The sequence below is a fragment of the Bradyrhizobium vignae genome, assembly GCF_900324035.1.
GTDB lineage: Bacteria > Pseudomonadota > Alphaproteobacteria > Rhizobiales > Xanthobacteraceae > Bradyrhizobium > Bradyrhizobium vignae.
This window is the reverse complement of record NZ_LS398110.1, coordinates 7,293,677-7,348,982: the sequence shown is the minus strand read 5'-3', so window position 1 is coordinate 7,348,982 and position 55,306 is coordinate 7,293,677. Positions and strand designations below refer to the sequence as shown.

54 protein-coding genes (2 of these 54 cut by a window edge) are annotated in these 55,306 nt (G+C 65.0%); 40 read left to right on the top strand and 14 right to left on the bottom strand.

The window, feature by feature from the left end; genetic code table 11:
- The 3 genes in view from BRAD3257_RS35330 to BRAD3257_RS35320 are tightly spaced (at most 23 nt apart) and all read left to right on the top strand, a layout consistent with a single transcriptional unit that may run on beyond the window.
- Positions 1 to 338, top strand: partial view of an aspartate/glutamate racemase family protein gene (locus tag BRAD3257_RS35330; protein ID WP_122405666.1) — the 3' portion only. It extends 319 nt beyond the left edge of the window; 338 of the gene's 657 nt are visible here — the last part of the coding sequence; its start codon lies off the left edge, out of view; it ends in the stop codon at positions 336 to 338.
- 23 nt (positions 339 to 361) lie between these two features.
- A complete protein-coding gene (locus BRAD3257_RS35325; protein WP_122405665.1) occupies positions 362 to 1,945 on the top strand; it encodes an ABC transporter substrate-binding protein in 1,584 nt (527 codons plus the stop codon).
- The gene (locus tag BRAD3257_RS35320) at positions 1,942 to 3,315 is read left to right on the top strand and encodes an amidohydrolase family protein (protein WP_122405664.1); all 1,374 of its coding nucleotides are present in this window, start codon (positions 1,942 to 1,944) and stop codon (positions 3,313 to 3,315) included. The genes BRAD3257_RS35325 and BRAD3257_RS35320 overlap by 4 nt, the downstream gene beginning before the upstream one ends.
- On the opposite strand, the gene BRAD3257_RS35315 is transcribed toward BRAD3257_RS35320, so the two are convergent.
- Positions 3,305 to 4,228: a LysR substrate-binding domain-containing protein gene (locus tag BRAD3257_RS35315; RefSeq protein WP_122405663.1), complete on the bottom strand. Its 924-nt coding sequence runs from the start codon at positions 4,226 to 4,228 to the stop codon at positions 3,305 to 3,307. The genes BRAD3257_RS35320 and BRAD3257_RS35315 overlap by 11 nt on opposite strands.
- Positions 4,229 to 4,501: 273 nt before the next feature.
- Here BRAD3257_RS35315 and BRAD3257_RS35310 point away from each other — a divergent pair, with 273 nt between their 5' ends.
- Genes BRAD3257_RS35310 through BRAD3257_RS35270 form a run of 9 tightly spaced genes read left to right on the top strand, consistent with a single transcriptional unit; the run spans position 4,502 to position 12,646 of the window.
- Positions 4,502 to 5,536: an ABC transporter substrate-binding protein gene (locus BRAD3257_RS35310; protein WP_122405662.1), complete on the top strand. Its 1,035-nt coding sequence runs from the start codon at positions 4,502 to 4,504 to the stop codon at positions 5,534 to 5,536.
- 28 nt (positions 5,537 to 5,564) lie between these two features.
- Positions 5,565 to 6,605: an ABC transporter ATP-binding protein gene (locus tag BRAD3257_RS35305; protein ID WP_122405661.1), complete on the top strand. Its 1,041-nt coding sequence runs from the start codon at positions 5,565 to 5,567 to the stop codon at positions 6,603 to 6,605.
- A complete protein-coding gene (locus tag BRAD3257_RS35300) occupies positions 6,602 to 7,477 on the top strand; it encodes an ABC transporter permease (protein ID WP_122405660.1) in 876 nt (291 codons plus the stop codon). The genes BRAD3257_RS35305 and BRAD3257_RS35300 overlap by 4 nt, the downstream gene beginning before the upstream one ends.
- Positions 7,474 to 8,280 (top strand): ABC transporter permease, encoded by an 807-nt coding sequence (locus BRAD3257_RS35295; protein ID WP_122405659.1) that lies wholly within the window; start codon positions 7,474 to 7,476, stop codon positions 8,278 to 8,280. Before BRAD3257_RS35300 ends, BRAD3257_RS35295 begins: the two co-directional genes overlap by 4 nt.
- An 8-nt stretch (positions 8,281 to 8,288) precedes the next feature.
- A complete protein-coding gene (locus tag BRAD3257_RS35290) occupies positions 8,289 to 9,425 on the top strand; it encodes an NAD(P)/FAD-dependent oxidoreductase (RefSeq protein ID WP_122405658.1) in 1,137 nt (378 codons plus the stop codon).
- A gap of 28 nt (positions 9,426 to 9,453) precedes the next feature.
- A complete protein-coding gene (locus BRAD3257_RS35285) occupies positions 9,454 to 9,750 on the top strand; it encodes a (2Fe-2S)-binding protein (protein ID WP_122405657.1) in 297 nt (98 codons plus the stop codon).
- Positions 9,747 to 11,165, top strand: coding sequence for an FAD/NAD(P)-dependent oxidoreductase (locus BRAD3257_RS35280; RefSeq protein ID WP_122405656.1), 1,419 nt, complete (start codon positions 9,747 to 9,749; stop codon positions 11,163 to 11,165). Before BRAD3257_RS35285 ends, BRAD3257_RS35280 begins: the two co-directional genes overlap by 4 nt.
- On the top strand, positions 11,162 to 12,283 hold the full coding sequence (locus BRAD3257_RS35275; protein ID WP_122405655.1) for an NAD(P)/FAD-dependent oxidoreductase: 1,122 nt from the start codon (positions 11,162 to 11,164) through the stop codon (positions 12,281 to 12,283). Before BRAD3257_RS35280 ends, BRAD3257_RS35275 begins: the two co-directional genes overlap by 4 nt.
- Before the next feature lie 15 nt (positions 12,284 to 12,298).
- The gene (locus BRAD3257_RS35270; protein ID WP_122405654.1) at positions 12,299 to 12,646 is read left to right on the top strand and encodes a RidA family protein; all 348 of its coding nucleotides are present in this window, start codon (positions 12,299 to 12,301) and stop codon (positions 12,644 to 12,646) included.
- Between the two features lie 234 nt (positions 12,647 to 12,880).
- Here BRAD3257_RS35270 and BRAD3257_RS35265 read toward each other — a convergent pair whose 3' ends face one another.
- Entirely contained in the window at positions 12,881 to 14,209 is a 1,329-nt protein-coding gene (locus BRAD3257_RS35265; RefSeq protein ID WP_122405653.1) for a dicarboxylate/amino acid:cation symporter, read from the bottom strand.
- Positions 14,210 to 14,332: 123 nt separating this feature from the next.
- Here BRAD3257_RS35265 and BRAD3257_RS35260 point away from each other — a divergent pair, with 123 nt between their 5' ends.
- The 5 genes from BRAD3257_RS35260 to BRAD3257_RS35240 all read left to right on the top strand — a co-directional run bounded on the left by BRAD3257_RS35260 (position 14,333) and on the right by BRAD3257_RS35240 (position 21,326).
- Complete coding sequence (locus BRAD3257_RS35260; protein WP_122405652.1) at positions 14,333 to 15,652, top strand: solute carrier family 23 protein; 1,320 nt, start codon at positions 14,333 to 14,335, stop codon at positions 15,650 to 15,652.
- Positions 15,653 to 15,725: 73 nt separating this feature from the next.
- Positions 15,726 to 16,562 carry an SDR family oxidoreductase gene (locus BRAD3257_RS35255; protein ID WP_122405651.1) on the top strand — a complete coding sequence of 279 codons (837 nt, stop codon included), beginning with the start codon at positions 15,726 to 15,728 and terminating at the stop codon, positions 16,560 to 16,562.
- Between the two features lie 69 nt (positions 16,563 to 16,631).
- Positions 16,632 to 17,438, top strand: coding sequence for an NAD-dependent protein deacetylase (locus BRAD3257_RS35250; protein WP_122405650.1), 807 nt, complete (start codon positions 16,632 to 16,634; stop codon positions 17,436 to 17,438).
- 142 nt (positions 17,439 to 17,580) lie between these two features.
- Positions 17,581 to 19,665, top strand: a complete 2,085-nt coding sequence (locus BRAD3257_RS35245; RefSeq protein WP_122405649.1) for a hydantoinase/oxoprolinase family protein — start codon at positions 17,581 to 17,583, stop codon at positions 19,663 to 19,665.
- A gap of 2 nt (positions 19,666 to 19,667) precedes the next feature.
- The gene (locus BRAD3257_RS35240) at positions 19,668 to 21,326 is read left to right on the top strand and encodes a hydantoinase B/oxoprolinase family protein (RefSeq protein ID WP_122405648.1); all 1,659 of its coding nucleotides are present in this window, start codon (positions 19,668 to 19,670) and stop codon (positions 21,324 to 21,326) included.
- 118 nt (positions 21,327 to 21,444) lie between these two features.
- Here the strand turns inward: BRAD3257_RS35240 and BRAD3257_RS35235 are convergent, their stop codons facing one another.
- Positions 21,445 to 22,089 (bottom strand): glutathione binding-like protein, encoded by a 645-nt coding sequence (locus BRAD3257_RS35235; RefSeq protein ID WP_122405647.1) that lies wholly within the window; start codon positions 22,087 to 22,089, stop codon positions 21,445 to 21,447.
- A gap of 106 nt (positions 22,090 to 22,195) precedes the next feature.
- Between BRAD3257_RS35235 and BRAD3257_RS35230 the strand changes: the two genes are divergently transcribed.
- Complete coding sequence (locus tag BRAD3257_RS35230; RefSeq protein WP_122405646.1) at positions 22,196 to 22,858, top strand: TetR/AcrR family transcriptional regulator; 663 nt, start codon at positions 22,196 to 22,198, stop codon at positions 22,856 to 22,858.
- Between the two features lie 32 nt (positions 22,859 to 22,890).
- Here BRAD3257_RS35230 and BRAD3257_RS35225 read toward each other — a convergent pair whose 3' ends face one another.
- Together BRAD3257_RS35225 and BRAD3257_RS35220 are read right to left on the bottom strand one after the other, a co-directional pair.
- Positions 22,891 to 23,112 (bottom strand): hypothetical protein, encoded by a 222-nt coding sequence (locus tag BRAD3257_RS35225; RefSeq protein ID WP_430648808.1) that lies wholly within the window; start codon positions 23,110 to 23,112, stop codon positions 22,891 to 22,893.
- 146 nt (positions 23,113 to 23,258) lie between these two features.
- A complete protein-coding gene (locus tag BRAD3257_RS35220; protein ID WP_122405645.1) occupies positions 23,259 to 24,224 on the bottom strand; it encodes a 2-hydroxyacid dehydrogenase in 966 nt (321 codons plus the stop codon).
- Positions 24,225 to 24,365: 141 nt separating this feature from the next.
- Between BRAD3257_RS35220 and BRAD3257_RS35215 the strand changes: the two genes are divergently transcribed.
- From BRAD3257_RS35215 to BRAD3257_RS35200, 4 genes are all read left to right on the top strand, one after another.
- Positions 24,366 to 24,734: a YciI family protein gene (locus BRAD3257_RS35215; protein WP_024337611.1), complete on the top strand. Its 369-nt coding sequence runs from the start codon at positions 24,366 to 24,368 to the stop codon at positions 24,732 to 24,734.
- On the top strand, positions 24,731 to 26,017 hold the full coding sequence (locus BRAD3257_RS35210; RefSeq protein WP_122405644.1) for an RNA polymerase sigma factor: 1,287 nt from the start codon (positions 24,731 to 24,733) through the stop codon (positions 26,015 to 26,017). The genes BRAD3257_RS35215 and BRAD3257_RS35210 overlap by 4 nt, the downstream gene beginning before the upstream one ends.
- 165 nt (positions 26,018 to 26,182) lie before the next feature.
- A complete protein-coding gene (locus BRAD3257_RS35205) occupies positions 26,183 to 26,722 on the top strand; it encodes an SRPBCC family protein (protein ID WP_122405643.1) in 540 nt (179 codons plus the stop codon).
- A 33-nt stretch (positions 26,723 to 26,755) separates the two neighbouring features.
- Complete coding sequence (locus BRAD3257_RS35200) at positions 26,756 to 27,169, top strand: VOC family protein (protein WP_122405642.1); 414 nt, start codon at positions 26,756 to 26,758, stop codon at positions 27,167 to 27,169.
- Between the two features lie 106 nt (positions 27,170 to 27,275).
- Here the strand turns inward: BRAD3257_RS35200 and BRAD3257_RS35195 are convergent, their stop codons facing one another.
- The 3 genes from BRAD3257_RS35195 to BRAD3257_RS35185 all read right to left on the bottom strand — a co-directional run bounded on the left by BRAD3257_RS35195 (position 27,276) and on the right by BRAD3257_RS35185 (position 29,392).
- Entirely contained in the window at positions 27,276 to 27,623 is a 348-nt protein-coding gene (locus BRAD3257_RS35195; protein WP_122405641.1) for a hypothetical protein, read from the bottom strand.
- Between the two features lie 534 nt (positions 27,624 to 28,157).
- Positions 28,158 to 28,595 (bottom strand): hypothetical protein, encoded by a 438-nt coding sequence (locus BRAD3257_RS35190; RefSeq protein WP_122405640.1) that lies wholly within the window; start codon positions 28,593 to 28,595, stop codon positions 28,158 to 28,160.
- Positions 28,596 to 28,603: 8 nt separating this feature from the next.
- The gene (locus BRAD3257_RS35185; RefSeq protein WP_122405639.1) at positions 28,604 to 29,392 is read right to left on the bottom strand and encodes an SDR family NAD(P)-dependent oxidoreductase; all 789 of its coding nucleotides are present in this window, start codon (positions 29,390 to 29,392) and stop codon (positions 28,604 to 28,606) included.
- Positions 29,393 to 29,714: 322 nt separating this feature from the next.
- Between BRAD3257_RS35185 and BRAD3257_RS35180 the strand changes: the two genes are divergently transcribed.
- The 5 genes from BRAD3257_RS35180 (at position 29,715) to BRAD3257_RS35160 (ending at position 33,096) form a co-directional block, all read left to right on the top strand.
- Positions 29,715 to 30,119 (top strand): YciI family protein, encoded by a 405-nt coding sequence (locus BRAD3257_RS35180; protein ID WP_122405638.1) that lies wholly within the window; start codon positions 29,715 to 29,717, stop codon positions 30,117 to 30,119.
- Positions 30,120 to 30,193: 74 nt separating this feature from the next.
- Complete coding sequence (locus BRAD3257_RS35175; RefSeq protein ID WP_122405637.1) at positions 30,194 to 30,559, top strand: YciI family protein; 366 nt, start codon at positions 30,194 to 30,196, stop codon at positions 30,557 to 30,559.
- 194 nt (positions 30,560 to 30,753) lie between these two features.
- Positions 30,754 to 31,494, top strand: coding sequence for a TetR/AcrR family transcriptional regulator (locus tag BRAD3257_RS35170; RefSeq protein ID WP_122405636.1), 741 nt, complete (start codon positions 30,754 to 30,756; stop codon positions 31,492 to 31,494).
- Positions 31,495 to 31,615: 121 nt separating this feature from the next.
- Complete coding sequence (locus tag BRAD3257_RS35165; RefSeq protein WP_122405635.1) at positions 31,616 to 32,107, top strand: DUF2852 domain-containing protein; 492 nt, start codon at positions 31,616 to 31,618, stop codon at positions 32,105 to 32,107.
- A 221-nt stretch (positions 32,108 to 32,328) separates the two neighbouring features.
- Positions 32,329 to 33,096 (top strand): serine acetyltransferase domain-containing protein, encoded by a 768-nt coding sequence (locus BRAD3257_RS35160; protein WP_122405634.1) that lies wholly within the window; start codon positions 32,329 to 32,331, stop codon positions 33,094 to 33,096.
- A 113-nt stretch (positions 33,097 to 33,209) separates the two neighbouring features.
- Here the strand turns inward: BRAD3257_RS35160 and BRAD3257_RS35155 are convergent, their stop codons facing one another.
- On the bottom strand, positions 33,210 to 33,731 hold the full coding sequence (locus BRAD3257_RS35155; RefSeq protein ID WP_122405633.1) for a DUF2231 domain-containing protein: 522 nt from the start codon (positions 33,729 to 33,731) through the stop codon (positions 33,210 to 33,212).
- Between the two features lie 473 nt (positions 33,732 to 34,204).
- Here BRAD3257_RS35155 and tolQ point away from each other — a divergent pair, with 473 nt between their 5' ends.
- From tolQ to BRAD3257_RS35095, 11 genes are all read left to right on the top strand, one after another.
- On the top strand, positions 34,205 to 34,921 hold the full coding sequence (tolQ, locus tag BRAD3257_RS35150; protein ID WP_122405632.1) for a protein TolQ: 717 nt from the start codon (positions 34,205 to 34,207) through the stop codon (positions 34,919 to 34,921).
- A 43-nt stretch (positions 34,922 to 34,964) separates the two neighbouring features.
- A complete protein-coding gene (gene tolR / locus BRAD3257_RS35145; RefSeq protein ID WP_122405631.1) occupies positions 34,965 to 35,417 on the top strand; it encodes a protein TolR in 453 nt (150 codons plus the stop codon).
- 4 nt (positions 35,418 to 35,421) lie between these two features.
- Positions 35,422 to 36,381: a protein TolA gene (locus BRAD3257_RS35140; RefSeq protein ID WP_122405630.1), complete on the top strand. Its 960-nt coding sequence runs from the start codon at positions 35,422 to 35,424 to the stop codon at positions 36,379 to 36,381.
- Between the two features lie 23 nt (positions 36,382 to 36,404).
- Positions 36,405 to 37,766 carry a Tol-Pal system beta propeller repeat protein TolB gene (gene tolB, locus BRAD3257_RS35135; protein WP_174221611.1) on the top strand — a complete coding sequence of 454 codons (1,362 nt, stop codon included), beginning with the start codon at positions 36,405 to 36,407 and terminating at the stop codon, positions 37,764 to 37,766.
- A gap of 256 nt (positions 37,767 to 38,022) precedes the next feature.
- Positions 38,023 to 40,350: a putative bifunctional diguanylate cyclase/phosphodiesterase gene (locus tag BRAD3257_RS35130; protein WP_122405629.1), complete on the top strand. Its 2,328-nt coding sequence runs from the start codon at positions 38,023 to 38,025 to the stop codon at positions 40,348 to 40,350.
- 162 nt (positions 40,351 to 40,512) lie between these two features.
- Positions 40,513 to 41,277 carry an N-acyl amino acid synthase FeeM domain-containing protein gene (locus BRAD3257_RS35125; protein ID WP_122405628.1) on the top strand — a complete coding sequence of 255 codons (765 nt, stop codon included), beginning with the start codon at positions 40,513 to 40,515 and terminating at the stop codon, positions 41,275 to 41,277.
- A gap of 344 nt (positions 41,278 to 41,621) precedes the next feature.
- Positions 41,622 to 42,110, top strand: a complete 489-nt coding sequence (gene pal, locus BRAD3257_RS35120) for a peptidoglycan-associated lipoprotein Pal (protein ID WP_018641585.1) — start codon at positions 41,622 to 41,624, stop codon at positions 42,108 to 42,110.
- 187 nt (positions 42,111 to 42,297) lie between these two features.
- Positions 42,298 to 43,371: a tol-pal system protein YbgF gene (gene ybgF / locus BRAD3257_RS35115; RefSeq protein ID WP_122405627.1), complete on the top strand. Its 1,074-nt coding sequence runs from the start codon at positions 42,298 to 42,300 to the stop codon at positions 43,369 to 43,371.
- 77 nt (positions 43,372 to 43,448) lie between these two features.
- Positions 43,449 to 44,507 (top strand): tRNA lysidine(34) synthetase TilS, encoded by a 1,059-nt coding sequence (gene tilS, locus BRAD3257_RS35110; protein ID WP_122405626.1) that lies wholly within the window; start codon positions 43,449 to 43,451, stop codon positions 44,505 to 44,507.
- A gap of 278 nt (positions 44,508 to 44,785) precedes the next feature.
- A complete protein-coding gene (gene ftsH, locus BRAD3257_RS35100; protein ID WP_027573106.1) occupies positions 44,786 to 46,708 on the top strand; it encodes an ATP-dependent zinc metalloprotease FtsH in 1,923 nt (640 codons plus the stop codon).
- Between the two features lie 185 nt (positions 46,709 to 46,893).
- A complete protein-coding gene (locus BRAD3257_RS35095; protein ID WP_122405624.1) occupies positions 46,894 to 48,339 on the top strand; it encodes a hypothetical protein in 1,446 nt (481 codons plus the stop codon).
- Between the two features lie 119 nt (positions 48,340 to 48,458).
- Here the strand turns inward: BRAD3257_RS35095 and BRAD3257_RS35090 are convergent, their stop codons facing one another.
- The 3 genes from BRAD3257_RS35090 to BRAD3257_RS35080 form a co-directional block, all read right to left on the bottom strand.
- Entirely contained in the window at positions 48,459 to 49,454 is a 996-nt protein-coding gene (locus BRAD3257_RS35090; protein WP_122405623.1) for a glycosyltransferase family 2 protein, read from the bottom strand.
- Between the two features lie 64 nt (positions 49,455 to 49,518).
- Positions 49,519 to 51,081 (bottom strand): hypothetical protein, encoded by a 1,563-nt coding sequence (locus BRAD3257_RS35085; protein WP_407120778.1) that lies wholly within the window; start codon positions 51,079 to 51,081, stop codon positions 49,519 to 49,521.
- Positions 51,082 to 51,115: 34 nt separating this feature from the next.
- The gene (locus tag BRAD3257_RS35080) at positions 51,116 to 52,597 is read right to left on the bottom strand and encodes a hypothetical protein (RefSeq protein WP_122405622.1); all 1,482 of its coding nucleotides are present in this window, start codon (positions 52,595 to 52,597) and stop codon (positions 51,116 to 51,118) included.
- Positions 52,598 to 52,899: 302 nt separating this feature from the next.
- Between BRAD3257_RS35080 and BRAD3257_RS35075 the strand changes: the two genes are divergently transcribed.
- Positions 52,900 to 53,064 carry a Flp family type IVb pilin gene (locus tag BRAD3257_RS35075; protein WP_122405621.1) on the top strand — a complete coding sequence of 55 codons (165 nt, stop codon included), beginning with the start codon at positions 52,900 to 52,902 and terminating at the stop codon, positions 53,062 to 53,064.
- A 113-nt stretch (positions 53,065 to 53,177) separates the two neighbouring features.
- On the opposite strand, the gene BRAD3257_RS35070 is transcribed toward BRAD3257_RS35075, so the two are convergent.
- A complete protein-coding gene (locus BRAD3257_RS35070; protein ID WP_122405620.1) occupies positions 53,178 to 54,161 on the bottom strand; it encodes a phosphatase PAP2 family protein in 984 nt (327 codons plus the stop codon).
- 265 nt (positions 54,162 to 54,426) lie between these two features.
- On the opposite strand from BRAD3257_RS35070, the gene BRAD3257_RS35065 reads away from it, so the two are divergent.
- A complete protein-coding gene (locus BRAD3257_RS35065; RefSeq protein WP_122405619.1) occupies positions 54,427 to 55,107 on the top strand; it encodes a TetR/AcrR family transcriptional regulator in 681 nt (226 codons plus the stop codon).
- Positions 55,108 to 55,258: 151 nt separating this feature from the next.
- Here BRAD3257_RS35065 and pyk read toward each other — a convergent pair whose 3' ends face one another.
- Positions 55,259 to 55,306 carry the 3' end of a pyruvate kinase gene (pyk, locus tag BRAD3257_RS35060; protein WP_122405618.1) on the bottom strand. 1,389 nt of this gene lie beyond the right edge of the window, so only the last 48 of its 1,437 coding nucleotides appear in the window; its start codon lies beyond the right edge, outside the window; it ends in the stop codon at positions 55,259 to 55,261.

The following is a 55,306-nucleotide window of genomic DNA, read 5'->3' as shown; positions in this document are numbered from 1 at the left end:
TGATGCTGGGCGAACGCTTCGGCGTGATCGCACTGTCGCCGTCGAGCATCCGCCGCCAGCAGCGCATGGTGCGGGTGATGGGCGTCGATGGTCGCTATGCCGGAAGCTGGTCCGTCGGCGCGAGCGCAGCGGAGACGGCAGGCGCCGACATCCGCGGGCGGCTGATCGAAGCCGGCCGCGCGCTGGTCACCCAATGTCGCGCCGATGTTGTGGTGATGGGCTGCGCCGGCATGGCCTCGCATCGCGCGGCGATTGCGGATGCGATCGGCGTGCCCGTGGTCGAGCCGGCGCAGCAGGCGGTCGCGGCCGCGATCGGGGCGGTCTTGTTGAACACGTAAGATCCGGTCAGGAGCCCTTTGTGATGCCTATCTCTCGCCGTTCGCTCCTCAAGGCCGCCGTAGCCATGCCGGCGCTGTCGCTGCCGGGCATCGTCCGCGCCGAATCTCAATCCACGCTGCGCTTCATCCCGGTGATCGATCTCGCCTTCGTGGATCCCATCTACTCGACCGCGCAGGTGTCGCGTAACCACGGCTTCATGGTCTATGACACGCTCTATGGCATGAGCTCATCGCTCCAGGTTTCGCCGCAGATGCTGTCGGGCCATGTCGTCTCCGGCGACCAACTTCAGTGGGATCTCACCTTGCGCGACGGCCTGTTCTGGCATGACGGCGAGCGCGTGCTCGCGCGCGACTGCGTCGCCAGCATCCGCCGCTGGGCGGCGCGCGATGGCTTTGGCGGCGAGCTGATGGAGGCAACCAATGAGCTGTCGGCCGCCGACGACCGCACCATCCGCTTCCGTCTGAAGCGTCCATTCCCGCTGCTGCCGCAGGCGCTCGGCAAGGCCGCGATCAATGCCTGCTTCATGATGCCGGAACGGCTGGCGAGCCAGGATCCGTTCAAGCCGCTCACCGAGGTCGTCGGCAGCGGCCCGTTCCGCTATCTCGCCGACGAGCGCGTGCAGGGCGCGCGCAACGCTTATGCCAAGTTCGAGCGCTACCAGCCGCGCACCGACGGCAAGCCGGATTGGACCGCGGGTCCGAAGATCGTGCATTACGATCGCGTGGTCTGGACCACCACGCCCGACGCCGGCACCGGCGTCGCCGCACTCCAGACCGGCGAGCAGGACTGGCAGGAGACCACGCCGCATGATCTCTTGCCGGTGATCAGGGCCGCCGGCGACATCGAGACCCGCATTCTCGATCCCCGTGGCTACGCCTGCATGCTGCGCCTCAATCATCTGCAGCCGCCGTTCGACAATCCCGCCATTCGCCGCGCGCTGCTGGGTGCGATCGACCAGTCCGCCTTCATGACCGCTGTCGCCGGCACCGATCCGGCGTTCCAGGTCTCGCCGATCGGCTATTTCGCCCCCGGCACACCGATGGCGAGCGATGTCGGCCTCGACGTGTTCCGCGGCCCGCGCAACTACGAAAAGGTCAAGGCCGACCTCAAGGCCGCCGGCTATAACGGGGAGAAGATCGTGCTGCTCGTCCCCACCAACTCGCTGGCGCAAAAGCCGCTCGGCGAGATCGCGGTGGACAGCTTGCGCAAGGCCGGCATGAACGTCGAATATGCCGGGCTCGATTTTGCCGTCGTGCTGCAGCGCCAGCTGAAGAAGGACCCGATCGGACAGGGCGGCTGGAGCGCAGCGGTCGGCAACTGGCAGGGCATCGACTGGCTCAACCCGGCCGGCAACACCAACATCCGTGGCGAAGGCAAGGTCGCCGGCTGGTATGCGAGCACGAAGATGGGCGCGTTGCGCAGCCAGTGGCTGGCGGCCTCCGAGCTCGCCGAGCAGCAGCGCATCTGCCGCGAGATTCAGGCGGTCGCGTTCGAGGAAATCCCCTATATTCCGATCGGCCTGTACAAGCAGCCGACCGCCTATCGCAAGGCCATCACCGGCATTCTCGACGGCACCGCCGTGTTCTGGAACGTACGCCCTGCATGAGCACCACAGCAATCTTCGGCAGCTATGTGTTGTCGCGCAAAGACGGCGCGCAGGATGTCTTGCGCGACCATTGGGTCCTGGTCGAAGGCAAGACAATCGCCGCGGTCACGCGCGACAAACCGCGGGCGGACCAGGTCTATGACCGCCCCGGCCGCTTCGTGCTGCCGGGCCTGCTGAATCTGCACAATCACTGCTTCTCGGAAGCCGTGGCGCGCAGCCACACCGAGGACGGCAACGGCCGCAAGAACAACCAGAGCATCGTCTATACGGTGCTGCTGCCGCTGACCAAGCGCGGCGCCGATATCTTGTCGGCGGAAGAGCGCATGGCGGTGGCCCGGCTCGGCATCCTCCAGCTGCTCAAGGGCGGCGCCACCACGGTGATGGAGCCGTTCCGCAATTCGATCCCCGAGATGTTCGACGCGGCGGAGGAGATGGGCATCCGCTTCTACGGGGCGCCCTATCTGTTCTCGACCTCGGATGCCAAGGCCGGCGCTGATGGCGTGGTCCGTTATTCCGGCGACGACGGCGCCGCCGACATGGCGACGTGGGATGCGCTCTACCAGCGCTGGAACAATCGCGGCGACGGCCGCATTGGCCTCGCCATGAGCCCGCATGCGACCGACACCTGCGGCCCCGATCTCCTGAAGGCCTGCGCGGCGCGGGCGCGCGAGCTCGGTGTACCCATCACGACGCACATGGCGCAGAGCCGCGCCGAGGTCGAGACCATCGGCAAGCGTTACGGCGGCCGCACGCCGGCGCAATATCTGGACTGGCTCGGCCTGCTGGCGCCCGACCTCATGGCCGCGCACTGCATGTTCAGCAGCGACGACGATCTCAAGCTGATGGCCGCACGCGGCATGACCGTGCTGAACTGCCCACGCGTGTTTGCGCGCGCCGGCATCACCGCCGCCTTCAGCCGCTTCGCCGAGCACGGCGTACGCACCGTAGTAGGCACCGACGGCTACAACATGGATCTGCTCGGCGAGCTCAATGCGGCCTCGCTGATCTCCAAGATCACCTCGGCGCGTCCTGACGTCGCGAACTCACCCGAGTTGATCGAGGCGAACACGGCGGTGGCCGCCGACGTCATCAAGCGGCCGGACCTCGGCCGCATCGAGCCGGGCGCGACCGCCGATCTTACCGTGGTCGATCTCACCCATCCGCATCTTCAGCCGCTGTTCGATCCGCGCCGCGCGCTGATCGCGCTCGCCAACCGTGCCAATATCGATCAGGTCATGGTCGATGGCCGCGTGCTGGTCGACGAGGGATGCTATCTCGGCGCCGACGAGGCGGCGATCATTGCGGCGGGCACCGCCGCAATCGGCAAGATCTGGGATTTGCCGGAGGCGCAGGCGGCGTTCAACGGCTGACCACTGTCTCGCCCTGGTCCTCGAACTCCATCAACGCCTTGCGCATGGTCTCGACCAGATCCAGCGCGACCGGCGACGGGCTGCGCTGCGCCGGAAAGACCGCCGAGAATTCGAAGTCGATGCGCGGCAGGAAGCGGCGCACGACGACGCCGCGCGTTGCAAACTCCTGCGCGGTGAAGGGATCGCAGATCGAGACCCCGAGCCCTGACGAGACCATGCCGCACATGATCTCCGACAGCGTGGTCTCGACCCTGAGCACGCGGCGGACGTCGTGGCGGTGGAAGACCTGATCGACGAGATGCCGGCTCGACGATCCCGCCGACAGCGAGATGAAGGTCTCGCCTTCGAAATCGCGCGGCTCCAGCACCTCTTTCTCGGCCAGGCGATGACCGGTCGGCAGCACCGCGACGCGCGCCAATGCCGGCAGCCGCTGGCTCGGCAGGCCGGAATGTGCGATCGGCACTTCGGCAAAGCCGATGTCGCATTGATTGTTCAGCACCCAATCGACCACGATCGGCGAGATCACGCCGAAGAAGGCGAGGTTGAGGTTGGGCCGCTCCATCAGGAAGTGCCCGGCAAGGCGTGGCAAGTAGCCGTTTGCCAGCGCCGGCAGCGCGGCTATGCGCAGCGAGCCGGTGCGGCGGCCGCGGATTTCCTCGGCTGCCGCCGTGATGCGCTCGAGGCCGACGAAGGAGCGCTCGACCTCGGTATAGAGCGCCATCGCCGCGGCAGTCGGCACCAGGCCGGTGCCGCGCCGCTCGAACAGCTCCATCTTGAGCAGTGCCTGGAGGTCGCGCAGCAGCCGGCTCACCGCCGGCTGGGTCACCACCATCAGCTTCGCCGCCTCGGTGACGCTGCCGGTCAGCATCGTCGCCCGGAAGGCCTCGACCTGCCGCGAATTGATCCGCGCCATCCCATCCCTTCATAATATTTCGGCATGCAAAGGGTGCCATTATTCATTGGACGATGGAAGTATAGGTTGCGATCTTTTTCATCAGGACTGGAGACAGCCCGCTTTTTCGGCAGATTGGAGGGGTTCAAACCTCCAGATCGCGCCAAGACCCGCCCGAATGGGGGCCGGAGCCCTGATCGGAAACGGATTGGTGCGGAAGGAAATGCGGCAGGCGCTTCAGCCAGCGAGACTCGTCGGCACGTCACCTCATTCCGGTATTGGAGATCGGTCCAAATGAAGACTCTTCGCCTTCTGACAGCGGTCAGCATCGCGGCGCTCATTGCCGCCCCGTCGGTCGCCTCGGCCCAGCAGAAAACGCTCTATGTCGCCGGCTATGGCGGCTCGTTCGAGAAGACCATTCGCGACGAGGTGATCCCGGCCTTCGAGAAGGAGAACGGCGTCAAGGTCGAATACGTCGCCGGCAATTCCACGGACACGCTGGCCAAGCTCCAGGCGCAGAAGGGCAATCAGCAGATCGACGTCGCCATCGTCGATGATGGCCCGATGTATCAGGCGATTCAGCTCGGCTTTTGCGGCAAGCTCGACGGCCTGCCGACCGATCTCTACGACACCGCGCGCTTCAAGGACGATCGTGCGGTCGCCATCGGCATCGTCGCGACCGGGTTGATGTACAACACCAAAATGTTCAAGGAGAAAGGCTGGGCGCCGCCGACCTCGTGGAACGACCTGAAGGACACGAAATACGCAAAGCAGCTCGTGATCCCGCCGATCAACAACACCTATGGTCTCGAAGCGCTGGTGATGCTGTCGAAGATGAACGGCGGCGGCGAGACCAACGTCGATTCCGGATTCAAGATCTTCAAGGAACAGATCAATCCGAACGTGCTCGCCTATGAGCCGTCACCCGGCAAGATGACCGAGCTGTTCCAGTCCGGCCAGGCCGTGATCGCGGTGTGGGGCACCGGCCGCGTGCAGAGCTTTGCCAATACCGGTTTTCCCGTCGACTTTGTCTATCCCAAGGAGGGCGCGGCGACCCTGCTGACGACGGCGTGTCCGATCAACAAGCCCAATGCTTCGCCGCTGGCGGCGAGCTTCGTCAAGATGCTGCTCGATCCCAAGATCCAGCTCGTGATGCTGAAGGACTATGGCTACGGCCCGGTGCTGAAATCGCTGGTGATCCCGCCGGAGCTCGGCAAGATGGCGCCGATCGGCGAGCGCGCGGCCAAGCTCTATAATCCGGACTGGACCGTCATCAACGAGAAGCGCGAGGAGTGGACCAAGCGCTGGAATCGCGAGGTCGAGCGCTGATCTGATCGTCGGCAGCGGAGACAGCGTCATGGCCTATCTCGAGCTCGATCGGGTCGCAAAGCAGTTCGGCGCGCAGACTGTGGTCGATGACTTCAGTCTGTCGGTGGGCAAGGGGGAGTTCATCTCCTTCCTCGGCCCCTCCGGCTGCGGCAAGACCACGACGTTGCAGATGATCGCGGGCTTCCTCGATCCGACACGCGGCGCGATCCGCCTCGAGGGCAAGGACCTGACCGCGGTCCATCCGGCCAAGCGTGGTCTCGGCATCGTGTTCCAGAGCTACGCGCTGTTTCCGCACATGACCGCGGCGGAGAACGTCGCCTTTGGCCTGGAGATGCGCAACGTATCGCGCAATGAGCGGACCGAGCGCGTCCGCGCCGCGCTCGCGATGGTGGGGCTCGCCGGTTACGAGGACCGCCATCCGCGCCGCATGTCGGGTGGCCAGCAGCAGCGCGTGGCGCTGGCGCGGGCGCTGGTGATCAAGCCGAGCGTGCTGCTGCTCGACGAGCCGCTGTCGAATCTCGACGCAAAGCTGCGCGAGGAGATGCAGATCGAGCTGCGCCAGATCCAGCGCACCATCGGCACCACCACGATTCTCGTCACCCACGACCAGAACGAGGCGATGTCGCTGTCGGACCGCATCGTGGTGATGAGCCAGGGCAAGATCGAGCAGATCGGCACGCCGCAGGAAACCTATGAGAAGCCGGCCTCGGCCTTTGTCTCGCAATTCCTCGGCAAGACCAACGATTTTGCCGCGATGATCGATCGGACTGCCGCGGCCGCGAAGCTGGTGGCGGGCTCCTGGAGCGCACCGGCGCCGGCTGGCCTCAACGGTGCTGTGACCGTCAGCGTTCGCCCCGAGCGTATCGGCTTTGGCGATGCGGGCCTCACCGCAAAGATCGTCACGCGCATCTTCCAGGGCAATCACTGGCTGTTCCAGTGCGAGAGCGAATGCGGCCCAGCCATCGTGATCCGCCAGAATGACGGCCAGGCGCAGCCTGCCGAAGGCGAGGCCGTTCGCCTGTCCTGGCGTCCGGAAGACATGAGCGTGCGTGCGAGGGCGGTCGCATGAGCATGGCCGCCGAGGAACGCAGCGCGCGTGCGCCGTGGGCGCTGACGGCGCCCGCCTTGATGCTGTTCGTCGGCGTGCTGCTGATCCCGCTGGCCATGACGGTAATGCTGTCGTTCCACGATTGGGGCCAGTACAAGGGCATCGAACCGGTCTTCATCCTCAAGAACTGGCACGAGATCGCGACCGATCCCTATTACGCCGAAATGTTCTGGCGGACGTTTCGCATCGCGATCCTGACCACGCTGCTCACTGCATTGCTGGGCGCACCCGAAGCCTACATCCTCAACCGCATGAGTGGTCGCTGGAAGAGCTTCTTCCTGCTGGTCATTCTCGGACCACTGCTGATCTCCGTCGTCGCGCGCACGCTCGGCTGGGCGCTGCTGTTCGGCGGTAACAACGGCCTCGTCAACAAGCTGCTGATGTCGCTTGGCGCGATCCGCTCGCCAATTCCCTTCATGTTCACCGAGACGGGAATGGTCGTCGCGCTCGCCCACGTCATGATGCCGTTCATGGTGCTCTCGGTGTGGGCGGCCCTGCAGCGGCTCGATCCGCAGATCGAGAATGCCGCGATGTCGCTCGGCGCCAGCCCTGCGACCATCATCCGCCGCATCATCATGCCGCAGATCATGCCGGGCGTGCTGTCGGGCGCGATCATCGTGTTCTCGCTCTCGGCCAGCGCCTTTGCGACGCCTGCAATCATCGGCGGCCGCCGGCTCAAGGTCGCGGCGACGCTGGCCTATGACGAGTTCCTCAACACGCTGAACTGGCCGCTGGGGGCGGCGGTCGCGACGCTGCTGCTGGTGGCGCTGGTGCTGATCGTCGTCGGCAGCAACGCGCTGATCGAGCGGCGCTACGCGGAGGTGTTCCGATGAGACGGAATGGCCCGCTGGCGCTGATCTTCCACACCATCTTCGTCATCGTCATGGTGGCGCCGATCCTCGTGGTCTGCCTCGTCGCCTTCACGCCCGAAGGTTTTCTGTCGCTGCCGACCAATGGTTTTTCGCTGCGCTGGTTCAGGACGATCGCGAACTACCCCGAATTCATCCATGCCTTCTGGGTCAGCCTCGGGCTCGGAGCGCTATCGTCTTTGGTCGCGTTGCTGTTCGCAGTGCCTGCCGCGCTCGCGATCGCGCGCTATCGCTTCCGTGGCCGCGATGTGCTCGCAGCTCTCTTCCTGTCGCCGCTGATGATCCCGCATGTCGTACTCGGCATCGCTTTCCTGAGATTCTTTACGTCAGCCGGTCTCGGCGGCAGCTTTGCCGCGCTGATCATCGCGCATGTCATCATCGTGTTTCCATTCGCGCTGCGGCTGACACTGGCGGCGGCCACCGGCATGGATCGCTCGGTCGAAATGGCTGCGGTCTCACTCGGTGCGGGCAGCTGGACGCTGTTCCGCCGCGTCACCTTGCCGTTGATCCTGCCCGGCGTGATCAGCGGCTGGGCGCTCGCCTTCATCCAGTCCTTTGACGATCTCACCATGACCGTCTTCCTCGCCGCGCCCGGCACCGAGACGTTGCCGGTGCGCATGTTCCTTTATATCCAGGACAACATCGATCCGCTGGTGACGTCGGTCTCGGCCTGCGTGATCGCGATCACCATGACCGCCCTCATTCTGCTCGACCGCTTCTACGGGCTCGACCGCGTGCTCGCCGGCAAGGGCGACACGGGACGATAGGAGAACCCATGCGAACGGATTACGACGTCGCCGTCGTCGGCGGCGGACTGCTCGGCTCCGCCATTGCCTGGGGCCTCGGCCGCCTCGGCAAGAGCGTCGCCGTGCTCGACGAAGGCGACATCACCAAGCGTGCTTCGCGCGCGAACTTCGCGCTGGTATGGGTGCAGAGCAAGGGCCTCGGCATGCCCGCCTATACAGGCTGGACCGTGCAGGCCTCGCAGGCATGGGGCCGGCTTGCCTCCGAGCTGAAGCAACAGACCGGCCTCGACGTCTGCCTCCAGCAGAATGGCGGTTTTCATCTCACCCTCGGCGAGGACGAATTCGGCCAGCGCGCCGAGCTCGTCAAGCGCATGCACAACCAGGTCGGCGCTGCCGACTACAAGATGGAGATGTTGCGGCCCTCCGAGATCAAGAAGGCGCTGCCGCTGATCGGGCCCGAGGTCTCCGGCGGCAGCTATTGTCCGCTCGACGGCCACGTCAATTCGCTGCGCACCTTCCGCGCCTTCCACACCGGCTTCAGGGCGTTCGGCATCGATTATTTTCCGGAGCGTCCGGTCTCGGCGATCAGCAAGAGCGGCGGCGAATTCCGCCTGACGACGCCCAAGGGCGAACTGCGTGCCGCCAAGATCGTGCTCGCCGCCGGCAATGCGAACCAGACACTCGCACCGATGGTCGGTCTCTACGCGCCGATGGGGCCGACTCGCGGCCAGATCGTCGTGACCGAGCGCACCATGCCGTTCCTGCCGCATCCGCTGACCACGATCCGCCAGACCGACGAGGGCACGGTGATGATCGGCGACAGCAAGGAGGATGAGCTGGATGATCGCGTGCTGAAGCCTTCGATCAGCGGCGTCATGGCCGATCGCGCCCAGCGCATGTTCCCGCATCTGGCGCGGCTCAACGTGGTCAGGAGCTGGTCCGGCATTCGCGTCATGCCGCAGGACGGCTTTCCGATCTACGACCAGTCGGAGACGCATCCCGGCGCCTTCGTCGCCTGCTGCCATTCCGGCGTGACGCTCGCCTCCAACCACGCCTTCGAGATCGCGCGCATGGTGGCGCAGGGCGCGCTCGAGCCGGAGCTGGTCGGGGCGTTCTCGGCCAGCCGTTTCGGTGGCGCTGGCGCGGCGAACAGCAGCGGTTATTAGAGATATCAAGGAGCCAAGAGGCATCCCCATGTTTAGACGATCCGAACAGGACAAGCGGCCGCAGGTGCAGATCTTCGTCGACGGCGTTGCCGTCGCGGCGCGTCAGGGTGACACCGTCTCCGCCGCGCTGCTGGCCTCGGGCCGCGATGCGCGGCGCTCGACTGCGGTGAGCGGCGCGCCGCGCCTGCCTTATTGCATGATGGGCGTGTGCTTCGACTGTCTCGTCACCATCGATGGCGTCGGCAATCGACAGGGCTGCCTCGTGCCCGTCGCCGAGGGCATGCAGATCGAGATTCAGAAGGGCAAGCGGGAGATCGGAAAATGACTGTGGCTCCCAGGCGCGAAGACTACGACGTCGTGGTGATCGGCGCGGGGCCGGCGGGTCTTGCTGCCGCCGCGACATCCGCCGAGGCTGGCCTGTCGACGCTGCTGCTCGACGAGAACATCGGCCCCGGCGGCCAGGTGTTCCGCGCCATCTCTTCCACGCCGGTGACCGAGCGCGATCAGCTCGGCGCCGATTATTGGGTCGGTGCCGATCTCGTGCAGACGCTGCGCGCCAGCAATGCGGAAGTGATCCAGCGTGCCACGGTCTGGAGTCTCGACCGCAATCTCGAGATCGCCGTCTCGATCGGCGGCGCCTCCGCCTTCATCAAGGCCAAGCGCGTGATCCTTGCGACCGGCGCGCTGGAGCGGCCGTTCCCGATTCCCGGCTGGACGCTGCCGGGCGTGATGACCGCGGGTGCCGCGCAGACCATGCTGAAGTCCTCGGCGATGGTGCCCGATGGCCGCACCGTGATCGCAGGGCAGGGCCCGCTGCTCTGGCTGCTCGCCGCGCAGATCCTGCGCCTCGGCGGTCGCATCGATCGCATCCTCGACACCACCGAGCGCGGCAACTACTTCGCGGCGCTGCCGCATGCCTTTGCATTCCTGACCTCGCCCTATTTCGCCAAGGGCCTGTCGATGATGCGCGAGGTGAAGGCCAAGGTGCAGGTCGTCTCCGGCCTCACCGAGCTTGCCGCGGCTGGCGACGGCCAGCTCGCGAGCGTCAGCTATTTCGCCGGCGGCAAGCGCGAGACCATTCCTGCGGATCTGTTGCTGCTGCATCAGGGCGTCGTGCCGAACGTCAACCTGGCGATGGCGGCCGGCATCGAGCATCGCTGGGACGACCTTCAATTGTGCTGGTCGCCGGTACTGGATGCGAGTGGCAATTCCTCAGTCGCCGGCATCGCGATCGCCGGTGACGGCGCAGGCATTGGGGGTGCCAATGCAGCCGTGGTGCGCGGTCGTATTGCCGCGCGCGCCGCGGTCGAAGCGTTGGCGCCCGCTTCTGCCGCCAAACTCCCCGCAACGGCGACGCTCCGTGCCGAGCTCGCGAAGGCCGAGCGTGGCCGCTTGTTCCTCGACACGCTGTTCCGTCCCGCGCCGCAGTTCCGCATTCCCTCTGACGACACCATCGTCTGCCGCTGCGAGGAGGTGACGGCAAAGGACGTTCTGGATTCCGTGGCGATCGGCGCGACCGGGCCGAACCAGCTCAAGGCCTATCGCCGCACCGGCATGGGCCCGTGCCAGGGCCGGCTCTGCGGCCTCACCGTCACCGAGCTGATGGCGCAGGCGCGCGGCAAGACCCCGCAGGAGATCGGCTATTATCGGCTGCGCGCGCCGGTGAAGCCGATCACGCTCGCCGAGCTCGCCGCCGTTCCGAAGAGCGAGGCCGACGTCAAGGCCGTGGTGCGCGGATGAGCAAAAACGTGGATGCGATCGTCATCGGCGGCGGCATCCACGGATGCTCGACCGCGCTGCACCTGTGCCTTGCCGGCATGAAGCCGGTGCTGATCGAGAAGGACTATGCCGGCCGCCACGCTTCCGGCGTCAATGCCGGCGGCGTCCGCCAGCTTGCACGGCACATCCCTGAGATTCCGCTGTCGATCCGTTCGATGGCGATCTGGGAGAAGATTTCGGAGCTCGTCGACGACGATTGCAGTTTCGAGAGCTACGGCCAGGTGCTGGTTGCCGAGAACGAGGACGAGCTCGCGGTCTGCCGCACCCGCGTCGCCGAGCTCAATGCGCTTGGCTTCACTCATGAAGAGCTGATCGATGCGGCGGAATTGCGCCGGCTGGTGCCCGCGGTGGCCGAGACCTGTCCCGGCGGCGTGATCTCGCGTCGTGACGGCGCGGCCAATCCGGCGCAGACGACGACGGCGTTCCGTCGCAAGGCTGAGCAGTCAGGTGCGACCGTGCGCGAGGGCGTCGCCGCTACCAACATCCGACATCGTGACGGCCTCTGGCACGTCGATGTCGGTTCGGAGAGCTTTGCCGCGCCGGTGCTGGTCAACGCTGCCGGCGCCTGGGCCGGCAAGATCGCGGCTGATCTCGGCGAGCCGGTGCCGGTCGAGACCGTGGCGCCGATGCTGATGATCACCTCGCGCGTGCCCCACTTCATCGACCCCGTCGTGATCCTGCGCGGGCGCAAGCTCTCCTTCAAGCAGTTCAAGAACGGTACGGTGCTGATCGGCGGCGGCCACCTCGCGACGCCGTACCAGGACCGCAACGAGACCGTGCTGGACTGGAAGAGTCTTGCGACCAGCGCGCAGACCGTGTTCGAGCTGTTCCCGGTGATGCGCAGCGCGACCATCGTCCGCGCCTGGGCCGGCATCGAGGCGAAGATGAAGGACGACATCCCCGTGTTCGGGCCGAGCAGCCGCCACAAGGGCCTCTATCACCAGTTCGGCTTCTCGCTGCACGGTTTTCAGCTCGGCCCCGGTGCCGGCGCCGTCATGGCGGAGCTGATCGTGAGCGGCGGCACCCAGACCCGCGTCAGCGATCTCGGCATCGACCGCTTCCATCCTTCCACGCACTAGCAACAAGAGGACATCATGAGCATCACCCGCGGCATCCGCACGCCCATCATGCATCGCGCCGTCGAGGCCAATGGCTTCGTCTTTCTCGGCGGCACCATCGCCGACGACACCTCGGTCTCGATGGGCGACCAGACCCGCAATATCCTCGGCAAGATCGCCGGCTATCTGAAGGAAGCCGGCACCGACAAGAGCCGCGTCGTCAGTGCCTCGATCTTCGTCACCGATCTCTCCAAGAAGAAGGAGATGGACGCAGCCTGGACCGAGTTCTTCGGCGATAATCTGCCGACCCGCGCCACCGTCGGCGTCGCCGATCTCGGCGGCGGCGCGCTGATCGAGGTGGTGGTCACCGCGCTCAAGGGCTGATCGCATCGACCCATGGGACGTCAGCGCTCGCCGCGCTGTCGTCTCCTCAAGCTGCGGCTTGATCCTGCACTTCTGCCGCGCAGTCCTGGAAGATTTTCAAAAGCCCGACGCCTGCACCCAGCGCGTCGGGCTGAAAGATTGACTATCAATCGGTGATCCCAACGCCATTGTTGTGACGCGTATCTCACCGCTTTTCCATTCCGGGAAACTACCGCATCGGAACCGGACGTCGTGCTATGCACCTCCACCCGGTTCCAACGTCTCGCCGATCTCCAGCGGATGAGCCATGGTCTCGTGCAGCGCCTCGCGGTCGAGCTCGCCTTCGGAGATGCTGATGACGACGCAGGCGACGCCGTTGCCGATCAGATTGGTCAGCGCGCGGCATTCGCTCATGAACTTGTCGATGCCGACCAGGATCGCGATCGACTGGATGGGAATATCAGGCACGATCGAGAGCGTCGCGGCGAGCGTGATGAAGCCTGCGCCGGTGACGCCCGAAGCGCCCTTCGAGGTGATCATGGCGATGCCGAGGATGCCGAGCTCCTGCCAGATGGTCAGATGCGTGTTGGTGGCCTGCGCCAGGAACAGCGTCGCCAGTGTCATGTAGATGTTGGTGCCGTCGAGGTTGAAGCTGTAGCCGGTCGGGATCACGAGGCCGACCACCGAGCGCGAGGCGCCGAGATGCTCCATCTTCTGGATCATCTGCGGCAGTACCGTCTCGGAGGACGAGGTGCCCAGCACGATCAAGAGCTCGTCCTTGATATAGGCGATGAAGCGCAGGATCGAGAAGCCTGCCAGCCGCGCGATCGCACCCAGCACGATCAGGACGAACAGGATGCTGGTGAGATAGAACGTGCCGATCAGCGCGGCGAGATTGAGCAGCGAGCCGAGTCCGTAGGCCCCCACGGTGAACGCCATCGCGCCGAAGGCGCCGATCGGCGCGACGCGCACGATGATGCGAATGATGCCGAAGAACATTTTTGCGGCCTTGTCGATCGCGTCCGCAATGGGCTCGCCGGCCTTGCCGAGGAAGGCGATGGCGAAGCCGGAGAGAATCGAGATCAGCAGCACCTGCAAGAGGTCGCCGCGTGCGATGGCGCCCAGATAGCTGTCGGGAATGATCGCCATCAGATGGGCGACGATGCCCTCCTCCTTGGCCTTGGTGACGTAGGTCGCCACTGATCCCGGGTCGATGGTGGCGGGATCGATGTTGAAGCCGTGTCCGGGCTGGAGGATCTCGCCGACCAGCAGGCCAACCGCGAGCGCGACGGTCGAGACCGTCTCGAAATAGATCAGCGACTTCAATCCGACCCGGCCGACACGCTTGAGGTCGCCCATCGAGGAAATGCCGTGCACCACGGTGCAGAAGATGACAGGCGCGATCATCATCTTGATCAGCGCGATGAAGCCGTCGCCAAGCGGCTTCAAGGCTTTGCCGAGATCGGGATAGAAGTAGCCGATCAGCACGCCGAGCACGATCGCGATCAGCACCTGGACGTAAAGGATCTTGTACCAGGGCTGGTGCCGGCGGCGGATGGCTGGCTGGATCGCGACTTGTGTCATAATGTAGGCCCGGGAACGTGTTGATCTTGCATGATTTCATCATGTGATGGGCGCCGCAGAAGCGACAATCACATTTTTGTCGGATCGCACGAACATCGATCGCTGGACCGCAGCGGGGGGAACATGACGATCGCAACAGACTCGGACGAGCAGGCACAGGGCTATTTTCCGCGCTGGAGACTCAAGACCTCTGGCGTGATCATGCCGGAGGAGCGGCTGTCCTGGGGCCAGACCATCGTTTCCGGTTTGCAGCATTGCGTCGCGATGTCGGGATCGACGATCATCGCGCCGTTGCTGATGGGGTTCGATCCCAACGTTGCGGTGCTGTTCTCCGGCGTCGGCACACTGATCTTCTTCGTCATCGTCGCGGGGCGCGTGCCGAGCTATCTCGGCTCGAGCTTCGCGTTCATCGCCGTCGTCATCGCGGCCACCGGCTATGCCGGGCAGGGGCCGAACCCGAACCTGCCGGTTGCACTCGGCGGCATCGTCGGCGCCGGGGTCCTGTACGGTCTGATTTCGCTGATCGTGATGTGGTCCGGCGTCGGTTGGATCGAGAGGCTGCTGCCGCCCGCCGTCACCGGCGCCGTGGTCGCCGCGATCGGCCTCAACCTCGCGCCCGTGGCGGTCAAGGCGGTGAGCGCCAATGCGTTCGACACCTGGATCGGGCTCGCGACCGTCCTGATCATCGGCGTGGTTGCCGTTGCCGCGCCAGGCCTGTGGCGCCGCCTGCCGATCATCGTCGGTGCAATCAGTGGATATCTCCTGTACTTGCTGTTCGCGAACGGCCTCGGCTTCGGCAAGCCGCTCGACTTCGCGCAACTCTCGGCCGCGCCGTGGCTCGGCCTGCCGAACTTCACTGCGCCGAGCTTCCATGCCGATGCAATCTTCCTCATCGCGCCGGTTGCCGTCATTCTCGTCGCCGAGAATCTCGGGCATATCAAGGCCGTCGGCGCCATGACGGGCCGGAGCCTCGACGCCTATCTCGGCCGTGCCCTGTTCGCCGACAGCCTCGCGACCATCGTTGCAGCCTGCGGCGGCGGCACCGGGGTCACCACCTATGCCGAGAACATCGGCGTCATGGCGGCGACGAAGGTCTATTCGACCTTGCTGTTTGCCTTCGCAGCCATTGTGTCGATCCTGCTCGGCTTCTCGCCGAAATTCGGTGCGTTGATCCTGTCGATCCCCGGCGCAGTCATCGGCGGCGTCTCGATCGTGCTGTTCGGGTTGATCGCGGCGATGGCGGGCCGAATCTGGATCGAGAACAAGGTCGACTTCGCCAATCCTGCAAACCTGATCACCGTTGCGGTGGCGCTGACTGCGGGTGCCGGTGATCTCACGCTGAAATTCGGCGCGTTCACGATCGGCGGGATCGGCACCGCGACCTTCGGGGCCATCATCCTTTATCAGATCCTGACTTCGCCCCTGGCGCAGCGCGCCGCGTGAATCCCGGCGATATGCCGAAGGGATGGAACAAAACGCCGGTTCCATCCATGATGATTCATTCCGGAGAGAACACATGCCGCAAACCGAACGCTCAACTTCCTTTCCATCGCGCCTCGTCGGCCAAAACGCCCTGGTGACCGGCGCCTCGCAAGGCATCGGCCGCGCCGTGGCCATCCGCCTGGCGCAGGAAGGCGCGACCGTCGCCATCAACTATTTCGATCACCCTGGGAGGGCCGAGGAGACGCTCGCTCTTGCGCGAACGGCATCGAGCGAGCGCGGTCACGGCAGGCTCGATCACATCATCGTCAAGGCCGATGTCGGTAAGGAAGAGGATATCGCTGCGATGTTCGAAACGGTCCTCGCGCGCTGGAAGCGCCTCGACTGTCTCGTCAACAATGCCGGCTTCCAGCGAGAGTCGCCGAGCGAGGCGCTCGACGTCGAAACCTATCGCCGCATCATCGACGTCAACCTCAACGGCGCCGTGCTCTGCGCGCAGAAGGCGCTGGCGCATTTCGTCGCGCGCGGCGGAGGCGGCAGCATCATCAACTGCTCCAGCGTCCACCAGATCATCCCAAAGCCCGGCTATCTCGCTTATTCCATCAGCAAGGGCGGCATGGCCAATCTGACGCGCACGCTGGCGCTGGAATTCGCCGGCCGGGGCATTCGGGTCAATGCCGTTGGTCCAGGGGCGATCGACACACCGATCAACGCGGCCTGGACTGGCGATCCGGAAAAGCGCGGCGTCGTGACCAGCCACATTCCATTGGGCCGCGTGGGGACACCAGAAGAGATCGCCGCCGTGTTTGCCTTCCTCGCTTCCAATGATGCCAGCTACATCACCGGGCAGACCATCTACGCCTGCGGAGGTGTCACGCTGTTTCCGGAGTTTCGCGAGAACTGGGCGAGCTAAGTCGGGCCCGGCAGGCGGGGAGCCGCGCGGCATCTGGCAGAATCCGCCGGCGCAGACTACATCTGCGCCATGGCAGATTCCCCACTCCAGGATTTCATCGGCCGGCACGAACGTCTGTTCGTGCTGACCGGCGCCGGCTGCAGCACCAATTCAGGCATTCCCGATTATCGCGACGGCCAAGGCAACTGGAAGCGGACCCAGCCGGTCAACTTCCAGGCCTTCATGTCGGACGAGCATACGCGCCGGCGCTATTGGGCGCGCAGCCTGGTCGGCTGGCGGCGGTTCGGTCAGGCGAAGCCGAACGATGCGCACCGTGCGCTGGCCCGGCTCGAGGCGAAAGGCCGGTGTGGGATGCTGCTGACCCAGAATGTCGACCGGCTGCATCAATCGGCCGGCCATCGGCAGGTCATCGACCTGCACGGTCGGCTCGATCTTGTCCGCTGCATGGCCTGCGGCCGCAAGACACCGCGCGACGAGTTTCAACATGCGCTCGGTCGCGCGAACGCGGCGTGGCTGACGCTCGATGCCGCCGATGCACCTGATGGCGATGCCGATCTGGAGCACGAGGATTTCTCGTCGTTCCAGGTGCCTGCCTGCGAAGCCTGCGGCGGCATCCTCAAGCCCGACGTCGTGTTCTTTGGCGAGAACGTCCCCCGCGACGTCGTTGCCACCGCGCAGGATCATCTGGCAGAGGCCGACGCCATGCTCGTCGTCGGCTCCTCGCTAATGGTCTATTCCGGCTTCCGCTTCGTCCAGGCCGCCGCGCGCGGTAATATCCCGATCGCCGCGGTCAATCTCGGCCGCACCCGCGCCGACGATCTCCTGACGCTGAAGGTCGAGGAGCGCTGCGAGTCAGCGCTTGCATTCCTGCTCTGATCGCGCCAGCGGCGCGCACGCCTTGCCTATTGTATAGGTGCCGCGCAGAATGGCCGGGCACAGCGTTGCCGGCATGCCTCACGGCACGGAAATTGCTGCGTTTTCGCAACCCGGTCTTGACGATCAGCACGGAGAATTTGGAATGCTTGAGGGAGCCGAGGTGCGGCTTGCCGTGGATATCGGTGGCACGTTCACGGACATCGTGCTGGACGTGGGACAGGACCGCAAGACGCGCAAGGTGCTGACGACGCCGCAGCGCCCCGAGCAGGCGGTGCTGGACGGCATCCGCCTCATCCTCACTGATGCGCGTGCGCATATCAGCGACATCGACGTCTTCATTCACGGCACCACGCTCGCGACCAATGCCATCATCGAGCGCCGCGGGGCCAAGACGGCGCTGATCGCGACCGAGGGCTTCCGTGACGTGCTCGATATCGGCACCGAAAGCCGCTACGACCAATATGATCTCAGCATCGACAAGCCGAAGCCGCTGGCGCCCCGTTCCCTGCGCTTCACCGTGCCAGAGCGCATCGACGCCCATGGCGCCGTCCGTCTCCCGCTGGACGAGACTGCCGTGCGCGCGCTCGCGCCGAAATTGCGTGAGCTGGGCGTCGAGAGCGTCGCGATCGCCTTTCTGCACTCCTATGCCAACCCCGAGCACGAGCGGCGCGCGGCCGCGATCATCGGGGAGGAGATGCCCGGCATTTCGGTGACGGTGTCATCGGCCGTGTGTCCGGAGATCCGCGAATATGAACGCACCTCCACCGCGGTCGCCAACGCCTATGTGCAACCGTTGATCGACGGCTATCTCGCCCGCATGGCCGATGCCCTGCAGGTCGAGCAGTTTCGCGGCGCGATCTATCTCGTCACGTCGGGCGGCGGCGTGACCTCGATCGAGACGGCGCGGCGCTTTCCCGTTCGTCTCGTCGAATCCGGTCCGGCCGGCGGCGCGATCTTCGCGGCACAGATCGCGGCGCGGCTCGGGGAGAGCAAGGTGCTGTCCTTCGACATGGGCGGCACCACGGCAAAGATCTGCCTGATCGAAAAATACCAGCCGGAGACCTCGCGCGTGTTCGAGGTCGATCGCGCCGCGCGCTTCCTCAAAGGCTCCGGCCTGCCGGTAAGGATTCCCGTGATCGAGATGGTCGAGATCGGCGCCGGCGGCGGCTCGATCGCGCATGTCGACGCGATGAAGCGCGTCACCGTGGGTCCGGAGAGCGCTTCCTCGGAGCCGGGGCCTGCCTGCTACGGCCGCGGCGGCCAGCGCCCGGCGGTGACGGATGCGGACGTCGCGCTCGGCATGATCGATCCTGATGCGTTTGCGGCCGGCACGATCAAGCTCGATCCGGAGCTTTCGAAGCAGGCGTTGCTGCGCGATGTCGGTGCGCCGCTCGGCCTGTCGGCGGAGACGGCCGCCTATGCCGTGCACGAGGTCGTCTGCGAGAACATGGCGAGCGCGGCGCGCGTGCATGCGGTCGAGCGCGGCGCCGTGGTCGGCCAGCACACGCTGATCGCGTTCGGCGGTGCCGCGCCGCTGCATGCGGCGCGGGTCGCCGAGAAGATCGGCGTCTCCCGCGTGATCGTGCCCTCGAATGCCGGCGTCGGCTCGGCCGTCGGTTTTCTCGCCGCGCCCATCGCCTATGAGTTGGTGCGCAGCCGGCATGTCCGCCTCGATGATTTCGACACCGAGGCGGTCTCCAATCTCTTGCAGGAAATGGCGAATGAGGCGCGTGCGCTGGTCGAGCCCGGCGCCGCCGGTGCGCCGGTGCGCGAGCGCCGCGCGGCCTTCATGCGCTATGTCGGCCAGGGCCACGAGATCACGGTCGAGCTGCCGAACCGGCGGCTGATGACGGCCGATCTCGCCGGTCTGCGGCAGAAGTTCGAGACGGATTATTCCGCAATGTTCGAGCGGCCGATCCCGGGCGCTGCGATCGAGGTGTTGAGCTGGTCGGTGCTCGCCACCACCGAGGCGCGCAACCCGCCCGCCGCCGCTTCCGTCGCGCGCAAGCCCGCGGCCAAGGCATCCGGCAGCCGAAAGTTCTTCGACGGCCGGGCGGGCGCAGTGATCGAGATCCCGCTCTATCGCCGCGAGGACATGGCGCCGGGCGCGACCATTGCCGGTCCCGCGGTGATCGCGGAGGACGAAACCTCGACCTTCGTCTCCACCAGTTTCGACGCGCATATCGACGGTGCCGGCAGCATCGTCATGGAACGAAAGGCGGCCTGACCATGAGCAAGGCAAATGGCGCGAGCCTGATCGATCTCCAGATCATGTGGCACCGGCTGATCGCCGTGGTCGAGGAGCAGGCGCAGGTGCTGCTCCGCACCGCGTTCAGCCCGATTGTGCGCGAATGCGGCGACCTCTCGGCCGGCGTGTTCGACCTCAGCGGGCGGATGCTGGCGCAGGCGGTGACCGGTACGCCCGGCCACGTCAACTCGATGGCGGAATCGGTCAAGCATTTCATTGCTCACTTTCCGATCGCGACGATGAAGCAGGGCGATGCCTACATCACCAACGATCCCTGGATGGGCACCGGCCATCTCAACGACTTCGTAGTGACGACGCCCTGCTTCAAGGACGGCAAGGTCGTCGCGCTGTTCTCCTGCACCAGCCATCTCATGGACATCGGCGGCATCGGCTTCGGGCCTGACGCCACCGACGTGTTCATGGAGGGGCTCTACATCCCCATGCTGAAGCTGATCGACCAGGGCGTCGTCAACGAGACGCTGATGGCGATGATCCGCACCAACACGCGGCTGCCGATCGACACCGAAGGCGATACCTATTCGCTCGCCGGCTGCAACGACGTCGGCTGCGAGCGTCTGGTCGAGATGATGAACGAGTTTGGCATCGACACGCTCGACGAGCTCGGCGACTACATATGCGATCGCTCGCGCGAGGCCGTGCTGGCCGAGATCGCCAAGCTGCCGAAGGGCAGCTGGCGCAACGCCATGGTGGTTGACGGCTATGATGAGCCGGTGACGCTGGCCGCGACGCTGACGATCTCGGACGACGGCATTCACGTCGATTTCGACGGTACCTCCGCGGCCTCGAAGTTCGGCATCAACGTGCCCTTGTCCTACACCACCGCCTACACCGTGTTCGGCCTCGGCTGCGTCGTCGCCTCACAAATCCCCAACAATGCCGGCTCGCTCTCGCCGCTGACGGTGTCGGCGCCGGCGGGCGCGATCCTCAATGCGCCGAAGCCGGCGCCGGTCGCCTCGCGCCACGTCATCGGCCAGATGCTGCCAGACGTCGTGTTCGGCTGCCTGCGCCAGATCATTCCCGAGCGCGTGCCGGCGGAGGGTACGTCGTGCCTGTGGAATCTCAACGTGCGCGGGCAGACGCGAAGCGGCGTCGGCGGCAATTACGGGTTCTCCATGGCGGTCACCTCCAATGGCGGCACCGGCGCGCGCTTCGGCAAAGATGGCTTGTCGGCAACCGCTTACCCAAGCGGCGTGCGCGGCACGCCGGTCGAGATCGCGGAAACGCAGACGCCGCTGATCTTCTGGCGCAAGGAGCTGCGCCCGGATTCCGGCGGGGCAGGGCGCACCCGCGGCGGCCTCGGCCAGATCATCGAGGTCGGCAGCGGCGTCGATGCGCCGTTCGACATTCTCGCTGCGTTCGACCGCATCGATCATCCGCCGCGCGGGCGCGATGGCGGCCGGGACGGCGAGGCTGGTTATGTCGGCCTGAAATCCGGGAAGAAGCTGCGCGGCAAGGGCTTTCAGCAGGTGCCTCCGGATGATCGCCTCGTGGTGCTGACGCCCGGCGGCGCCGGCATCGGTGCGCCAACCGAGCGCGATCGGGCGGCCATCGAGGACGACATCGAAAGCGGGCTCGTGTCTGCCGACAATGCGGCTTCAGTTTATGGATACGCGCGGTGACGCCATTCGGCGTCTGGCTAGCGAAAGGAGGGGAGCAATTCATGCCGCGGGTGCTGTACGGATAATGTTTTGCGCCGCCCCGGCTGCACGGCCGGGACGGCGTTTCCATTTCCGAGCCTTACGCCGCCGCCTTCTTCCGCGCCTGCTCGGCCTTGTACAGCTCGAACTCCTCCGCGATCGCCCTAGCAATCGAAGGTCGCTGGCGCAGCCGCTCGTAGTACGCCTTCACGTTCGGCCATTTCGCGAGCTCGATCGGCGGCGTCGCCATGGTCCAGTTGATGACCGTGACGAGATAGGCATCGGCCACGCTGAAATGGTCGAGCAGGAAGTCGCGCCCCTTCAGGTGATTGTCGAGATAATCGAGCCGCGACAGGTACTTCTCGAGCGCATAGGCCTTTGTCTCCTGCGGTGCTTTGCGGTCGAGCACGGGAATGAAGAGGCCCTTGTGCAGCTCGGTGCCAATGAAGCAGAGCCATTGATGCAGCCGCGTGCGCTCGATGCCCGCTGCGGTGCCGAGACCGGACTGCGGAAAACGGTCCGCGACATATTGCAGGATCGCGGCGTTCTCGGTCAGCACCACGCCTTCGTCGGTGCGCAGCGTCGGCACGAGCCCGATCGGATTGATGGTACGGAAGTCGGAGCCGTCGTTCAGCACCTTCTTGGTGGGTGGATCGACTTCGAGATAGTTCGCCTCGGCGCCGGCTTCATACAGCGCGACGCGTGTCGCCATCGAGCAGGCGAGCGGCGAGAAATAGAGATCCATCTGTAGCCTCCTTGGGCAATTCCTCTTTGGGTGTCGCTCAACCTGGCCAGATTGATTTTTGTACCATCTTGCATAATATGGGCGTGGTCAAGGATTATTTTGCGAAATGGTACAAAAATCGAAGCCGCCAGCTGCTGCCAATCAGCCTGAGCGCCGCGGCGAACCCAAGCGCCGAGGCCGTCCCCGCGCCTACGAGCCCGATGTCGCGCTCGGCAAGGCGCTCGATCTGTTCCGCAAGCAAGGCTTCGCGGCCACCTCGCTCGACGATCTCAGTGAAGCGACCGGCATGAACCGGCCGAGCCTTTACGGCGCCTTCGGCGACAAGCGCGAGCTCTACATCAAGAGCTACCAGCGCTATCGCGAGGAGGCCGGCGCTTCCATGGTCGAGATTTTTCGCCAGGAGATGCCGCTGCGGCAGCGGCTGGAGCGCATCTACGCGTCCGCGCTGGACATCTATCTGTCCGGTGACACCGGCCCGCGCGGCTGCTTCACGGTCGTGACCGCGGCGTCCGAGGCCGTTGGCGATCCCGAGATCCGCGCCATGGTGCTCGACGGTCTCACCGGACTCGACAAGGCTTTTGCCAGTTGCTTCCGCCGCGCCAAGGAGAAAGGCGAGTTGCGAGAGAGCGCCGATCCAGTCGCGCTGGCACAGATCGCCTCCGCCACCATCCACACCATCGCCATCCGCTCGCGCGCGCGCGTCCCGCGCAAGGAGCTCGAGGCGATCGTGAAGGGCGCGATCGATGTGATGGCGGGAGCCAAGTCCTAGCTGTCGTCCCGGCCCCTGCGCGCAATTGCCAGCTACGCGGCGCGGATCTGCGCAAGAAAAAGATCGACCTCGTCGCGGAGCCGCTGCGACTGCTTCGACAGCTCGATGGTCGAGCCCAGCACTTCCTCCGCGGCCGCACCCGTGGCTGCGATGCCGTCGGCGCCTGATGTCTCGCCTTGCACGGCAATGACCTGCGCGCCGATCTCTTCTGTCGCGAGCACGAGCCCAGCGCGGCGATGCCGATTGAAAGCCACCAGGCACGGTCGGCCGAGGCCTCGTAATCGGCATTGTCCATCACGGGCTCGAGGGCGCCGAGCGGCTTGCCGGAAAAGTCCCTGATCGGTCCGAGCATGTGGGGACGACCGCGACTACGAGACGGTCGTACGCCTCTCCGCCGGCCTCAATACCCCCTGACCCGGTCCACCACGTTCTCCAGTGCGCCGCCGGCCTCGAACCGCGCGATCTGCTCGGCGACATAGGCCGAGATCGCGTCCGCATCGGTGTCGGCAGCGTTGTGGGGCGTCAACACCACCTTGGGATGGGTCCAGAACCGGCTGTCCTTCGGCTGCGGCTCCTGCACGAAGACGTCGAGCGAGGCGGCGCCCAGCGTGCCGTCGTCGAGACAGGCGAGAATGTCCGCTTCGTTCTGCAGGCCGCCGCGGCCGGCATTGATCAGCACGGGCGCGCCGAGCGGGCTGTTGCGGTGGAGCCTTGTGAAGAGGTCGCGCTTGAGGATGCCGTTTGTGTCAGGCGTCAGCGGGAGCAGGCAGACCAGAATGTCGGTCGTGCGCAGAAACGCGTCGATCTGCGCAGCGCCGTGGAAGCACACCACGCCGTCGATCGTCCGCGGGCTGCGGCTCCAGCCGGCGACACGGAAGCCGAGCCGCCGCAGCACGTCGGCCGCATCGGCCCCCAGTGTGCCCAATCCCATGACGCCGACCGTGATCGCGCTTGCCGGCCACTGATATTTTGGTTCCCAGCGTTTCTCGCGCTGCGATTGCCTGAGGTAAAGCTCCTGGCGGTGATGCATCAGCACGTGCAGGACGACATATTCGGTCATGCGATTGGTGAGATCGGGCACGGCGACGCGCACCAGCGGCACATCGGGCAGGCTCCTGTCCGCCATCAGCGCATCAACGCCCGCGCCGAGATTGAAGATGGCCCGAAGATTGGGGAACGCACCGAGATCGCCCGGCACCGGCTTCCACACCGCCGCATAGTGCACCTCCGCCGGATCGAGCCCGGCGTCCGGCAGCAGCACCACGCGGCGGTCGCCGCAGACCGCTTCGAACCGAGCCTTCCAGCGCTCCGGCAGCCAGTTCTGCTGCGTGCTGTTGATGAGGACGGCCAGTGTGCCCAGGGTCATTCGAAGTGCCTCGTCGGTTCCGCTTGATGAAGGACCCTCCTTGGCACGATCTGCCGGATTTTTCTTGCAAATTTTTTCCGCAGCCCTGTCGGGGCGGGGCATATTGGCGCGTCTTCAGAACAGACGAGGAAAGTGCCGGCCATGCTTTACGCCATTCTTTGCTATCACGATGAGGACTTCGTCGGCTCCTGGAGCAAGGACCAGGACGAGGCCGTGATGAAGAAGCTCGCCGTGGTTCAGGAGAAGCTCACCAAACAGGGCCGGCTCGGGCCGGTGGCGCGGCTGTTGCCGACGACCGCGGCGGCGACGCTGCGCAAGGAGGATCCGCCACTGGTGCTCGACGGTCCCTATGCCGAGACCAAGGAGCAGCTGCTCGGCTTCTACATCGTCGACTGCAAGAATCTCGACGACGCGCTCGACGTCGCGCGTGAGCTTGGAGCCGCCAATCCCGGCGGCGCCTACGAGGTGCGTCCCGTCGGCGTCTTCCGGCCCGGAGGAAACCTGACGTGAGCGATGCCGACACCGCTTGGATCGAGACTGCGCTGACCTCGGCGCGACCCCAGGCGGTGGGCGCGCTGCTGCGCTATTTCCGCGATCTTGATACCGCAGAGGAGGCGTTTCAGAACGCCTGCCTGCGCGCGCTGAAAACCTGGCCGCAGAACGGGCCGCCGCGCGATCCCGCGGCCTGGCTGATCATGGTCGGCCGCAACGTCGCAATCGACGAGGTGCGGCGCGCCCGCAAGCAACAGCCGCTGCCCGAGGACGACCAGGCGATCTCCGATCTCGACGACGCCGAGGGCGCGCTCGCCGAGCGGCTCGACGGCTCACACTATCGCGACGACATTTTGCGGCTGATGTTCATCTGCTGCCATCCAGGGCTGCCGGCGACGCAGCAGATCGCGCTGGCGTTGCGCATCGTCTCCGGCCTCACGGTGAAGCAGATCGCGCGCGCGTTCCTGGTCTCGGAAGCCGCGATGGAGCAGCGCATCACGCGCGCCAAGGCGAAGGTCGCCGAGGCCGGGACGCCGTTCGAGGCGCCCGGCGCGGTCGAGCGCTCCGAACGGCTCGCCGGAGTTGCGGCGATGATCTACCTGATCTTCAACGAAGGCTATTCGGCGAGTGGCGACACCGCCGAAATCAGGAAGCCGCTGTGCGAGGAGGCGATCCGGCTGGCGCGGTTGCTGCTGCGGCTGTTTCCGAGCGAGCCGGAGATCATGGGCCTGACGGCGCTGATTCTCTTGCAACATGCGCGCAGCGCCGCGCGCTTTGCCGAGGACGGATCGCTGATCCTGCTGGACGATCAGGATCGTTCCTTGTGGAACGGCACCATGATTGCAGAAGGCCTCGCGCTGATCGACAAGGCGATGCGCCACCGCCGCAGCGGACCCTACCAGATCCAGGCCGCCATCGCCGCGCTGCATGCGCGCGCAGCGACGCCGGGGGAGACCGACTGGACCCAGATCGATCTGCTCTATGGGGCGCTCGAAGTGGTGCAGCCCTCGCCGGTGGTGACACTCAACCGCGCGGTCGCGGTCTCGAAGGTGCGCGGGCCCCAGGCTGCGCTCGACCTGATCGAGCCGCTGGCGCCGAAGCTCGCCAACTACTTCCATTTCTACGGCGTGCGCGGCGCCTTCCTGATGCAGCTCGGCCGCAACGACGAAGCCCGCATCGCCTTCGACCGCGCCATCGCGCTCGCCAATACATCGGCCGAAGCCGCCCACATCCGCATGCATCTCGATCGCCTGATCCGGGACAGCCAGCCGAAGCCGAAGGAGAGCGCCAAGGCGAAATGATGTCTCACCGTCATTCCGGGGCGCCCGGAGGGCGAACCCGGAATGACGAGATTCCAGGTCTGGTCCTTCGGAGCATCCCGGAATGACGGGCAAGAAAAATCTCATCGGCTCCTGTCGGCCCCTGCCGCGCCCCTTCGTCTTAATCCGGTATCCAAGGAGCCATTCATGCTGAGAGCCGTTGCCATCATTGCCGTCGTGCTCGCGATCGGAATCGCAGGCATTCTCGTCTTCGCCCTCACCAAGCCTGACACATTCCGCGTCGAGCGCAGCCTCGCCGTGAAGGCGCGGGCCGATGCGATTTATCCACTGGTTGCCGATTTCCGCCGTTGGACCGCCTGGTCGCCCTATGAGGGACGCGATCCCGCCATGAAGCGGGCGTTCGGCGGAACCGCGGCGGGGAAGGGGGCGACCTATGCCTGGGACGGCAACAACAATGTCGGTGCCGGCCATATGGAGATCCTGGAGGCGAACGGGCCCTCGAACCTCCGCATCAAGCTGGATTTCGAGCGGCCATTTGAAGGGCACAATGTCGCCGAGTTCACCTTTGTGCCGCAAGGCGATGCCACGCTCGTCACATGGGCGATGTACGGTCCGGCCCCGTTCCTGTCCAAGCTGATGCAGGTCTTCATCAACATGGACAGCATGATCGGCAAGGATTTCGAAGCGGGCCTCGCCGGCCTGAAGAAGCTCACCGAGAAGCAATAGGTCTCACTGCGAACGAAGAAGAGGAGAGAAACGATGCTCAATCCCTATCTGTTCTATCAGGACACCTGCGAAGCGGCGTTCAACTACTACGCCAAGGTTCTCGGCGGCAAGATCGATGCGATGATGCGGGCCTCGGAGGCGCCGCCGGACATGCCCGCGGCACCCGGCCGCGAGAAGATGATCATGCATGCGCGCATGTCGCTGCCCGACGGCAGCGTATTGATGGCCTCCGACGCGCCGCCCGAGCATTTTCAGAAGCCGCAGGGCTTCTCGATTTCGCTCACGGTCACGGATCTCGCGGATGCCGAGCGCAAGTTCAACGCGCTGGCCGATGGGGGCAGCCTCACCATGCCCTTCAGCAAGACCTTCTGGGCCAAGGGCTTTGGCATGTGCGTCGACAAGTTCGGCATTCCCTGGATGGTGAACTGCCCGGCGGAGGGAATGTGACGGGCGCGACCGCGCGCGATCCGTTGAGTTGCGGTCCCCTCTCTCGATGCTGCGGGAGAGGGGATATGCATGGACTCGTTACGGCGCCGATCGGCCGTCTGTCCTCTCACCGGATCGACCCGGTGACGTCCTCGCGCGGCGAAGGCTCCAGGCAACGAGGACAGATCACGAGCTTGCTGCCGAGCTGCCTGTCGTTCTCCGCCTGTATTTCGTCATGGACCGCCCACCATGCCTCGGAATATGGACGCAAAGTACCGAGTACCCTTTCCCGCTCCTGATTGGGATCACTTGCCGTGAGTGCGCGGTCCGTGACGCGCCGCTTCGCGACGTGAGGACGATTCGGATCCTTGCCAAGACCATCCCACGCGATGGGGCGACGTTCCTGCGCTGGAGCGCCTGCGCCTCCGAGCAGCGCTGTGCAAAAAGTGAGCAAGATGAAGCCGTATCGAATCATGCCAGGCCTTCGCTACGTATGGGACGCACAGAATGCGGGTGAGACACACGCACCACGTCAGTTCGATGGAACTCAAAGCAAAACAAATCTGCCGGCATGGCCGAATGTGAGTCGTGCTTTCGGCATCACTTTGCGGGCGCAGTGAGGCCGCTTCGTGAAACCAACTGCATCGCACAACAATTGGCGCAATATTGGGCTGTGATCTGCACGCCAGAATCGCTATTGGTGATTCATAAAAGCTACAAACTGGGATGGACGTCACTTGCAAGGGGAGCGACCGATGGCGGCGGCGCTACAGATCAATTTTGCTCTTTGGGGAATGCTCATCTGCGCCAGCGCAAAGCTGGTACCGGTGATACAGACTCTTTTCTGAACGTAGCCAGCGCCTGATGGCGCAGATCACCCGGTGCGCACGCTGGATGCGAGCGCAGGGAACATGGCGTATGGCCTTGAACCAGCCAGGCAAATCGCCTTGATGGTGATGCGGTTCCCAGCGCTCACTCACGTCACGCGCCTGGCGGCTGCCGGCTTTGATCAGCGACAACGCGGATAGATCGCGGCGAGATCACGTCCCTTCAACAGGAGCAACCGCGAGGTGAGGCCGCCACGGCGGCTGATCCAGTCGCGCACCGGGCCGGGATAGGCGGCAAGCACCGCGACCGATGCCTCCGGCTCGGCATAGAAATGTCCGCGCCGGTCCACCGAGCGCGCGGCGTGGAAGCCGAGCACCGCGCGCTTGGTGACGCAGATGCGCTCGCCTGGGACGATGCTGAGCACCAGCGTGCAGGCGGACAGGCAGGGACCATCGATCACCACGCGCTCGCCGCTCTCGCGCACTTTCTCGAACAGATCGAGGAAGGGCCCGACCTGTCCGCCTGGGGACTGGATGATGCGGATCTCGGCTCGCGCCGGTGTCGCCGCGATCAACACGGCCGCGAGCATCGTGATGGTGACGAACGCGGCGCGTTGCATGAGCACTCCTACCCGTTGCGGCGCTGGCCGCGCAGCGTCGGCAGGCCGATACCTGCCGCATCGAAACCGCCATCGACGGCCAAAATTTGGCCGGTGATGTAGCTGGCGCGTTCCGAGCACAGAAAGTAGATCGCTTCCGCGAGTTCCTCCTCCAGGCCGTAGCGGTTGAGCGGGATGGCGTCGTGGTAATCGGCGCGGATCTCCTTGGTGTGCACCTGCTTCGCCATCGCGGTGTCGACCGGTCCCGGCGCAACCGCGTTGACGCGGATGTTGAGGGAAGCGAGCTCGACCGCGAGCTGCTTGGTGAGGTGCGCAAGGCCCGCCTTGCTGGTGCCGTAGGCCGAACGCAGCGTCGAAGCACGCACGGCCGAGATCGAGGTGATGTTGACGATGGCGCCGCCATTGCCGTCGCGCATCAGCGGTACCGCCGCCTTGGTGCAGAGGAACGGTCCGGTGAGGTTGACCTCGAGCACGCGGCGCCAGTCAGCCTCCGACGTCTCCATCAGCGGCGCGAACACCGCGATGCCGGCGTTGTTGACCAGCGCATCCAACCGGCCGAACCGCCGCTCCATCGTCGTCATTGCAGCGCTGACTGCGGCTGCGTCGGAGACATCGCAGGTCAGCGCCAGCGTCGCCTCGTTTTGGCCGATGTCGGCGATCGCGGGGCCGAGCAGGTCGCCCTCGATATCGAGCAGCGCCACGCGCCAGCCCTCGGAAAGGAACTTCTTCGCGGTCGCAAGCCCGATGCCGCGTGCGGCTCCGGTGACGAGGGCGACTTTTTGCGCGGCTTGCGGCATTGGCTGATCTGTCCTTCTGGCGGAAACGGAAGCCGCACGGGCGGCCAGCGCCTTTTACTTCGCTTCCGTTGCGGTAAGAAGAGCGCCAGTCCATCTCCGTCAGCCTGGGGCCGCCGCTTCTTCAGCGGCAAGGGCAAAGGCCCGGCTGCGTCGGGCCGCTTCATCCTTGGAGGCTCGCCGCGCCTTGCACGGCCAGCGCCGCGCGCCGAGCTGCCAGATAATTTTCGTCATCCATGTCGGTTCCCTGACAGTTCATTCGTCTTGGAAGCGAGGGCGCGTGGCCCGCCGCTGCTCGCCCCGACAGTGAAAGCAAGGAAACCTCATGCGATTCATGATGCTGATGATTCCGCTCGGCTACGAGAACGCGCCACCGGACGTGCAGCTCGATCCCGAGCGGGTTGCCGCGATGATGCGCTACAACGAGGCGCTGAAGGATGCCGGCGTGCTGATCACGCTCGACGGCTTGCATCCGCCCTCGATGGGCGCGCGCGTCTCGTTCGCGACCGGCGTGCCTGTCGTGACCGACGGGCCCTTCGTGGAAGCCAAGGAAGTCCTGGGCGGCTATTGGATGATCGAGGTCGCCTCGCGCGAGGAGGCGATCGCCTGGGCGAAGAAGTGCCCGGCTTCGCCGAACGAAATCATCGAGATCCGGCAGGTACAGGAGATGAGCGATTTTCCGCCCGACGTGCAGCAGGCCGCCGCCGGTTTGGAGGAACTGAAGAAGTAACCACCGCGGCCGCGATGAGATCGCGGCTGTCGTCAATCGATCAACAGATCAATCGATCAACAGAGGAGAGGCCGATGAGCACCGAACACAAATTCCTCGCCGTCTATCTCGGCAGCATGACCGGGTCGAAAATGGCGGCCTGGCGCGCGCTGCCCGAGGCCGAGCGAAAGGCGAAGGAGCAGGAGGGCATGGCTGCCTGGCACGGCTGGGTCGAGAAGCACAAGTCGGTCATCGTCGATCTGGGCGGCCCGCTCGGCAAGACCCGCAGGATCGACGCGAATGGCATCACCGAGATCAGCAACGCGCTCACCGGTTTCACCGTAGTGCGCGCCGCATCGCAAGAGGAAGCTGCCAAGCTGTTCGAGAACCATCCGCATTTCGCGATCTTTCCGGGCGAGGCGATCGAAGTGATGCCGGTGCTGCCCATTCCGCAGATGTAGCTTCGGGTGAGGTCTTTGCGGGGCCGTTGGGGTCCTGCAGTCATTCCGGGCGATGCGAAGCATCGGATCCGGAATCTCGAGATTCCGGGTCCGGCTCTTCGAGCCGTCCCGGAATGACTGCGGAGAATACGGAGTTAATTCTGCCTCATCGCCGCTAGTGACCTTCACGCCCGGCTCATGTAAAGGTCGTTCACATGAGCTGGCGCAAGGAGCAGCGCCGCGCCGAGCGCGGCTATCACCACGGCAATCTGAAGGAGGCCCTGTTGCAGGCCGCTCTCGGCCTCATCGCCGAGAAGGGCGCGGCGGGCTTCACCTTTGCCGATGCCGCGCGCATGGCCGGCGTCAGCGCAGCGGCTCCCTATCGGCATTTCCGCGACCGTGACGAGCTGTTGTCCTCGATCGCCCAGCGTGGATTCGAGCAGTTCGAGGCGCGCCTGTCCGCGGCTTGGGATGACGGGCGGCCCGACACGGTCACCGCGTTCGAACGTGTCGGCAAGGCCTATCTCGCCTTCGCCCGCGAGGAGCCCGCCTTCTACAATGCCATGTTCGAATCCGGCGTGCCGGTCGATGCCAATCCGGCACTCCAGGCGGCCAGTGAACGGGCCTTCAACATCATCCGTGCCGCCGCCGAGCGCCTCGCCGCGCTGACGCCGCCCGGCACTCCCCGTCCGCCGGCGATGATGATGGCGCTGCACATCTGGTCGATGTCGCATGGCGTCGCCTCGCTGTTCTCGCGTGGCGATGCAGCGCGGCGGAAGCTGCCGATGTCGCCGGACGAGCTGCTGGAGGCCGAGGTGCTGATCTATCTGCGCGGGCTCGGCTTCCCGATTGACCGCCGTCCGGCCGGCAAGAGTGCCGAGCCGCCGCCGGTGCCGCCGGAGGCTCCCTCCGGTTCGGGCGTCCCGCCCGGCGGCCCCTGGGGCAAGCCGAAATAAGATTGCGCAAATAATCACGCGGGCGTGTCTTGCGGCCAGCTTGACAAAATCGCGGGATGGTCTAGCTATGTAAATGTTATTTACATTCACAACGGCGCGGATGCCGTGATGGAGATGGGAAATGGCCTACACCGCTGATATCAATCGATGGCGCGGCCCTTCGGACCAATACCAACAGTACGAGCGTCCCGGCATGCTCGATACGCCCTGGCATCCCGGCTGGATCGCCGTGACCATTCTCGGCTTCATCATTTGGTGGCCGATCGGACTTGCCCTTCTCTTTTTCACACTCGGGAGCAGAAGAATGTCGTGCTGGAGCCATCAGGATCGCTGGCAGAACAAGATGGAGCGGATGCAGTACAAGATGGATCGCATGCGTGACCGCATGGAGCGCCGCGGCTTCGGCTTTGGCTTCGGCCCGCCGTCCTCCGGCAACCGCGCCTTCGACGAATATCGCGCCGAGACGCTGCAGCGCCTCGAGGAAGAGCAGCGCGAGTTCAAGGATTTCCTGACCCGTCTGCGCCACGCCAAGGACAAGGAAGAGTTCGACCAGTTCATGGCGCAGCACCGGACACGTCCGACCCCGCCGCCGACCGACCAGCAGCAAGGCTGATCTGAAGGTTCGCACCTCTCAAAGCCTTCAGGCGCATGCCCCCAAAGTCCTGATGGCCCCGAGCCGCCCGTCTGCGTGACCCGCAGGCGGGCGGTTTGGCTTGTACAGCGCCTCGATCGTCAGGCCCCGCGGCCGACAGCAAGCACGTCGCGAAGGCGAGACTGGCGCCTCGATGTGGACCGCCTATATTCGCCGTCACGGCACAGGCGAGCGGAGCGACGATGGCGGAAGCTGCTATGGCGGGTAGCGACAGCCTTTGGCAAAAGGTTCGCGACGAGGCGCAGCGCTCGGCCAATGCCGATCCTGTTTTCGGCAAAGCCGTCGCCGGTGCCATTCTCGCTCATGATGATTTCGCCGCGGCCCTGGCCGATCTCATCGGGAGGCGGCTTGCGAGCAACGCCACGGAGCGCGTGCGCTTCATGGCTTTTTGCCGCGCCGCCTTTGGGGGCGAGCCGGACTTGATCGAAGCGGCCGGCCGAGACCTCTTGGCCATCGCGCGCCGCGACCCCGCCGTCGCCGACCTGCTGCCGCCACTGCTGCATTACAAGGGGTACATCGCGCTGCAGGCCTGGCGCGTTTCGAACTGGCTCTGGCGCCATGATCATCGCGATGCCGCGCTGCTGTTTCAGAACGAGGCGTCGAACCTGCTCCAGGTCAGTATTCATCCGACGGCCAGCATCGGGTCCGCCGTGTATCTCGATCACGCCACCGGCATCGTGATCGGCGCCGACGTCGTCGTCGGCGACGACGTCACCATCCTTCAGAACGTCAGCATCGGCCGCAGCAGCGAACTGCCGGCGCGCTCGCCGCGCATCGGCTGCGGCGTCTACATCGGCGCGGGCGCAAGCATCCTCGGCGACATCAGCATCGGCGATCTCGCAAAAATCGGCGCCGGCACTGTCGTGACGAGCGACGTCCCCGCTGGCTGCACGGCGGTCGGCAATCCTGCGCGACTGACCAACTGCCCCGAGTCCGCCTTGGCCGCCTGAGACGTCCTTCGCTTAAAGCATGATCCGGAAAAGTGCGAAGCGGTTTTCCGGAAAGATCATGCGTAAACAACAAGCTAAAGCGCGATGACGATTCATCCAAATCTCATCGCGCTTTAGGCGGCGCGGCGGTGGCTTTCGCCGCCATGAGGCGGCGTGGCCGGCTCCGAGCTGGTCTGGCCCGGTGCATCCAGCACGGCGACGTGATGCCGGTAGACCATCTCCCGCCCCTTCCATCCCGTGAACAGCAGGATGCCGACCACGATCAGCGAAAGCACCACGCCCCACGGCTTGATCGCAGCCTCCGCAGCACCTTGCGCGTAGCGAAGATAGAAATTGACCAGTGCCAGCACGACGGCCGTGAGATTGCCGACCATGTGGTACCAGGCGTCATTGAGACTGCGGATGCGCGGCTCGCTCAGGAAGTCCGCAAATCCGGCTACGGCGGCAACCAGCGCCATGACGATGCCGGCGCCGATCAGCCACATCGCGGCGCGCGCCCAGAAAGCGTCGCCGGTTCCGATGAAGGCCAGATCGGCAATGGGCGCGCCAACCAGGAACGCGACGGGGAACGGGATGAGCATGGGGTGGAGCGGGTGATCGCCGATGGCGGCGGTCGTCTTTGGGTTGATGGTCATGGCAGGGGCTCGCCGAAAGTCATTTTCCGGACAATAATTCCGGGGCGAGGGAGGTTCCCTCGGTTGCACGTGCGCGTGGAACTTATGCCGCGGACGCAGCGCAGCGTCGCTTCGACGATGCGGTGCGTCCGGACACGAGCCATGGCCGCCCGCCGCCATCCCCCTGCGCTGCCTGCCTTTCCGGCAGCCAAATTCGTGGCCGGTAACCCCGCATTAACTATCGCCGGGCTCTGGTAAGAGCGGACAGTCGCGCCCGAAGCCGTGTCGAGGCCCTTAGTTTTGACATCTTGGCGGGGAATGCAGGCGGCCGGCTTTGGACGAGCCTTTGGACCAGCCCTGCACCTCAGAATGACAAGGCTTTGAGCGGGCTTGCTGGCCCGCGCGCCGGTACTAGCGCGGCTGTTCGGGAATACAGGCAGCGATTTGCTGGCCGAATGACGTTAGGTAACGATCGCCTTGAGAGGATACTGCTTATGAATCCGGCCGACGTGGCTCAGTCAGCCCTTCCGGTTGCTGCCTCCGCCGACGTGTCGCTGATTGCGCTGTTCTGGCAGGCTCACTGGATCGTGAAAGCGGTGATGCTGGGACTTCTGTCCTGCTCGGTCTGGGTCTGGGCGATCGCCATCGACAAGGTCTTTCTTTACGCGCGCACCCGGCGGTCGATGGACCGGTTCGAGCAGGCGTTCTGGTCCGGCGAGTCGATCGAGGAGCTCTATCGCACGCTGTCGGCCAAGCCGACGCATTCCATGGCGGCCTGCTTCGTGGCGGCGATGCGCGAGTGGAAGCGTTCCTTCGAGAGCCATGCCCGCTCGGTCGCGGGGCTCCAGATGCGCATCGACAAGGTGATGAACGTCTCGATCGCGCGCGAAGTCGAGCGCCTGGAACGGCGCCTGCTGGTGCTGGCGACCGTCGGCTCTGCCGGCCCTTTCGTCGGCCTGTTCGGCACGGTCTGGGGCATCATGTCGAGCTTCCAGTCGATCGCGGCGTCGAAAAATACCTCCCTGGCAGTCGTCGCCCCCGGTATCGCCGAGGCGCTGTTTGCGACCGCAGTCGGCCTTATCGCCGCCATTCCTGCCACTATTTTCTACAATAAGTTCACGTCCGAGGTGAACCGTCAGGCTCAGCGGCTGGAGGGCTTCGCTGATGAATTTTCAGCCATCTTGTCCCGTCAGATCGACGAGCGGGGCTGACGGACGGCATGTATAGTGTGAAGGGCAATTTGGGCACGCGATCATGGCCATGAACGTTGCGAGTTCGTCCGGCGGCGGTGGACGCCGCGGCCGGCGCAAGCCGGTCGTGGCCGAGATCAACGTCACGCCGATGGTCGACGTGATGCTGGTGCTGCTCATCATCTTCATGGTGTCCGCGCCGATGTTGACGGTCGGCGTGCCGCTCGACCTGCCCCAGACCCAGGCCAAGAGCCTCGAAAACAACGACCAGAAGCCGATCCAGATGTCGGTCGACATCAAGGGCAAGGTGTTCATCAACGATGCCGAGATCGCGATCAACGAGCTGATACCCAAGCTGAAGGCGATCACGGACGCGCGCGGCGGGCTCGAGGAGCGCATCTATCTGCGCGCCGACAAGAAGGCGGATTACGGCACGGTGGCCAAGGTGATGGGCCTGTTGTCCGGCGCCGGATTCAAGAAGCTGGCCCTCGTCACGGAAGCGGATCAGGGATCTTGAAGCCGTGAAGGTGAACGTCGACAAGACACTCGTTGCGTCGATTGCCCTCCATGTCCTGGTGCTGGGATGGGGCCTCCTTACCTTTAGCAGCAAGGCCTACATCGCGCCGGAGGAGTCGCTTCCGGTCGACATCATCTCCACCGATCAGCTCGCCAAGATGATGGCGGGACAGAAGACCGGCAAGAAAGAAGAGCCGAAGCCCAAGGTCGAGAAGATCGCGGAAGCCAAGCCGGAGGAAGACGCGGTCGGCAAGGTCACCGAGAAGAAAGAGCTGATCAAGACCAATTCGCAGCCGGAGCCGCCGCCGAAGCCGGTCGAGAAGCCGGTGGAGAAGAAGCCCGAGCCGCCGAAGCCCGTCGCCGAGGCCAAGCCGAAGGAAGAGCCGAAGCCGCAGGAAAAGAAGCCTGATCCGGCCAAGGAAGATCCGATCGCCGAGCTCCAGAAGAAGCTGGAGACCAAGAAGCCGCCGCCCAAGCCCGTGGAGCAGAAGGTCGCGGCAGTGCAGCCGCAGCAGCAGCCGAAGCCGAAGGAGCGCACCTTCGATCCCGCGCAGATCCAGCGCGATCTCGACAAGCGCGCCGCGACCCGGCACGAACTTGCCGGCACGGCGCTGAATGCGTCGGCCTCTCTGGGGGCGGCGACCGGGACGGCCGCCAACAATGTCGCGACCTGGCGCGGTGCATTCCAGGGCGCGGTCAAGCGCTGCTTCACGCCCACCTACAACGGCCAGGACGCCGATCAATACGAAGCCGACATCGACATTCCCATGAAGATCGACGGATCGCTCGCATCCGAGCCCATCGTCGTCGCGGTGAGGGGACCGTCGCGGTCGATCGCTCAGGCGGTTGCCGAGAGCGCCAAGCGCGCCATCGTGCAGTGCCAGGTCTATTCGTTCATGCCGAAGCAGCAGTATGAGAGCTGGAAGCTCATTCCGATGACCTTCGGTCTGAAAGATATGTTGTGACATCCGAACAAAAGAATTTTGCAATGAATGACGCCCGATCGATCACCCGCCGCCGCTTTATGACCGTCACCGGATCGGCACTTGCCATGCTCGGGGGCGGCCACGCCTTCGCCCAGAGTCAGCCGCGGCTTCGCATCGATCCCACCGAATTCCAGCCGATCCCGATCGCGATCTCCGGCTTCGTGCCAGGCTCCCCGTCCGACGGCGACGTCGGCAACGGCGTCACGCAGGTCATCACCAACAACCTGAAGCGCTCGGGCCTGTTCGCGCCGATCGATCAGGCCGCCTTCATCGAGCGCATCAGCAACATCGACGTCGCACCGCAATTCCAGAACTGGAAGACCATCAACGCGCAGGCCCTCGTCACCGGCCGCATGACGCGGCAGCCGGACGGCCGCCTCAAGGCCGAATTCCGCCTGTGGGACGTGGTCACCGGCCAGCAGCTCGCGGGACAGCAATATTTCACGTCGCCGGAATATTGGCGCCGCATCGCCCACATCATCTCCGACCAGATCTACGAGCGTATGACCGGCGAGAAGGGGTATTTCGACAGCCGCGTCGTGTTCGTTGACGAGACCGGATCGAAGGAGCGCCGCGTCAAGCGGCTTGCCATGATGGACCAGGACGGCGCCAATGTGCGCTACCTGACCCGCGGCTCCGACCTCGTGCTGACGCCGCGCTTCTCGCCGAATTCGCAAGAGATCACCTACATGGAGTTCGGCCAGGGCGATCCGAAGGTCTATCTCTTCAACATCGAGACTGGCCAGCGCGAGATCGTCGGTAACTTCCCCGGCATGACCTTTGCGCCGCGCTTCTCGCCGGACGGCCAGCGCGTCATCATGAGCCTGCAACAGGGCGGCAATTCCAACCTGTTCGTGATGGATCTGCGCTCGCGCTCGACCACGCGTCTCACCGACACGCCGGCGATCGACACGTCTCCGTCTTACTCACCGGACGGCAGCCGTATCTGCTTCGAGTCCGATCGTGGCGGCAGGTCGCAGATCTATGTGATGGCGGCAGGCGGAGGACAGGCGCAGCGCATCTCCTTCTCCAAGGATGACACCAACGCCAGCTATTCGACACCGGTGTGGTCGCCGAAGGGCGATTACATCGCCTTCACCAGGCAAGGCGGCGGGCAGTTCTCGATCGGCGTCATGAAGCCGGACGGCTCCGGCGAGCGGCTGCTCACCTCCGGCTTCCACAATGAAGGTCCGACCTTCTCGCCGAACGGCCGCGTGCTGATGTTCTTCCGCGATCCCGGCGGCAACAGCGGGCCTTCGCTCTACACCGTCGACATCTCCGGCCGCAACGAGCTGAAGGTGCCGACACCGGGCTTCGCCTCCGACCCGGCATGGTCGCCGCTGCTGTCCTCCACGTCGGGCTGACAACATCGCAGTTGAAGCATCGCGTGTTCAGACGCGCGATGTTTTCGAAAAAGCGCGCCGATTTTTCCGCGTTCGTTGCGAAGGGCAAGACTTCCTTCACCTTGTGCCCGGCAAGGCTTGCCTAGCTGCTTGATATGTAAGAAGAAATCGCTTCGCTATTGCCGAAAAACAACTCGGCTTTAACGATGTTCCCTCAGGAAAGCTTCATCTCGGCTCGGTAAGACTACGCGCCGAACAGGACGCGCGTACAAACCAAATGCAGTTCGCAAGCCAGAGCGGAGAGCAGGGGCAGCCGCCGCCGGTCAACCCGGCAGCGCAGATCGATTCGCTCTTTGAAGCGCCGGGACCACTGCTGGCCGGGCTCATCTTCGTATCGATCGGTGCTGCGCTGACGGCGCTGAAGACGGGCGAGCCCCTCGTTTGGGCGTGTGTGGCGTTTCTCGTCTTGGCCGGGTCGGTGCGGGCGATCGATTTGCGCCGCTATCAGGCGCGCAAGTCGAACGTGACCGCCGAGGCGGCCAAACGCTGGCAGACGCGCTATCAAATCGGGGCGATGATTCAGGCCGCTGCGATTGGCACCTGGTGCGGCACGACCCTGCTCGCTACCGACGACGCGGTCTCACATATGATTGCTCTGTCGGTCACTACAGGCATTGCCGCAGGGGGAGCGGGAAGGGCGTATGGACGACCGTCGATCTTCCATTTTCAGGCGGTGCTCATCTTCACCCCGGCGGTCTTGGCATTGGCGTGGCGCGGCACGCCCTACTATATCGCAATGGCCGTTGTGAGTGCTGCCTTCCTGCTCGCGATCATGCAGCTCTCGGCCAACCTCCACAGGATATTCATGGGAGCCGTGGTGGCGCGTGAGCGCGAGTCGGCGCTCGCGGGTCAGTTCGATACTGCCCTGAACAACATGCCGCACGGGCTTTGCATGTTCCACCTCGATGGGCAGCTCGCGGTGATGAATCACCGTTTCGCCGCGATGATGAGCCTGCCCGATAATCTGCCGCAGAGCGGCGCCAGCGCACGCGACATCATCGCCGCCTGTGTCAAAGCCGGGGCCATCTCGGCTGCGAACGGCGAGCAGATCATCGCTGGCCTCGAGAGTTCGCGGGAGAATGAGATCATCACCGTCGATACGAACATCGAGCGAAATCGGTCGCTGTCCTGGACCGTTCAGCCGATGGCGGACGGAGGAGCGGTGCTGCTGCTCGAGGATATTACGGAGCGGCGCAATGCCGAAGCCAAGATCAGTCACCTCGCGCGCTATGATGACCTCACGGCCCTGCCGAACAGGGTCAATTTTCGCGACGAAATCGAGCACCTGCTGGCTGTCTCGCACGACGCGGGGCAGCTCTCCGCGCTGCTGTTCATCGACCTCGACCAGTTCAAGCAGGTCAACGACACGCTGGGCCATCCCTGCGGCGACCAGCTCCTGTGCGCCGTCGCCAACCGCCTGCGCGAGATGCTGCGCCCCGAGGATTTCGTCGCCCGGTTCGGCGGCGACGAGTTCGTCGTGTTCCAGCAGAACCTCAACACGCCCGAGGACGCCGCAGCGCTCGCCCGCCGCATCGTCGAGCGGTTGAGCGAGCGGTATCGCATCGACAATCACCTGGTCGAGATCGGCGCCAGCGTCGGCATCGCACTGACCTCGCCGGACGGCACCAGCGCCGATACGCTGCTCAAGAACGCCGACATGGCGCTGTATCGCGCCAAGGCCGACGGCCGCGGCACGTTCTGTTTCTTCCGCGACGAGATGGCGGCGACCGTCGAGGCGCGCCGCATCCTCGAGCTCGACCTGCGCAAGGCGCTCGCCAACGAGGAATTCGAGCTGTTCTTCCAGCCGCTGGTCAATCTGAAGTCCGGCAAGATCACCACCTGTGAGGCGCTGCTGCGCTGGAATCATCCGGTGCGCGGCACGGTTTCGCCGGTCGATATCATCCCGGTCGCCGAGGACATGGGTCTGATCGTCGATCTCGGCCGCTGGATCCTGCGCCGCGCCTGCATGGAATGCATGAAGTGGCCGGAGAGCGTCAGCGTCGCCGTCAACTTCTCGCCGCAGCAATTCCACCAGCGCGATGTCTTGAGCGAAATCCGCTACGCGCTCGAAGTGTCGGGCTTGCCGGCGCATCGACTGGAAATCGAGATCACCGAGTCCTCGCTGCTGCGCAACACCCAGCTCACGCACGACATCCTGTCGCAACTGCACGCGCTCGGCGTGCGCATCTCGCTCGATGATTTCGGCACCGGCTACTCCAGCCTCAGCTACCTGCACAATTTCCCGATGCAGAAAGTGAAGATCGACCGCTCCTTCCTCGAAGGCATCGATGCCGACCGGCCGTTGACGCTGCTGCGCGGCGTCGCGCGGCTGTCCGCCGACCTCGGGATGTCCGTCGTGGTCGAGGGTATCGAGACCAACGAGCAGCTCGAGCTGATCAGCGCCGACGGCACCGTGACCGAAGGGCAGGGTTACCTGTTCAGCCGGCCCGTTCCGGCGGTGCGAATCCGCCAATTGCTCAACGCCTCGCATGGCCGTCGTATGCCTGACGACCAGCTCGCCCTCGTGTCGTCGCGATCGGCCTGATCCTTTTCCGGCGGCTCCTTCATCGCAATCGGCTCGCGCTTGCTCCGTAATCTTGCGGACCCGCAAAGGTTAACCCTAACAGTTCTAAAGCTTTGCAATTTCGTTAAGGAACCATTAATCTGCTGCTACTCGCGGAAGTTGCTTGGAGTTTTGAGGTAGCAGATGAAGTCCGGAGCCGAACCGACCCCGGCGCTCCTTCCCCGAGGGGCCGCGTTGTTTGACCGTATCGATTACCGACTGATCGAGACTCCCGAGGACAAGGACAACCTGTATTTGATGCGCTACCGCGCCTATCTGCAGGCCGGTCTGATCGAGCCGTCGGCTTCACTGCGCGTCAGCGATCGCTTCGACGAAACGCCCAACACCTGGAATTTCGGGATTTATGTTGATGGAGAGCTTTGCAGCTCCGTCCGTATCCATCTTCTGACGTCGGAATGGCGGATGTCCTATACCACCGAGGTGTTCGGCGACATCCTGCATCCCCGCCTCGATCGCGGCGAGGTCTTTGTCGATCCGTGCCGGCTTGTTGCAGATCCCGACAAGCACCATCGCTTCCCCGAGTTGCCCTACCTGACGGTCCGCCTGGCCTTTGTCGCGTGCGATCATTTCAATGCCGACACCGGGCTTGCCATGATCCGGACCGATCATCAGGCATTTTACCGTCGCATTTTCCTGCATGAGACCATTTCACCGGAGCCGCGGGGCTTTCCGGGCTGGCCCACCAAAAAGGCGGTCCTGATGGCCACCGACGTCCGGCGGCAGCGGGATAAGGTGCTGGCACGCTTTCCGATCATGCGCTCCAGTGCGTTTGAGCGGCGCATGCTGTTTGAGCGCAGCACCTCGCGGCCGGCGGCCACGCGGCCGGTGCTGCTGACCTCGCCGCGGAACCTGGATGTGACGGCCCCAGCATTCGGCTCTGCCTGCTAAAGCGCGATGAGATTTGGATGAATCGTCATCGCGCTTTAGCTTGTTGTTTACGCATGATCTTTCCGGAAAACCGCTTCGCACTTTTCCGGATCATGCTTTAGGACCATCCACACCTTCGATTCGGCCCAAATTTCCAGCAAAAGCCGGCGGGTTTGCCGACCGACGCGGCTTGCCTTCACCCTCGCGCCACATTTACAACTCATTAACCATGCCGGTTGCTTTTCGCTGGTTGGGGGCATTTGACCGGCTGTGGCAAGGTTCCGTCAAGGTTGACGGAACGTTCGCTTAACCAACCCCCTGTAGACCGGACAGCAGTGGACTAACGTGAGCGTGGAGGCTCCGGAATGAAACATCCTATGCGTATCCTCCAGGGATTGAAGCTGGCCGCGGTGCTCGCCGTCGCGCTGTCGATGGGCGCCTGCGCCAACAAGAATGCTGCGACGGATGCGATGGCCAATGCGGCGACGCCCGGCAGCCAGCAGGATTTCGTCGTCAACGTGGGCGACCGCGTGTTCTTCGAAAGCGACCAGACTGATCTGACCCCGCAGGCGATCGTGACCCTGGAGAAGCAGGCGCAGTGGCTCCAGACCTATCCGCGCTACAGCTTCACCATCGAAGGTCATGCCGACGAGCGCGGCACCCGCGAATACAACATCGCGCTCGGCGCCCGCCGTGCCCAGTCGGTGCGCTCGTTCCTCGCCTCGCGCGGCATCGATCCGAATCGCATGCGCACGATCTCCTACGGCAAGGAGCGGCCGGTGGCCGTCTGTAACGACATCTCCTGCTGGTCGCAGAACCGCCGCGCCGTCACTGTCTTGAACGCGAGCTCCTGACGTCCGGTCAGGTGCCGTTCAGCTTCGGAATTGGATGATGCCGGCGCCCTCTCGGGCGCCGGTTTCGTTTCAGCATTCTGTGACTTAAAACCCCTTGGTACCAGTCACATTTTTGGCGTACTCCACTTCAATGTGTGGCGCGTCGAATGTTCCGTCGCAGGCCATTCGCTTTTGTCGTCAGGGCAAGATGTCATCCAGATTTAAGGTCTTTACCGGCACCGTGGCGACCGCCGCGCTGCTTTCTTTGGGGTCGCCCGCACTTGCGCAATCGGTCTTCGCGCAGTCGGATGATGCCGACCCGGAGATGCGGATCGAGCGGCTGGAGAACCAGCTGCGCCAGCTCACCGGCCAGAACGAGGAGCTGCAATACCGCAACCGGCAGCTCGAAGAGCGGCTGCGGGCGCTCGAGGGCGGCGCGCAAGGCGCGCCCGGACAGGCACCCAACGTCGCGGCGATGCCGCCCGCGCAGGTGGCACCAAGTCAGATTGCGCCCGGCTATCGCCAGCCGCCGCAACAGCCGGCCGTGCAGCCGACCTACGAGCAGCCGCAGATCGCCGCGCCTGCGCCGATCGTTCAGGAGCAGCCGGCGCCCGGCGCACCCGGCACGCGCCGCCGCGGCGATGCCTTCGACCCGAGCCAGAACCCGAACGCGCCGGGCGCACCGCGCGCGCTCGGCGGCGGCCAGCAGCCGATGCCGGCAGGAACTCCGAGCGGGGCACCCGGCGGCCGTGGCGCCGGCGAGCCGCTCGATCTCGCCAATACCAGCCCCCGCTACCAGCAAGGTGTGCCGCCAGCCGCGCAGCCCGGCTATCCGCCGGCCCAACCCGGCTATCCCGCGCCATCGGGCGGCACTGGCCTGACGACGCTACCGCCCTCGGCGACGGCGCGCGACGAGTTCGACCTCGGCATCGGCTACATGCAGCGCAAGGACTATGCGCTTGCCGAGCAGACCATGAAGAACTTTGCGCAGAAATTTCCGAGCGACCCGCTCGTCGGAGACGCGCAATACTGGCTCGGCGAGAGCTACTTCCAGCGCCAGCAATATCGCGACTCCGCGGAGGCCTTCCTCGCCGTGACCACCAAATACGAAAAATCGGCCAAGGCGCCGGATGCGCTGCTGCGGCTCGGCCAGTCGCTCGCCGCGCTGAAGGAGAAGGAGGCCGCCTGCGCCGCCTTCGGCGAGATCGGCCGCAAATATCCGCGTGCCTCCGCCGGCGTCAAAGTCGCGGTCGACCGCGAACAGAAGCGGGTGAAGTGCTGACGTCCGGGGTCCTGACAACGCGGATGGTGCTGCGCTAGACATCGGAACCATCCGCCGGCGACTGTCAGGGCCGCGTCATGTCAGACGACGACAATTCTCCCATCTCGGCGCGCGAGGCGAGGCGGCTCTTCGCCGGCCTGAAGGCTGCGCCGGCGCTGGTGCTCGCGGTCTCCGGCGGGCCCGACTCGGTCGCGCTGATGTGGCTTGCCGCCCGCTGGCAGCGCAGCCTCGCGCGCGGCCCGCAACTCACCGTCGTCACCGTCGACCACGGCCTGCGCCCCGAGGCAGCCCGCGAGGCACGCGAGGTCAAGCGGCTCGCGAACCAGCTCGGATTGCCGCATCGGACCCTGCACTGGCGTGGCGCAAAGCCGAAGACAGGCCTGCCTGCCGCTGCGCGCGAGGCGCGTTACCGCCTGCTGGCAGAGGCCGCACGTGCCGCCGGTGCGAGCCATGTGCTGACGGCCCACACCCGCGACGACCAGGCCGAGACCCTGTTGATGCGCCTCTTCCGCGGCAGCGGGCTGGCCGGGCTGTCGGCCATGGCGCCCCTCAGCGAGCGCGACGGAATCGTGCTGGCGCGTCCGCTGCTCGATGTTCCGAAATCGCAGCTGATCGCGACCTTGAGGCGGGCGAAGGTCGGCTTTGTCGAGGACCCCACCAACCGGGACACTGCCTTCACCCGGCCGCGGCTGCGCGCGCTGCTGCCGCTTCTCGCGGCCGAGGGCGGCGATGCCCGCAATCTGGCGCGGCTCGCGGCAAGGCTGGCGCGGGCAAATGCGGCGGTCGAGGTGCTGGCCGACGGCGCCGAGCGCTTCCTCCGTCTGCGGGATCGCGGCGGTGCGCCGCAGGCGGACGTCCGAAGCTTCGAGGCCTCGGCCTTTGCCGCCCTGCCGGAGGAGGTCCGGCTGCGGCTCCTGCTGCGGGCCATCAATGCGCTCGGACATGAAGGACCGGCGGAACTCGGGAAGGTCGAAACCCTGCTGTCCGCATTGGACGAGGCCATTGCCGCAAGTCTCGATGCCCGCGCCACTGGCCGGCCGGTCCTGAAGCAAACCCTCGCGGGAGCCTTGATCAGCCTCGCCGGCGGGCGTATCCAAATCGCACCGGCGCCGGCAAGGCGCCGTGGGAGTGGATGAGCTCGGGACTGGGGCGGATCATGACACCAGCCATTTCGGCCCCGCGCCATCAGAACACCTTAACCAGGCAGGAAAAACCCCGCTCCGGGCGCCATTATTTCAGCGGGAATCGCTCTAAGATGGGCTAAATAGTCCCATCTCATTCCCTTGGCAGCGACCCGGACGGCACCTAAATTGTATGCGTCTAACCGAGAGGATTCCTTGGGGATTTTCTCTAGCTTGCCCAAGTAGCTCCTGAAGGACCAGGCCGCGATCCGCGCGACCACGAAGGAAGATCGATGAACGCCAATCTGCGCAATTTCGCCCTCTGGGTCATCATTGTTTTGCTGCTGTTGGCGTTGTTCACGCTCTTCCAGAATCCGGGTCAGCGGGCGTCCTCGCAGGACATCGCCTTCTCCCAGCTGCTGAGCGAAGTTGATCGCGGCAATGTCCGCGACGTCGTGATCCAGGGCCCGGACATCCACGGCACCTTCACCAACGGCTCGAGCTTCCAGACCTATGCGCCGAACGATCCGACGCTGGTGAAGCGGCTCTACGACAGCAAGGTGCAGATCACCGCGAAGCCGCCGGGCGACAACGTGCCCTGGTTCGTCTCGCTGCTGGTCTCCTGGCTGCCCTTCATCGCGCTGATCGGCGTCTGGATCTTCCTGTCGCGGCAGATGCAGGGCGGCGCCGGCAAGGCGATGGGCTTCGGCAAGTCGCGCGCGAAGATGCTGACCGAAGCGCATGGCCGCGTCACCTTCGAGGACGTCGCCGGCGTGGATGAGGCCAAGCAGGATCTGCAGGAGATCGTCGAATTCCTGCGCGACCCCGGCAAATTCCAGCGCCTCGGCGGCCGCATCCCGCGCGGCGTGCTGCTGGTCGGCCCGCCCGGCACCGGTAAGACCCTGATCGCGCGTGCGGTCGCGGGTGAAGCCAACGTGCCGTTCTTCACCATTTCCGGTTCGGATTTCGTCGAGATGTTCGTCGGCGTCGGCGCGAGCCGCGTCCGCGACATGTTCGAGCAGGCCAAGAAGAACGCGCCCTGCATCATCTTCATCGACGAGATCGACGCTGTCGGTCGTCACCGCGGCGCCGGCCTCGGCGGCGGCAACGACGAGCGCGAGCAGACGCTGAACCAGCTGCTGGTCGAGATGGACGGCTTCGAGGCCAACGAGGGCGTGATCCTGATCGCCGCGACCAACCGTCCTGACGTGCTCGATCCCGCGCTGCTGCGGCCGGGCCGCTTCGACCGCCAGGTCGTTGTGCCCAATCCCGATGTCGTTGGCCGCGAGCAGATCCTCAAGGTTCACGTCCGCAAGGTGCCGCTGGCCCCCGATATCAACCTCAAGACCATCGCGCGCGGCACGCCGGGCTTCTCCGGTGCCGACCTGATGAACCTCGTCAACGAGGCTGCGCTCACCGCCGCCCGCCGCAACAAACGGATGGTGACGCAGGCCGAGTTCGAGGAGGCCAAGGACAAGGTGATGATGGGCGCCGAGCGCAAGTCGCTCGTCATGACCGAAGAAGAGAAGCTCTTGACGGCCTATCACGAGGGCGGCCACGCCATCGTCGGTCTCAACGTGCCCGCGACCGATCCGATCCACAAGGCGACCATCATTCCGCGCGGCCGTGCGCTCGGTATGGTCATGCAGCTGCCCGAGCGCGACAAGCTGTCGATGTCGCTGGAGCAGATGACCTCGCGCCTTGCCATCATGATGGGCGGCCGCGTCGCCGAAGAGCTGATCTTCGGCCGCGAGAAGGTGACCTCGGGCGCCGCCTCCGACATCGAGCAGGCCACGCGCCTTGCCCGCATGATGGTGACGCGCTGGGGCCTGTCGGAGGAACTCGGCACCGTCTCCTATGGCGAGAACCAGGACGAGGTCTTCCTCGGCATGTCGGTGTCGCGCACGCAGAACGCATCCGAAGCCACCGTTCAGAAGATCGATTCCGAGATCAAACGCCTGGTCGAGGAAGGCTACAAGGAAGCGACCCGCATCCTCACCGAGAAGCGCGCCGATCTCGAGACGCTGGCCAAGGGCCTGCTCGAGTTCGAGACGCTGACCGGCGAGGAGATCGTCGACTTGCTCAGGGGCAAGAAGCCGAACCGCGAGTCCGTGCTCGAGCCGACCACGCCGCGCGCCTCCGCCGTGCCCCCGGCCGGCAAGCCGCGCCCGCGTCCGGATCCGGATCCTGGCCTCGAGCCACAGCCGCAGGCCTGATCGAGAAGCGGCAGATCGAAATGAAGAACGCGGCGGAAACGCCGCGTTTTTTTGTTGGGTAGCCAGCTGGGCGCAGCAAGCCAGCGTGTGAGGCCTGAAGCGGGGGGCAGAAGCGCACCGTGCTCGGGGCAAATGCGCCAAACACTAAAGAAGAACTTAATGCTTGCGGCCTATTTTGGCCCGCTATGACTGATCAAGCCGTCTACAGCGCGGTTCAACCGTTTTCGGCACGTGCCGTGCTCCCCTGGGGCGTGGGGCTCAGCCTCTACACCGTGTTGCTGGCGCTCGGCCCGCGATTGCTCGGCGATCCCGACAGCTATTCCCACATCGAGCTCGGACGCTGGATCATCGCGCACGGCACCTTGCCGACGAGCGACCTGTTTTCCTTTTCGAAGCACGGCGCGCCCTGGATCACCTTCGAATGGCTATCCGAGGTCATCTATGCCGCCGTCTACGCGCTGGCCGGCTGGCCGGCCGTCGTCGCGATCGCGGCTGCGGCGATCGCGCTCGCCTTTGGCCTGCTCACGTTCTTCCTGCTGCGGGAGCTTTCCCCGGCCCTGACTGTGCTGATGGTGATCGCGGCCATCGTCCTGCTGGCGCCGCACATGCTGGCGCGGCCGCACGTCCTCGTGTTGCCGGTGATGGTGATCTGGGCGGCTGCCCTGGTGCGCTGCATGGATCGCAGCTCGCCTCCGCCATATTGGGCTCTGCCGCTGCTGGTGCTGTGGGCCAATCTGCACGGCAGCGGCATGCTGGCGCTTGGGCTGATTGGCCCGGCGGTGCTCGAGGCGCTGCTGCGTGAGAAGCGAAGCGAATGGCTGCACGTGTTGCTGCGGTGGCTGCCATTCACGGCACTGGCGGTCGTAGCGTCCTGCCTGACGCCGCACGGGCCGGAACCATTGTTGATGCCGCTGACGACGCTGGCCGCAGGTCCCGCGCTCGCCTGGATCTCGGAATGGCGGCCGCAGGATTTCAGCCATAGCGGTGGCTTCGAATTGCTGCTGCTGGCTGGCATCTTTGCGCTCTCGCGCGGCGTGACACTGCCGGTCGTTCGGGTCCTGGTGGTGATCGGCTTGCTCCATTTCGCGCTGGCGCAAATCCGCAATGCGGATTTGCTGGCTATGCTGGCGCCGCTTTATCTGGCGGCCCCGCTGGGGCGGACGTTCGGCGGACCGACCGGGATCGATGCGGCCGGCCGCTCGCGCGGCCTCAATCTGGCCGCGCTCGGTGTCTTGGTCGCGATGAGCGGGGCGGCGCTGGCGCGGGACATCCGGCCGGCTCCGGCCATCACCCCGCAGGCTGCCATCGCTCAGGCCGACCTGGCCGGGACGGGACGCGTGCTCAACGATTACGCCTTCGGCGGCTATTTGATCTTTGCCGGCATTCCCACCTTTATCGATGGCCGCTCCGAACTGTACGGCGGGCCGTTCATCGACCGCTACAATCGCGCCCTGGCGCTGATCGACCTCGGAGATTTCCTCAGATTGCTCGACGAATACAACATCGACGCGACACTGCTCGCACCGCAAACGCCCGCGATAGCGATGCTCGACCGACTGCCCCAGTGGCAGCGCGTCTACAGCGACGATGTGGCGGTCGTTCACAAGCGGCGAGATACGCCGCGACAATAAGTCGGGCGCCAAGGCGACACATCGGCCCTCGATCGACCCGCTGCCGAAGACCTCTTCGAGGGACGCGTGCCAATTCAGGTTCGAAGTGAGCGGCGGGAAGAGCTCGCTCGTGCGCCGGGTCACTCGTTGATGGTGTGGATCGCCTGTGTCGACGCCGTCGCGTCGCGATCGAAGCCGATTCGTGCCTGCACCACGTAGAGCGGGCGGCGTTTCACCTCGGCATGGATGCGGCCGACATAGAGCCCAACGATGCCCGTCATCAGCATGTTGATGCCGCACAGCAGCGACATGAGGACGATCGTCGAAGACCAGCCGGTCACGAGATGGCTGTCCTTGCTGAGCCACAACAGAATCACCCAGCCGCCGTAGAGCAGCGCAAGGGCCGAGACCGTCAAGCCGCACCAGATCGCCAGCCGCAGCGGCAGATCGGAAAAGCCGAGCGCGGCGTTCACCGCCAGGCGGATCATCTTGAACAGCGGGTATTTGGTTTCGCCCGCGGCGCGCTCGAGGCGGTGGAAGGCGACCTCGGCCTGCCGGAAGCCGAGCCAGGCGATCATGCCGCGCACGAAGCGATCCTGCTCCGGCATCTGCCTGAGCGCGTCGAGCACCTTGCGGTCGATCAAGCGGAAGTCGCCGACATCCGCAGGGATGCCGACGGAGGACATCCTGCCGAGCAGCCGGTAGAACAGATGCGCGGTCGCGCGCTTGAAGCGGCTTTCGCCCTCGCGCGAGAGGCGGCGGGCGTGGACGATGTCGTTGCCCTCCTTCCACTTTGCGATCAACTGCTCGATCACCTCGGGCGGGTCCTGCAGATCGGCGTCCATGACGATGATGGCGTCGCCTTGCGCGGCGTCCATGCCGGCGGTGATGGCGATCTGATGGCCGAAGTTGCGCGACAGGCCGAGGTAGCGAAAGCGCGTGTCGCGCACGGCGAGCGCTCGCAGCACGATCGAGCTGGAATCGCTGCTGCCGTCGTCGACGAAGATCGCTTCCGCCGGCCCGTCGAGCTTGGACATGACCTGGTCGAGCCGGCGCAGCAGGACCGGCAGCACCGCTTCCTCGTTGAATACGGGAATGACGAGGCTGTAGCGGATCGATCTGGAATTGGCCGCCATGCGAAGGAGTCCCGCTGGGTTGGAGGGGCGCAAGTCTATGAGCAGGTGGTTAAGGTCGCCTTTCTCAGGACTTGCGGCGAATCCTGTAGAGGACAAACCGATCCGAGGTCTCCAATATCTCCAGCAGATCCGGCAGCGGATTTGCGGCCCGCGGTCCCAGCACATAGAGGTAGTCGAAATCCCGGTACCAGGTGAGGACAAAGCGCGGCGAGTCCGCCGGCGGGCGGCCCGTTGCAATCGCGGTGAGCAGGCCTGAGGACACCAGTCCGCCATCCGGAGTGGCGAGCTGGCGCACGGCCTCGACGGCCCGAACAGGTTGCTTGCCCGCTTCCGTGAAGAGATTGGGCACGAAGGCGTTGGCATAGTGCACCGCCAGCGTTGGCGCATAATACATCGGATACGCAGTGAGGTCGGCGAAGGGCGGATCGCCAGCTTCGTCCGCATTGCTGACGAGAACGCGCGAGCCGCGTTCGATCTTGCGGAACGACTCGATGGTGGCTGCGTAGTCAGCGCGGTAGGGCAGCCACACTGTGAAGACAACGGCGAGATTGATCAGTGTGATGCCGCTGATCGCAGCGAGCGCGCCCATTCTCCACGCCCGGCTCGGCAACGACAGCGAGCAGAACGCCGGCAGGATCAGCCCCGCAGCAGGAATCACGCGGAGGTCGGCAAACGAGGTCCCGAACAGCCTGGAGGGAATGGCCACGTACAGGAGCGCAAGACCGAGCGCGATCCAGATCCCGGGCGGCTCGAGCCTGAGAACGCCGCGCCTTGCGGCGAACAGCAGCGCGGTCATCATCGTCAGCCCGGTCACCGCCGCGGCCGTCAGATTGTAGCCGTTCATGATGCGGAGCGGCCAGACCGGCTTGAATGCGAGGAACCAATCGTTGCCTTGGCTTCCGATCGCGCCTGCCGTGACATGCATGATCGAAAGCAGCGCAAGCGCCGGCAGGGCCAGCGCGCCGAGCCGCGCGGCCACGACGGGATGCGTGGTCTGCCCTTGGCGGATGCGCGACAGCTCGACAAGGCCCAGCACTGCGCCGTAGACGCCGAGCGAAAAGAAATGCCCCACATAGAGCGCGGCGACGAAGGCCGAATGGGCGGCGAAGCGCAGCGGCCAGGCGCTTTCGGCCAGCATCAGGTAGACGGCCATGCCCCAGAGCGCGAGACCGATCCCGAACTCGAAATTCACAAAACCCCAGCTGAACGGCAGGCAATAGAGGAAAGCGAGCGCGGCGAAGCCGGCGAGATGGATGCGCTTTTTCCGGACCCATTCGAGCAGAAGCGCGCCGGTGACGATCAGGACCTGGCTCAGCAGGAGAAACAGCCGAGTGGCGTCCTCGACGCTCATCAGCCGCGCCAGCTGCGGGACCATCAGGTCCATTCCGAGGTTGGGATAGAAGGCCCAGGTCACCTCGTAATACGGATTGGCACCCGGTGTGCCGTTCTGGCTCAGGACGTACATGCGCGCGAGGTGATTGGGATAATCGACCATCGCGGGAATGGGTGTCAGCAGCACCGGGAGAAACGAGACCGCCGCCAGCAGCGCAAGAACGATGGTCGCCACGATTCGGTCCGGGTCGGGACGCGCCGGATTTTTCGGGGGCGGCTGGCTGGTGGGAACCATCTGATGGAGCAGCTGAGGCCGGAGACGAGCGTCCTCACTTCGAAGGCGCCGCCGCGCCGTCTGCGGTGTCGCGCACGTGGATGACGGCGACGTCGTCCGCGTAGATCCGCTTCCAGCCCTTGAGCTGGTCGAGGATCTGCGGCCCCGGCGCGTCGGCGACCAATAGCGTCGCGTCGATCTTGTACTCGTCCAGAAGGCGCGGCAGCAGCTCGGGCTTCCTGCCTTCCGTCGCCTCGAAGAAGTCCATGACGAACTTCTCGCCATACAGTTCGGCGCGGCCGTCGACGAAAACGGGAATATCGCGCGAGATCAGATAGCCGCCGAACTGGTAGGCGTTGAAGATGCGCTGTACCTTGCGTCGCTCGAGCAGGTCGACCGCCGCAACCGGCGTCTGCCTCATCGTGAAGGTGAAGCGGTGATGCCCCATATAGAGCGACGTCGACGTCCAGCCTGCCGCCACGATCATCAGCGCGGCAAGCGCGGTGACAGTGCGGGCCGGCCAGCGGTCGGCACCGGTGGCGTCAGGCGTCCGGCGCGGGAACATCTCGCCGAGCGGCCTTGCCAGCACCAGCGGCACCAGGAACGCAAATGCCTCGATGCTCCTGACATGGGTCAGCGCGCTCCAGGTCAGGAACAGGATCAGGAAGATCCGGGGCGCCGACAGCACCAGGCCGCGATAATAGCCGAATGCGATCAGGGCGAGCAGGGCGCCCTCGAACGGGGTGAACGTGGCGAAGTTCGCCGGCATCCATTCGCAGATCAGCGACAGCAGCTCGCCGAGTCTGAGGACGTTGCTCGCGCCCTGCAGCGTCCGCCATCCGTACGGCGTGCAGCAGCTCGCGATCAGCGCGCCGATTCCGAACAGCACCCAGCGCATGAACAGCGAAAGACGCCGTCCCTTCTCGGCGTGCTCGACCGCTTCGAGCGAGATCGGACCGACCAGCGCGAGGCCCAGCACGAAGCCGCCATGCAGGTTCGCCCAGAGCGCCATCAGCGGCAGCCAGGTCCAGGACGGCGCGCTCTTGCGATCGGCAGCTGCCATCAACAAGCCGACCCACGCCACCATGACGGGCAGCGCCAGAATACGTGCCAGCACGTGATGGATCGACAGCAGCAGCGCCAGCGTCGCGAACAGTACCGCGCGCGGTGCCTCGATCTGCGCGTCGAGCAGATGGACGAAGATTGCGACCGCGAGCGCGAGAGCGACTGCGGTGAGGATGACGGGACCTGCCCAGCCCCATTGCGCATGGGAGAAGGCGAACGCGACCTGCGACAGCCACGACGTCGATATCCACGGCGCGCCCATTCGCGTGAAGGAATAGAAGTCGGTGGTTGGCATGGCGCCGTGATCGAGGATCCATTGCCCGATCTTGATCTGCCAGAACGAGTCGGAATCCTGAAGCAGGCTATCGCCGAGAAAAAGGAAGAACAGATAGGCGCCGGCGCCGACGCACAGCGGCACCAGGGCCCGCGTGCGGCTCTGCACGGCGATGCTGTTGGCGAAGGAGAGGGACATGCCGTCTCGTTGTCCTGCTTGTTCTTGTCGAGCTGACCGAGCGGACGACATTGGAGCATGGGCGCTCATAACTTCGGGTAAACCGGCTGCGCCAGGCAGATTCAAAGTCTCGACAATTTAATGGACTGTTTTGGATTTCGATTTACCATCGGCGAATACACGCAAACCGCTCGGTGTTTACGCAGTCGAATTAACCGCGGCGCAATTCTTTGCCTCTAGGTTCGGTTCCATGGTCGGGCGGCGCTGGGAAGCCGAAAAGACCGGATCAGTTGTAAGCCTCGTGTACTCATTTGGAGCACTCTATGAAGAACCTCGTTGCGCGTTTCGTGAAGGATGAATCCGGCGCCACCGCCATTGAATACGGCCTGATCGCTGCCGGCATTGCGCTGGCGATCATCACCGTCGTCAACCAGCTCGGCGGCACGCTGAACACCAAATTCACCTCGATCCAGTCCAGCCTGAAGTAAGCTGGCGGACCATCAAGTTTCGAGAGCCCCGTCCTGGACGGGGCTCTTTTCTTTTTGGCGAATGATTCAAAGTCGCTGCCGCTACGCAAACTGTGGTGACGGCTGGTGCAGCGTCATTCGGCGAGGCTGACCTGCCAGACCGCCGACGCGGCAGGCGCGCCGGAAATCCGTGACGCGCCGTGCAGCCAACGAACAAAGAGCTTCACCGCCCAGATCGATGCTGCAGCGACGGCGATGCCGCCGACGACGTCAATGACGTAGTGCGCGCCGATCACCGGCGTCGACGCGATCATCAGGAGGTTCAGGGCGGCTGCGATGATGCCGATGCCGCGCACCGGCCACAGCGCCCACATATAGAGCACCGCGGAGGCGGCGTGAAAGCTTGGAAACGAGACGATGCCGGAGAGGAAGAACAGGCGGAGCTCGTGCAGGCTGCCGTCACGAAGTGCGAGAATGTCGCGCAACTGCCCGGCGTAAACGGCGGTGTTGATTTCAGGCAGATGCGCGGCAGGCAGTTGCAGCGCGTAATAGGTGCCGATCGCCGGCACCACGGCGGAGATTGCGATGGTCACCGCAAGCGCGAGGCTCGTCGCAAGCATGAACGATTGCAGGCGCACATAGCGGCCCGTCAACGCCAGCACGACGGGAACGCCGAGCAGTGGCAGCTTGATCAGCCCGTAGCCGCGCGCGAAGATGGTCGCGAGCCAGGGATGATCGTTGACGTATCGCGCGATCGCTTCGGGATCGAGACCGAGCGCGCGGTCGATCGCAAGCAGCGCTTGGTCCTGGAGCGGCCAGCTCAGCTTGCCCGCGACGTAGCTGAGCGGTCCGACGATGGCGCAGGTGAGAATGACCTGCCCGATCGCACCGAGCGAAAACACCAGCTTCGGATCCGCAAGCTCCGCTTTGACGATCCGATGGCCATAGGCGACCGCGAGCAGGAATGCGGCGATCGCCAACGTCACGCCGTAAGCAACCGGCTCGAGGCTCAGGTCTGCCCAAGGCAGGCCGATCGCCAGCAGTCCGCCCATGGCCGCGATCGGAAGCCAGTTCAGATGGAAAAGCTGCCAGGCGGTCCGGGCGTCCGTGTCGACCATGCTGCACCGAGGTGAGATCGCAGTATCCCGTACAGTCGCGGCGCAGTCTTAAGATCGCGGTAACAATCGTGGTTAGCCGTCACCAACCAAGTCGCCGTTATTTTGGGGTGAAGTCCCGCCTCCTTGAGAGACGCTCCACGCATTTCCCATCTTGTCATTCACTCTGAATAGTTGTTCAGTCCTTGCGGGGCGATTTGCATCTTTTGACGTGACGAAGCGTTCGGCCGCAGGGCGTGTGGCTGGCGTGTGGGACAGGAAGCGCGCCATGGTTTATCGGCGGACGCATCAAGTGGTTAAGCGCCTTGCGGCGCGGCGCAGCGCGATTCTGGCGGCGGCGCGGGAAGCAGCGGCGGAAGGCGGAATGGCGGCGGTGCAGATCGCGCCGGTCGCGGTCCGGGCCAATGTCGCAGCCGGCACGGTGTACCGTTACTTTCCCTCCAAGGCCGAGCTGATCTCCGAACTCATTGCCGAGGTCTCTCGCGACGAGCTCGCGGCGATCCGCCGGGCGGCCGACGCCGCGCCGGGACCGTCCTCGGCGCTGGCGGCCGCCGTGACCACCGTGGCGGTCCATACGCTGTCGCAGCGGCGGCTGGCCTGGGGCATCCTGGCCGAGCCCGTCGATGTCGATGTCAGCGCCTCCAGGCTGGCCAGCCGACGCGAGATCGCCGGCGAGATCGCGAGCCGCATCGACGCCGCCGTGAGGGCCGGTCACCTGCCGGCGCAGGACACTGCGCTCGCCGCCACCGCGCTGCTGGGAGCGCTGCATGAGGCTCTGGTCGGGCCGCTTGCGCCCGACAATCTCGGAGATCCCGTCAAGATGCGCGATGCGGTGCAGACCGTGACGCTGCTGGCGCTGCGCGCCGTCGGCGTCATGGACGCCCGCGCCCGCGGCCTGGTGGTGCAGCAGACGCTACTGCCGACGACGAAGGCGCTGGTTGGGGCGTAAAATCGCGCCGCGGTCGAGGCGACGCCCTGATCGCGCTCAGGTCATTGCCTGAGCGTGCCTTTTCGCGAAATCCCAGCGAGCCCGCCAGTCCGGCCAGGCTACTGTGCATGGGGTTGTTTTTCGACTTTTTGTTTTGGCCGCGCTGGCGGGCCTACATATCCGCGTCGCCCCCGGGGCCGACCGAGGCGATGCGCACCAT

Excerpts from the sequence above, each read along its gene's own strand:
- BRAD3257_RS35325 (WP_122405665.1), top strand. The coding sequence starts at position 362 with ATGCCTATCTCTCGCCGTTCGCTCCTCAAGGCCGCCGTAGCCATGCCG.
- BRAD3257_RS35320 (WP_122405664.1), top strand. The coding sequence starts at position 1,942 with ATGAGCACCACAGCAATCTTCGGCAGCTATGTGTTGTCGCGCAAAGAC.
- BRAD3257_RS35315 (WP_122405663.1), bottom strand. The coding sequence starts at position 4,228 with ATGGCGCGGATCAATTCGCGGCAGGTCGAGGCCTTCCGGGCGACGATG.
- BRAD3257_RS35310 (WP_122405662.1), top strand. The coding sequence starts at position 4,502 with ATGAAGACTCTTCGCCTTCTGACAGCGGTCAGCATCGCGGCGCTCATT.
- BRAD3257_RS35305 (WP_122405661.1), top strand. The coding sequence starts at position 5,565 with ATGGCCTATCTCGAGCTCGATCGGGTCGCAAAGCAGTTCGGCGCGCAG.
- BRAD3257_RS35300 (WP_122405660.1), top strand. The coding sequence starts at position 6,602 with ATGAGCATGGCCGCCGAGGAACGCAGCGCGCGTGCGCCGTGGGCGCTG.
- BRAD3257_RS35295 (WP_122405659.1), top strand. The coding sequence starts at position 7,474 with ATGAGACGGAATGGCCCGCTGGCGCTGATCTTCCACACCATCTTCGTC.
- BRAD3257_RS35290 (WP_122405658.1), top strand. The coding sequence starts at position 8,289 with ATGCGAACGGATTACGACGTCGCCGTCGTCGGCGGCGGACTGCTCGGC.
- BRAD3257_RS35285 (WP_122405657.1), top strand. The coding sequence starts at position 9,454 with ATGTTTAGACGATCCGAACAGGACAAGCGGCCGCAGGTGCAGATCTTC.
- BRAD3257_RS35280 (WP_122405656.1), top strand. The coding sequence starts at position 9,747 with ATGACTGTGGCTCCCAGGCGCGAAGACTACGACGTCGTGGTGATCGGC.
- BRAD3257_RS35275 (WP_122405655.1), top strand. The coding sequence starts at position 11,162 with ATGAGCAAAAACGTGGATGCGATCGTCATCGGCGGCGGCATCCACGGA.
- BRAD3257_RS35270 (WP_122405654.1), top strand. The coding sequence starts at position 12,299 with ATGAGCATCACCCGCGGCATCCGCACGCCCATCATGCATCGCGCCGTC.
- BRAD3257_RS35265 (WP_122405653.1), bottom strand. The coding sequence starts at position 14,209 with ATGACACAAGTCGCGATCCAGCCAGCCATCCGCCGCCGGCACCAGCCC.
- BRAD3257_RS35260 (WP_122405652.1), top strand. The coding sequence starts at position 14,333 with ATGACGATCGCAACAGACTCGGACGAGCAGGCACAGGGCTATTTTCCG.
- BRAD3257_RS35255 (WP_122405651.1), top strand. The coding sequence starts at position 15,726 with ATGCCGCAAACCGAACGCTCAACTTCCTTTCCATCGCGCCTCGTCGGC.
- BRAD3257_RS35250 (WP_122405650.1), top strand. The coding sequence starts at position 16,632 with ATGGCAGATTCCCCACTCCAGGATTTCATCGGCCGGCACGAACGTCTG.
- BRAD3257_RS35245 (WP_122405649.1), top strand. The coding sequence starts at position 17,581 with ATGCTTGAGGGAGCCGAGGTGCGGCTTGCCGTGGATATCGGTGGCACG.
- BRAD3257_RS35240 (WP_122405648.1), top strand. The coding sequence starts at position 19,668 with ATGAGCAAGGCAAATGGCGCGAGCCTGATCGATCTCCAGATCATGTGG.
- BRAD3257_RS35235 (WP_122405647.1), bottom strand. The coding sequence starts at position 22,089 with ATGGATCTCTATTTCTCGCCGCTCGCCTGCTCGATGGCGACACGCGTC.
- BRAD3257_RS35230 (WP_122405646.1), top strand. The coding sequence starts at position 22,196 with ATGGTACAAAAATCGAAGCCGCCAGCTGCTGCCAATCAGCCTGAGCGC.
- BRAD3257_RS35220 (WP_122405645.1), bottom strand. The coding sequence starts at position 24,224 with ATGACCCTGGGCACACTGGCCGTCCTCATCAACAGCACGCAGCAGAAC.
- BRAD3257_RS35215 (WP_024337611.1), top strand. The coding sequence starts at position 24,366 with ATGCTTTACGCCATTCTTTGCTATCACGATGAGGACTTCGTCGGCTCC.
- BRAD3257_RS35205 (WP_122405643.1), top strand. The coding sequence starts at position 26,183 with ATGCTGAGAGCCGTTGCCATCATTGCCGTCGTGCTCGCGATCGGAATC.
- BRAD3257_RS35200 (WP_122405642.1), top strand. The coding sequence starts at position 26,756 with ATGCTCAATCCCTATCTGTTCTATCAGGACACCTGCGAAGCGGCGTTC.
- BRAD3257_RS35195 (WP_122405641.1), bottom strand. The coding sequence starts at position 27,623 with ATGATTCGATACGGCTTCATCTTGCTCACTTTTTGCACAGCGCTGCTC.
- BRAD3257_RS35190 (WP_122405640.1), bottom strand. The coding sequence starts at position 28,595 with ATGCAACGCGCCGCGTTCGTCACCATCACGATGCTCGCGGCCGTGTTG.
- BRAD3257_RS35185 (WP_122405639.1), bottom strand. The coding sequence starts at position 29,392 with ATGCCGCAAGCCGCGCAAAAAGTCGCCCTCGTCACCGGAGCCGCACGC.
- BRAD3257_RS35180 (WP_122405638.1), top strand. The coding sequence starts at position 29,715 with ATGCGATTCATGATGCTGATGATTCCGCTCGGCTACGAGAACGCGCCA.
- BRAD3257_RS35175 (WP_122405637.1), top strand. The coding sequence starts at position 30,194 with ATGAGCACCGAACACAAATTCCTCGCCGTCTATCTCGGCAGCATGACC.
- BRAD3257_RS35170 (WP_122405636.1), top strand. The coding sequence starts at position 30,754 with ATGAGCTGGCGCAAGGAGCAGCGCCGCGCCGAGCGCGGCTATCACCAC.
- BRAD3257_RS35165 (WP_122405635.1), top strand. The coding sequence starts at position 31,616 with ATGGCCTACACCGCTGATATCAATCGATGGCGCGGCCCTTCGGACCAA.
- BRAD3257_RS35160 (WP_122405634.1), top strand. The coding sequence starts at position 32,329 with ATGGCGGAAGCTGCTATGGCGGGTAGCGACAGCCTTTGGCAAAAGGTT.
- BRAD3257_RS35155 (WP_122405633.1), bottom strand. The coding sequence starts at position 33,731 with ATGACCATCAACCCAAAGACGACCGCCGCCATCGGCGATCACCCGCTC.
- tolQ (WP_122405632.1), top strand. The coding sequence starts at position 34,205 with ATGAATCCGGCCGACGTGGCTCAGTCAGCCCTTCCGGTTGCTGCCTCC.
- tolR (WP_122405631.1), top strand. The coding sequence starts at position 34,965 with ATGGCCATGAACGTTGCGAGTTCGTCCGGCGGCGGTGGACGCCGCGGC.
- tolB (WP_174221611.1), top strand. The coding sequence starts at position 36,405 with ATGAATGACGCCCGATCGATCACCCGCCGCCGCTTTATGACCGTCACC.
- BRAD3257_RS35130 (WP_122405629.1), top strand. The coding sequence starts at position 38,023 with ATGCAGTTCGCAAGCCAGAGCGGAGAGCAGGGGCAGCCGCCGCCGGTC.
- BRAD3257_RS35125 (WP_122405628.1), top strand. The coding sequence starts at position 40,513 with ATGAAGTCCGGAGCCGAACCGACCCCGGCGCTCCTTCCCCGAGGGGCC.
- pal (WP_018641585.1), top strand. The coding sequence starts at position 41,622 with ATGAAACATCCTATGCGTATCCTCCAGGGATTGAAGCTGGCCGCGGTG.
- ybgF (WP_122405627.1), top strand. The coding sequence starts at position 42,298 with ATGTCATCCAGATTTAAGGTCTTTACCGGCACCGTGGCGACCGCCGCG.
- tilS (WP_122405626.1), top strand. The coding sequence starts at position 43,449 with ATGTCAGACGACGACAATTCTCCCATCTCGGCGCGCGAGGCGAGGCGG.
- ftsH (WP_027573106.1), top strand. The coding sequence starts at position 44,786 with ATGAACGCCAATCTGCGCAATTTCGCCCTCTGGGTCATCATTGTTTTG.
- BRAD3257_RS35095 (WP_122405624.1), top strand. The coding sequence starts at position 46,894 with ATGACTGATCAAGCCGTCTACAGCGCGGTTCAACCGTTTTCGGCACGT.
- BRAD3257_RS35090 (WP_122405623.1), bottom strand. The coding sequence starts at position 49,454 with ATGGCGGCCAATTCCAGATCGATCCGCTACAGCCTCGTCATTCCCGTA.
- BRAD3257_RS35085 (WP_407120778.1), bottom strand. The coding sequence starts at position 51,081 with ATGGTTCCCACCAGCCAGCCGCCCCCGAAAAATCCGGCGCGTCCCGAC.
- BRAD3257_RS35080 (WP_122405622.1), bottom strand. The coding sequence starts at position 52,597 with ATGTCCCTCTCCTTCGCCAACAGCATCGCCGTGCAGAGCCGCACGCGG.
- BRAD3257_RS35075 (WP_122405621.1), top strand. The coding sequence starts at position 52,900 with ATGAAGAACCTCGTTGCGCGTTTCGTGAAGGATGAATCCGGCGCCACC.
- BRAD3257_RS35070 (WP_122405620.1), bottom strand. The coding sequence starts at position 54,161 with ATGGTCGACACGGACGCCCGGACCGCCTGGCAGCTTTTCCATCTGAAC.
- BRAD3257_RS35065 (WP_122405619.1), top strand. The coding sequence starts at position 54,427 with ATGGTTTATCGGCGGACGCATCAAGTGGTTAAGCGCCTTGCGGCGCGG.